This window comes from Nostoc sp. (genome assembly GCF_036916985.1).
Classification (GTDB): domain Bacteria; phylum Cyanobacteriota; class Cyanobacteriia; order Cyanobacteriales; family Nostocaceae; genus Nostoc.
Window position 1 is genome coordinate 115344 of the sequence record NZ_JBALFD010000062.1, and the last position, 55639, is coordinate 170982.

The 55639-nt window shown below is 42.2% G+C and carries 69 protein-coding genes (2 of these 69 only partly in view); 15 read left to right on the forward strand and 54 right to left on the reverse strand.

Annotated elements, in window-relative coordinates:
* The 6 genes from V7L07_RS20540 to V7L07_RS20565 form a co-directional block, all read left to right on the forward strand.
* Positions 1-1085 carry the 3' portion of a DNA cytosine methyltransferase gene (locus V7L07_RS20540; RefSeq protein ID WP_335060781.1) on the forward strand. The gene continues 91 nt to the left of window position 1, outside the view, so the window shows 1085 of its 1176 coding nt (coding positions 92-1176); its start codon lies beyond the left edge, outside the window; its stop codon occupies positions 1083-1085.
* Between the two features lie 170 nt (positions 1086-1255).
* Positions 1256-1936, forward strand: coding sequence for a deoxyribose-phosphate aldolase (gene deoC / locus V7L07_RS20545; RefSeq protein WP_335060782.1), 681 nt, complete (start codon positions 1256-1258; stop codon positions 1934-1936).
* 117 nt (positions 1937-2053) lie between these two features.
* Positions 2054-2986 carry a DNA repair protein RecO gene (gene recO / locus V7L07_RS20550; RefSeq protein ID WP_335060783.1) on the forward strand — a complete coding sequence of 311 codons (933 nt, stop codon included), beginning with the start codon at positions 2054-2056 and terminating at the stop codon, positions 2984-2986.
* Entirely contained in the window at positions 2973-4625 is a 1653-nt protein-coding gene (locus V7L07_RS20555) for an MFS transporter (protein ID WP_335060864.1), read from the forward strand. The genes recO and V7L07_RS20555 overlap by 14 nt, the downstream gene beginning before the upstream one ends.
* 356 nt (positions 4626-4981) lie before the next feature.
* On the forward strand, positions 4982-6130 hold the full coding sequence (locus tag V7L07_RS20560; RefSeq protein WP_335060784.1) for a glycosyltransferase family 4 protein: 1149 nt from the start codon (positions 4982-4984) through the stop codon (positions 6128-6130).
* 145 nt (positions 6131-6275) lie between these two features.
* Positions 6276-6719: a DUF29 domain-containing protein gene (locus V7L07_RS20565; protein ID WP_335060785.1), complete on the forward strand. Its 444-nt coding sequence runs from the start codon at positions 6276-6278 to the stop codon at positions 6717-6719.
* Between the two features lie 61 nt (positions 6720-6780).
* Here V7L07_RS20565 and V7L07_RS20570 read toward each other — a convergent pair whose 3' ends face one another.
* The 6 genes from V7L07_RS20570 to V7L07_RS20595 form a co-directional block, all read right to left on the reverse strand.
* Positions 6781-7596: a peptidase gene (locus tag V7L07_RS20570; protein ID WP_335060786.1), complete on the reverse strand. Its 816-nt coding sequence runs from the start codon at positions 7594-7596 to the stop codon at positions 6781-6783.
* Positions 7597-7606: 10 nt separating this feature from the next.
* Positions 7607-7840, reverse strand: coding sequence for a preprotein translocase subunit SecG (gene secG, locus V7L07_RS20575; RefSeq protein ID WP_109011945.1), 234 nt, complete (start codon positions 7838-7840; stop codon positions 7607-7609).
* A gap of 106 nt (positions 7841-7946) precedes the next feature.
* Positions 7947-9545, reverse strand: a complete 1599-nt coding sequence (gpmI, locus tag V7L07_RS20580) for a 2,3-bisphosphoglycerate-independent phosphoglycerate mutase (protein ID WP_335060787.1) — start codon at positions 9543-9545, stop codon at positions 7947-7949.
* A 221-nt stretch (positions 9546-9766) separates the two neighbouring features.
* The gene (locus tag V7L07_RS20585) at positions 9767-11452 is read right to left on the reverse strand and encodes an ABC-F family ATP-binding cassette domain-containing protein (RefSeq protein WP_335060788.1); all 1686 of its coding nucleotides are present in this window, start codon (positions 11450-11452) and stop codon (positions 9767-9769) included.
* Positions 11453-11607: 155 nt separating this feature from the next.
* A complete protein-coding gene (locus V7L07_RS20590; protein ID WP_335060789.1) occupies positions 11608-12450 on the reverse strand; it encodes an Rpn family recombination-promoting nuclease/putative transposase in 843 nt (280 codons plus the stop codon).
* A 49-nt stretch (positions 12451-12499) separates the two neighbouring features.
* On the reverse strand, positions 12500-12982 hold the full coding sequence (locus tag V7L07_RS20595; protein ID WP_335060790.1) for a hypothetical protein: 483 nt from the start codon (positions 12980-12982) through the stop codon (positions 12500-12502).
* Positions 12983-13133: 151 nt separating this feature from the next.
* On the opposite strand from V7L07_RS20595, the gene V7L07_RS20600 reads away from it, so the two are divergent.
* The 3 genes from V7L07_RS20600 to V7L07_RS20610 all read left to right on the forward strand — a co-directional run bounded on the left by V7L07_RS20600 (position 13134) and on the right by V7L07_RS20610 (position 16235).
* Positions 13134-13259 (forward strand): hypothetical protein, encoded by a 126-nt coding sequence (locus tag V7L07_RS20600; RefSeq protein WP_335060791.1) that lies wholly within the window; start codon positions 13134-13136, stop codon positions 13257-13259.
* Between the two features lie 77 nt (positions 13260-13336).
* Positions 13337-15406: a hypothetical protein gene (locus V7L07_RS20605; RefSeq protein ID WP_335060792.1), complete on the forward strand. Its 2070-nt coding sequence runs from the start codon at positions 13337-13339 to the stop codon at positions 15404-15406.
* 91 nt (positions 15407-15497) lie between these two features.
* Positions 15498-16235 (forward strand): type I restriction enzyme HsdR N-terminal domain-containing protein, encoded by a 738-nt coding sequence (locus V7L07_RS20610; protein ID WP_335060793.1) that lies wholly within the window; start codon positions 15498-15500, stop codon positions 16233-16235.
* A 52-nt stretch (positions 16236-16287) separates the two neighbouring features.
* Here the strand turns inward: V7L07_RS20610 and V7L07_RS20615 are convergent, their stop codons facing one another.
* The gene (locus tag V7L07_RS20615; protein WP_335060794.1) at positions 16288-16767 is read right to left on the reverse strand and encodes a DUF29 domain-containing protein; all 480 of its coding nucleotides are present in this window, start codon (positions 16765-16767) and stop codon (positions 16288-16290) included.
* 221 nt (positions 16768-16988) lie between these two features.
* On the reverse strand, positions 16989-17351 hold the full coding sequence (locus V7L07_RS20620; RefSeq protein ID WP_012410694.1) for a helix-turn-helix domain-containing protein: 363 nt from the start codon (positions 17349-17351) through the stop codon (positions 16989-16991).
* 240 nt (positions 17352-17591) lie between these two features.
* Here V7L07_RS20620 and V7L07_RS20625 point away from each other — a divergent pair, with 240 nt between their 5' ends.
* Positions 17592-18038, forward strand: a complete 447-nt coding sequence (locus tag V7L07_RS20625; RefSeq protein WP_335060795.1) for a hypothetical protein — start codon at positions 17592-17594, stop codon at positions 18036-18038.
* An 88-nt stretch (positions 18039-18126) separates the two neighbouring features.
* On the opposite strand, the gene prfA is transcribed toward V7L07_RS20625, so the two are convergent.
* The 32 genes from prfA to rplC all read right to left on the reverse strand — a co-directional run bounded on the left by prfA (position 18127) and on the right by rplC (position 36428).
* Positions 18127-19224 carry a peptide chain release factor 1 gene (prfA, locus tag V7L07_RS20630; RefSeq protein WP_185583541.1) on the reverse strand — a complete coding sequence of 366 codons (1098 nt, stop codon included), beginning with the start codon at positions 19222-19224 and terminating at the stop codon, positions 18127-18129.
* 104 nt (positions 19225-19328) lie between these two features.
* Positions 19329-19571, reverse strand: a complete 243-nt coding sequence (rpmE, locus tag V7L07_RS20635; RefSeq protein WP_012410697.1) for a 50S ribosomal protein L31 — start codon at positions 19569-19571, stop codon at positions 19329-19331.
* Positions 19572-19765: 194 nt separating this feature from the next.
* Complete coding sequence (rpsI, locus tag V7L07_RS20640) at positions 19766-20182, reverse strand: 30S ribosomal protein S9 (RefSeq protein ID WP_104906415.1); 417 nt, start codon at positions 20180-20182, stop codon at positions 19766-19768.
* Positions 20182-20643 (reverse strand): 50S ribosomal protein L13, encoded by a 462-nt coding sequence (gene rplM, locus V7L07_RS20645; protein WP_179068341.1) that lies wholly within the window; start codon positions 20641-20643, stop codon positions 20182-20184. Before rplM ends, rpsI begins: the two co-directional genes overlap by 1 nt.
* Positions 20644-20787: 144 nt before the next feature.
* Positions 20788-21636: a tRNA pseudouridine(38-40) synthase TruA gene (gene truA / locus V7L07_RS20650; protein ID WP_335060865.1), complete on the reverse strand. Its 849-nt coding sequence runs from the start codon at positions 21634-21636 to the stop codon at positions 20788-20790.
* Positions 21637-21717: 81 nt separating this feature from the next.
* On the reverse strand, positions 21718-22068 hold the full coding sequence (gene rplQ / locus V7L07_RS20655) for a 50S ribosomal protein L17 (protein ID WP_094349105.1): 351 nt from the start codon (positions 22066-22068) through the stop codon (positions 21718-21720).
* 31 nt (positions 22069-22099) lie between these two features.
* The gene (locus V7L07_RS20660; protein WP_094349104.1) at positions 22100-23047 is read right to left on the reverse strand and encodes a DNA-directed RNA polymerase subunit alpha; all 948 of its coding nucleotides are present in this window, start codon (positions 23045-23047) and stop codon (positions 22100-22102) included.
* Positions 23028-23162 carry a hypothetical protein gene (locus V7L07_RS20665; protein WP_256874956.1) on the reverse strand — a complete coding sequence of 45 codons (135 nt, stop codon included), beginning with the start codon at positions 23160-23162 and terminating at the stop codon, positions 23028-23030. The genes V7L07_RS20660 and V7L07_RS20665 overlap by 20 nt, the downstream gene beginning before the upstream one ends.
* Positions 23163-23439: 277 nt before the next feature.
* Positions 23440-23835, reverse strand: a complete 396-nt coding sequence (gene rpsK, locus V7L07_RS20670; RefSeq protein ID WP_069070761.1) for a 30S ribosomal protein S11 — start codon at positions 23833-23835, stop codon at positions 23440-23442.
* A 54-nt stretch (positions 23836-23889) separates the two neighbouring features.
* Positions 23890-24270, reverse strand: a complete 381-nt coding sequence (gene rpsM / locus V7L07_RS20675) for a 30S ribosomal protein S13 (protein WP_094328449.1) — start codon at positions 24268-24270, stop codon at positions 23890-23892.
* 115 nt (positions 24271-24385) lie between these two features.
* Positions 24386-24499, reverse strand: coding sequence for a 50S ribosomal protein L36 (gene rpmJ / locus V7L07_RS20680; protein WP_015129703.1), 114 nt, complete (start codon positions 24497-24499; stop codon positions 24386-24388).
* Between the two features lie 117 nt (positions 24500-24616).
* A complete protein-coding gene (infA, locus tag V7L07_RS20685) occupies positions 24617-24841 on the reverse strand; it encodes a translation initiation factor IF-1 (protein ID WP_006276978.1) in 225 nt (74 codons plus the stop codon).
* Positions 24842-25025: 184 nt separating this feature from the next.
* Complete coding sequence (locus V7L07_RS20690; protein WP_335060796.1) at positions 25026-25580, reverse strand: adenylate kinase; 555 nt, start codon at positions 25578-25580, stop codon at positions 25026-25028.
* Between the two features lie 2 nt (positions 25581-25582).
* Complete coding sequence (secY, locus tag V7L07_RS20695) at positions 25583-26893, reverse strand: preprotein translocase subunit SecY (protein ID WP_179068338.1); 1311 nt, start codon at positions 26891-26893, stop codon at positions 25583-25585.
* Positions 26894-26967: 74 nt separating this feature from the next.
* Positions 26968-27411 carry a 50S ribosomal protein L15 gene (gene rplO / locus V7L07_RS20700; protein ID WP_069070765.1) on the reverse strand — a complete coding sequence of 148 codons (444 nt, stop codon included), beginning with the start codon at positions 27409-27411 and terminating at the stop codon, positions 26968-26970.
* An 89-nt stretch (positions 27412-27500) separates the two neighbouring features.
* Positions 27501-28028, reverse strand: a complete 528-nt coding sequence (gene rpsE, locus V7L07_RS20705) for a 30S ribosomal protein S5 (RefSeq protein ID WP_094328453.1) — start codon at positions 28026-28028, stop codon at positions 27501-27503.
* A 107-nt stretch (positions 28029-28135) separates the two neighbouring features.
* Entirely contained in the window at positions 28136-28498 is a 363-nt protein-coding gene (gene rplR / locus V7L07_RS20710; RefSeq protein ID WP_335060797.1) for a 50S ribosomal protein L18, read from the reverse strand.
* Positions 28499-28500: 2 nt separating this feature from the next.
* Complete coding sequence (gene rplF / locus V7L07_RS20715) at positions 28501-29049, reverse strand: 50S ribosomal protein L6 (RefSeq protein ID WP_335060798.1); 549 nt, start codon at positions 29047-29049, stop codon at positions 28501-28503.
* 128 nt (positions 29050-29177) lie between these two features.
* The gene (gene rpsH / locus V7L07_RS20720; protein ID WP_094349096.1) at positions 29178-29579 is read right to left on the reverse strand and encodes a 30S ribosomal protein S8; all 402 of its coding nucleotides are present in this window, start codon (positions 29577-29579) and stop codon (positions 29178-29180) included.
* Between the two features lie 20 nt (positions 29580-29599).
* On the reverse strand, positions 29600-30148 hold the full coding sequence (rplE, locus tag V7L07_RS20725; RefSeq protein WP_100901246.1) for a 50S ribosomal protein L5: 549 nt from the start codon (positions 30146-30148) through the stop codon (positions 29600-29602).
* Positions 30149-30260: 112 nt separating this feature from the next.
* The gene (gene rplX, locus V7L07_RS20730; RefSeq protein ID WP_334708510.1) at positions 30261-30614 is read right to left on the reverse strand and encodes a 50S ribosomal protein L24; all 354 of its coding nucleotides are present in this window, start codon (positions 30612-30614) and stop codon (positions 30261-30263) included.
* Entirely contained in the window at positions 30614-30982 is a 369-nt protein-coding gene (rplN, locus tag V7L07_RS20735; RefSeq protein WP_069070772.1) for a 50S ribosomal protein L14, read from the reverse strand. The genes rplX and rplN overlap by 1 nt, the downstream gene beginning before the upstream one ends.
* A 46-nt stretch (positions 30983-31028) precedes the next feature.
* Positions 31029-31277, reverse strand: a complete 249-nt coding sequence (rpsQ, locus tag V7L07_RS20740) for a 30S ribosomal protein S17 (protein ID WP_094349093.1) — start codon at positions 31275-31277, stop codon at positions 31029-31031.
* A 6-nt stretch (positions 31278-31283) separates the two neighbouring features.
* On the reverse strand, positions 31284-31511 hold the full coding sequence (gene rpmC / locus V7L07_RS20745) for a 50S ribosomal protein L29 (protein ID WP_179068334.1): 228 nt from the start codon (positions 31509-31511) through the stop codon (positions 31284-31286).
* Between the two features lie 3 nt (positions 31512-31514).
* On the reverse strand, positions 31515-31940 hold the full coding sequence (gene rplP / locus V7L07_RS20750; RefSeq protein WP_179068333.1) for a 50S ribosomal protein L16: 426 nt from the start codon (positions 31938-31940) through the stop codon (positions 31515-31517).
* An 87-nt stretch (positions 31941-32027) separates the two neighbouring features.
* Positions 32028-32810, reverse strand: a complete 783-nt coding sequence (gene rpsC, locus V7L07_RS20755) for a 30S ribosomal protein S3 (protein ID WP_335060799.1) — start codon at positions 32808-32810, stop codon at positions 32028-32030.
* A 53-nt stretch (positions 32811-32863) separates the two neighbouring features.
* Positions 32864-33220, reverse strand: a complete 357-nt coding sequence (rplV, locus tag V7L07_RS20760; protein ID WP_069070777.1) for a 50S ribosomal protein L22 — start codon at positions 33218-33220, stop codon at positions 32864-32866.
* Between the two features lie 95 nt (positions 33221-33315).
* Complete coding sequence (gene rpsS / locus V7L07_RS20765; protein WP_012410721.1) at positions 33316-33594, reverse strand: 30S ribosomal protein S19; 279 nt, start codon at positions 33592-33594, stop codon at positions 33316-33318.
* Between the two features lie 143 nt (positions 33595-33737).
* Positions 33738-34601, reverse strand: coding sequence for a 50S ribosomal protein L2 (rplB, locus tag V7L07_RS20770; RefSeq protein ID WP_334708512.1), 864 nt, complete (start codon positions 34599-34601; stop codon positions 33738-33740).
* Between the two features lie 99 nt (positions 34602-34700).
* Positions 34701-35015: a 50S ribosomal protein L23 gene (locus tag V7L07_RS20775; RefSeq protein WP_179068331.1), complete on the reverse strand. Its 315-nt coding sequence runs from the start codon at positions 35013-35015 to the stop codon at positions 34701-34703.
* The gene (gene rplD, locus V7L07_RS20780) at positions 35008-35646 is read right to left on the reverse strand and encodes a 50S ribosomal protein L4 (RefSeq protein ID WP_069070797.1); all 639 of its coding nucleotides are present in this window, start codon (positions 35644-35646) and stop codon (positions 35008-35010) included. Before rplD ends, V7L07_RS20775 begins: the two co-directional genes overlap by 8 nt.
* 149 nt (positions 35647-35795) lie before the next feature.
* Positions 35796-36428 carry a 50S ribosomal protein L3 gene (rplC, locus tag V7L07_RS20785; protein WP_335060800.1) on the reverse strand — a complete coding sequence of 211 codons (633 nt, stop codon included), beginning with the start codon at positions 36426-36428 and terminating at the stop codon, positions 35796-35798.
* Between the two features lie 939 nt (positions 36429-37367).
* Here rplC and V7L07_RS20790 point away from each other — a divergent pair.
* Complete coding sequence (locus tag V7L07_RS20790; RefSeq protein ID WP_335060801.1) at positions 37368-37844, forward strand: NAD(P)H-quinone oxidoreductase subunit N; 477 nt, start codon at positions 37368-37370, stop codon at positions 37842-37844.
* Positions 37845-37916: 72 nt separating this feature from the next.
* On the opposite strand, the gene V7L07_RS20795 is transcribed toward V7L07_RS20790, so the two are convergent.
* The gene (locus tag V7L07_RS20795; RefSeq protein ID WP_335060802.1) at positions 37917-41246 is read right to left on the reverse strand and encodes an efflux RND transporter permease subunit; all 3330 of its coding nucleotides are present in this window, start codon (positions 41244-41246) and stop codon (positions 37917-37919) included.
* Positions 41247-41314: 68 nt separating this feature from the next.
* Positions 41315-42763, reverse strand: coding sequence for an efflux RND transporter periplasmic adaptor subunit (locus tag V7L07_RS20800; RefSeq protein WP_335060803.1), 1449 nt, complete (start codon positions 42761-42763; stop codon positions 41315-41317).
* Positions 42764-43314: 551 nt separating this feature from the next.
* On the opposite strand from V7L07_RS20800, the gene V7L07_RS20805 reads away from it, so the two are divergent.
* Complete coding sequence (locus V7L07_RS20805) at positions 43315-43854, forward strand: phycobiliprotein lyase (RefSeq protein ID WP_335060804.1); 540 nt, start codon at positions 43315-43317, stop codon at positions 43852-43854.
* Between the two features lie 412 nt (positions 43855-44266).
* A complete protein-coding gene (locus tag V7L07_RS20810; protein ID WP_179068324.1) occupies positions 44267-44584 on the forward strand; it encodes an RNA recognition motif domain-containing protein in 318 nt (105 codons plus the stop codon).
* 123 nt (positions 44585-44707) lie between these two features.
* On the opposite strand, the gene V7L07_RS20815 is transcribed toward V7L07_RS20810, so the two are convergent.
* From V7L07_RS20815 to V7L07_RS20825, 3 genes are all read right to left on the reverse strand, one after another.
* Positions 44708-45088, reverse strand: a complete 381-nt coding sequence (locus V7L07_RS20815) for a nuclear transport factor 2 family protein (protein ID WP_335060805.1) — start codon at positions 45086-45088, stop codon at positions 44708-44710.
* Positions 45089-45259: 171 nt separating this feature from the next.
* Positions 45260-45451 (reverse strand): hypothetical protein, encoded by a 192-nt coding sequence (locus V7L07_RS20820; RefSeq protein WP_335060806.1) that lies wholly within the window; start codon positions 45449-45451, stop codon positions 45260-45262.
* A gap of 224 nt (positions 45452-45675) precedes the next feature.
* The gene (locus tag V7L07_RS20825; RefSeq protein ID WP_335060807.1) at positions 45676-46434 is read right to left on the reverse strand and encodes a YebC/PmpR family DNA-binding transcriptional regulator; all 759 of its coding nucleotides are present in this window, start codon (positions 46432-46434) and stop codon (positions 45676-45678) included.
* Positions 46435-46614: 180 nt separating this feature from the next.
* Here V7L07_RS20825 and V7L07_RS20830 point away from each other — a divergent pair, with 180 nt between their 5' ends.
* A complete protein-coding gene (locus V7L07_RS20830) occupies positions 46615-47961 on the forward strand; it encodes an ABC transporter substrate-binding protein (protein ID WP_335060808.1) in 1347 nt (448 codons plus the stop codon).
* Positions 47962-48193: 232 nt separating this feature from the next.
* On the opposite strand, the gene V7L07_RS20835 is transcribed toward V7L07_RS20830, so the two are convergent.
* The 6 genes from V7L07_RS20835 to V7L07_RS20860 form a co-directional block, all read right to left on the reverse strand.
* A complete protein-coding gene (locus tag V7L07_RS20835) occupies positions 48194-49762 on the reverse strand; it encodes a metallophosphoesterase family protein (protein ID WP_335060809.1) in 1569 nt (522 codons plus the stop codon).
* A gap of 138 nt (positions 49763-49900) precedes the next feature.
* Positions 49901-50326: a type II toxin-antitoxin system VapC family toxin gene (locus V7L07_RS20840; RefSeq protein WP_334778489.1), complete on the reverse strand. Its 426-nt coding sequence runs from the start codon at positions 50324-50326 to the stop codon at positions 49901-49903.
* 7 nt (positions 50327-50333) lie between these two features.
* Positions 50334-50549, reverse strand: coding sequence for a hypothetical protein (locus V7L07_RS20845; protein WP_292843976.1), 216 nt, complete (start codon positions 50547-50549; stop codon positions 50334-50336).
* 126 nt (positions 50550-50675) lie between these two features.
* Positions 50676-51905, reverse strand: coding sequence for a damage-control phosphatase ARMT1 family protein (locus V7L07_RS20850; RefSeq protein ID WP_442936072.1), 1230 nt, complete (start codon positions 51903-51905; stop codon positions 50676-50678).
* 346 nt (positions 51906-52251) lie between these two features.
* Positions 52252-52620 (reverse strand): hypothetical protein, encoded by a 369-nt coding sequence (locus tag V7L07_RS20855; RefSeq protein WP_335060812.1) that lies wholly within the window; start codon positions 52618-52620, stop codon positions 52252-52254.
* Between the two features lie 73 nt (positions 52621-52693).
* The gene (locus V7L07_RS20860) at positions 52694-52918 is read right to left on the reverse strand and encodes a hypothetical protein (RefSeq protein ID WP_335060813.1); all 225 of its coding nucleotides are present in this window, start codon (positions 52916-52918) and stop codon (positions 52694-52696) included.
* A gap of 907 nt (positions 52919-53825) precedes the next feature.
* On the opposite strand from V7L07_RS20860, the gene V7L07_RS20865 reads away from it, so the two are divergent.
* A complete protein-coding gene (locus V7L07_RS20865) occupies positions 53826-54110 on the forward strand; it encodes a DUF427 domain-containing protein (RefSeq protein WP_335060814.1) in 285 nt (94 codons plus the stop codon).
* Positions 54111-54468: 358 nt separating this feature from the next.
* Here V7L07_RS20865 and V7L07_RS20870 read toward each other — a convergent pair whose 3' ends face one another.
* The 3 genes from V7L07_RS20870 to V7L07_RS33530 form a co-directional block, all read right to left on the reverse strand.
* On the reverse strand, positions 54469-55041 hold the full coding sequence (locus tag V7L07_RS20870; RefSeq protein WP_335060815.1) for a Uma2 family endonuclease: 573 nt from the start codon (positions 55039-55041) through the stop codon (positions 54469-54471).
* A 421-nt stretch (positions 55042-55462) separates the two neighbouring features.
* Complete coding sequence (locus tag V7L07_RS20875; RefSeq protein WP_335060816.1) at positions 55463-55585, reverse strand: hypothetical protein; 123 nt, start codon at positions 55583-55585, stop codon at positions 55463-55465.
* On the reverse strand, positions 55567-55639 hold the end of the coding sequence (locus V7L07_RS33530; RefSeq protein WP_442936073.1) for a GNAT family N-acetyltransferase. 272 nt of this gene lie beyond the right edge of the window; only the last 73 of its 345 coding nucleotides appear in the window; its start codon lies off the right edge, out of view; its stop codon occupies positions 55567-55569. Before V7L07_RS33530 ends, V7L07_RS20875 begins: the two co-directional genes overlap by 19 nt.

A 55639-nucleotide genomic window follows, 5' to 3' on the forward strand; every position in this document is an offset into this window, starting at 1 on the left:
TCAATGAAATCTTCGCCCCATTCATCGCCGCCTATCGCCATTCACGAGAAGTGCTGAAAATGCGATCGCCTGAATATGGATATCATCACGGTGAAGCAGCAGATGTAACAAATCTTATTACCGGAAAAGCAGCACAACACCTTCAAGAATTAGTCAAAGACTGCCGCAAATCTCATAATATAATTGGTTTCATCGGCGGTCCTCCCTGTCCTGATTTTTCTATTGGTGGAAAAAATAGAGGACGTTTAGGAGATAATGGCAAGCTTTCCGCTTCTTACATTGAATTAATTTGCCGCAATCTTCCTGATTTCTTTTTATTTGAGAATGTTAAGGGTTTATGGAAAACGGCAAAACACCGTTTATTTTTTGAATCGCTCAAGCAACAATTACAAGCAGCAGGTTATATATTAACAGAGCGGTTAATTAATGCTATTGAATACGGCGTACCCCAGAATAGAGACAGAATTATCCTAATTGGCTTCAAAAATAGTTTTCTTCAGGAAATGAAAATCGCATTTGATAAAAAATTACTTTCTGAAGAAACTTTCCCTTGGAATAATTCTATTTTATATCCTCAAGAAAATGTTTTCGCTTACCCTTGGCGTAAGTGTGAACCATTCAAAGAAAATTCTCTAACACCTTGTCCTGATGGCATACCTGAAGAACTGACAGTTGAATACTGGTTTAGAAAAAATAACGTTCTTAATCACCCCAATGCTGAACACTATTTTCAACCAAGGGCAGGTATTACAAAATTTGCTGCTGTTCAAGAAGGAGATAATTCTAGGAAGTCTTTCAAACGTCTGCATAGATGGCGTTATTCTCCAACAGCTTGCTATGGAAATAATGAAGTACATTTACATCCTTACAAAGTCCGGCGGATTTCTGTAGCGGAAGCTTTAGCTATCCAATCTTTGCCTGCAAACTTTATACTTCCAGAGAATATGTCGCTCACAAATATGTTTAAAACTATTGGTAATGGTGTTCCATATTTGGCATCAAAGGCATTAGCTCAAACTATGATTAACTTCTTAGAAAATAGTGTAAAAAATACTATTGACATTCATAACATTACTACCACTTAACGTCAACTTAAATACTTACAGTAATTCTGGGATATCTGTAAAGCTGATATTCAAGACAATTCAGCAGCTTGTTTTCAGGATAAACTCGTAATAAATGTGGTTTAATATATATATAAGAAATGTTTTAATTTTTTATAAAGATTAATAATCAATCACTGGCAGAAGACACGATGGCAGCAGACTATCCAGACATTGATATTGCGCCATTTATCGATCACTCCCTGTTAACGCCAACGGCTACTCCAGAGCAGGTTGAGCAATGGTGTGAAGAAGCATATAGATTCAACTTTGCGGCGGTTTGTCTGTTCCCCGCGAATGTCAAGCAAGCAGTTGAACTCCTCCACGGTAAAAACCCGAAAGTTTGTACGGTGATCGGTTTTCCTTCTGGTGCAACGACTTCAGCAGTGAAACTGTATGAAGCTCAAGAAGCGGCTGATAGTGGGGCCACTGAGTTGGATGTAGTAATGAATTTGGGCTGGTTGAAAGCTGGCAAAACTGAAGAAGTCCACCGAGAGATTGCCGAAATTTGCGAAGAGACTGGGCAAACGGTTAAGGTAATTTTGGAAACCAACCTGTTGACGGATGCGGAGAAAAAAATAGCTGCTGAAATAGCTATGGAGGCGGGAGCGGCATTCTTAAAAACTAGTACTGGTTGGAATGGTGGTGCAACAGTGGCAGATGTACGACTTTTGAAGGAATTGGCCAAAGAAAGGGTGGGAATTAAAGCTTCAGGTGGTATTCACACAATCAATCAAGCCCTAGACTTAATCGTAGCTGGTGCTACTAGATTAGGCACATCTCGCGGTATGGATTTGCTCCGTCAGCGCGATAACCTGGGAAAGGGTGAATAGTCATTTGTCCTTTGTCATTTGTCCTACCCTGCGGGAAGCCGCAGAAGCGTCTATGTTATTTGTCCTAATCTAATGATCCTTGACCAATGACTACTAATGACTAGTGACTAATGACTAATGAGTAGAACCTACAAAGCAACTGGTATTAATCTTAAAACCCAGGCGCTAGGAGAATCGGATAAAATAGTGACGATTTTGACACGGGAATTTGGTCTAATTCGAGCTGTGGCTCCAGGGGCACGTAAGCACAACTCCAGCCTGGGCGGTAGGAGTGGAATGTTTGTTGTGAATGAACTATTGATTGCCAAAGGGCGATCGCTTGATAAAATTACTCAAGCACAGACTTTAAAAACTTATCCTGGTTTAGCTAAAGATTTGGGAAAACTGGCCGCCAGTCAATATTTAGCAGAAATAGTTCTGTGTGAAGCTTTGAGCGAACAACCCCAAGAAGAACTTTATGATTTGTTCAATGAACATCTTCATCGCTTGGAGATGGTGTCTAGTGCAAATCCATCTGGTGTTTTAGCTCATCTGGCTCATGGTGTATTTCATCTTTTAGCCTTAGCAGGACTAACGCCACAAGTGCAAATCTGTTGCCTATCTCAGCACCCCCTCAAGCCAGACTTTACAAACCCCAACTGGCAGGTAGGATTTAGTATCCCTGCGGGTGGAACGGTTTCCTTAGAAGCTAGGGAACGTTTACGAAAAGAAGGGCAGAGGGAGATTAATAACCAATACTCCATGCCCAATGCCCCTTACCCCTTATCCCCAGAGGGGGCCCCACCATCCCCAATGCCCAATACCCAAACAGTTGTTGTGCATCGGCAAGAAATACCTGTGATTTCTAGTCGTTTGGGTGCTATGGAACTAGCTTTGCTTCAACATTTATCACAACCAGAGATAAGGCAAATTGATGGTGCTAGAGATTATCACTGGTTATCTGTTGAGCAGACTTTGCGCCAGTATGCTCAGTATCAATTAGGTCGCCCTATTCGCTCTGCTACGTTAATCGACTCTTATTTTGCTGCCAACCATGATGCAACCGTCTGATTTGGATAAAAAAATCCTGCCTTTGTCACCAAGCCTCGTAAAAAAACAGAATAGGGTATCAGATCCGACAGTCAGAAATCACTTGAGTGCTGTTTCTAAGTGTACACCTAGTCAAATAAATGGCCAAGAAATGTCCCCAAAAGACGTTTCTAAAAACGATCAAAGTTGGACAGAGGAGATCCCAAAAACTGATGTTCCAAGTCAATCAGAAACACAATCTGAGGACAAATTAACCACTGCTGAAGTAGATAATAACGGCGCTCGCAATGGGCATAATTTGCCAGTAGCCGCGATCGCAGAAAAAGAACCACCGCAATTAGATGGATCTGGTTCAGGTGGAGAAGCTATTGCAGGGAATGTAAAACAGCAGGGATTTTTACCTGTATTAAAAAACCCTAATTTTCTCGCTCTTTGGGGCGGTCAAGTTTTTTCCCAATTGGCAGATAAAGTTTATTTGGTGCTGATGATTGCCTTAATTAATACTCAGTTTCAAGCAAGCAATCAGAGTATTAGTGGTTGGGTGTCAGTCTTGATGATGGCTTTTACGATTCCAGCTGTATTGTTTGGTTCCGTTGCTGGCGTGTTTGTCGATCGCTGGTCGAAAAAAGCTGTACTCGTGGCAACGAATATTTGGCGCGGCATCCTAGTTTTGTCAATTCCCTTCCTGCTGTGGTTGACTCATGATTGGAAACCCATAGGAGTAATGCCAGTGGGTTTTGTAATCATTCTGGGCGTGACTTTTTTAGTTTCGACTTTGACGCAGTTTTTTGCCCCGGCAGAACAGGCGGCAATTCCTTTAGTAGTAGAAGAACAGCATTTACTCTCGGCAAATTCGCTTTACACAACAACGATGATGGCATCGGTGATTATTGGGTTTGCCGTTGGAGAACCCTTATTAGCGATCGCAGATGGACTTTGGCTGCAAATTGGTGGTAGTGGTAGTTTGGGCAAAGAACTTTTAGTAGGTGGCAGTTATGCGATCGCGGGACTAATTTTGTTCCTCTTGGCAACTAAGGAAAAACACCACCACCCTGATACAGAATTCCCTCACGTATTCTCTGACTTGCGGGACGGTTTTGCGTACCTCAAAGCCAATCATCGTGTCCGCAATGCTTTGCTTCAGCTGATTATCTTGTTTTCTGTCTTTGCAGCATTAACAGTTCTAGCCGTTCGGATGGCAGAAATAATTCCCAATATGAAAGCCTCCCAGTTCGGCTTTTTACTAGCAGCTGGCGGGGTTGGCATTGCAGCGGGAGCAACAATTCTCGGTCAATTTGGTCAACGCTTCTCCTACACCCAGCTAAGTCTGTACGGTTGTATGGGTATGGCAGCATCCTTAATTGGTCTATCAATATTTACAACTCAACTGTGGCTAGTCTTGTTACTGGTGACGCTATTAGGTATCTTTGGGGCGCTAGTGGGAATTCCCATGCAAACTGCAATCCAAACAGAAACACCTCCAGAAATGCGCGGTAAAGTTTTTGGCTTGCAGAACAATGTAATTAATATTGCCCTCTCCTTACCTTTAGCATTAGCTGGTGTCGCAGAAACCTTTCTGGGATTACAGGTAGTTTTTTTGGGATTAGCTGCGATCGTCTTTTCAGGAGGTATATTAACCTGGTATAACTCACACAAGTAGTTATCAGCTAACAGGAGTTATTATTCATTACCTTTAAGTAATTAATATTTACTTAAAGATTTTGTGTTCATGGTAAACTGTGGTCAGTGAAAATTTATCACATACTTGCCGGATATGAATCTGACATTAGTCAGAATAAGTTGTTTAAATATCAGAAATTAACAACTTATAACTACAATAAATAAAGCCATCAATCCACTGGTTTAATCAGCTGACAATAAGCTTTTTAAACTAGTAGAAAGTTTTGGGAATTTTTAATAAATAAAAAAACCAGCAAGTATAGCTAGATAAAAGAAAAATCACAAAGGACACACAAGTAATACATTAAACCCGCTTTTATTACAGCTAAATAAAGAATGCGTATAGCCTGGATTGGAAAAAAAACACCCTTTTGCGGCAATGTCACCTACAGTCGAGAAATTACAAATGCCTTGCTAGATAGGGGACATCAAGTTAGCTTTCTTCACTTCGCCCAGGAAGAGTCTGAACCTGATAATTGGCCAAATCTTCGAGAGGTTTCCCTGCCTTTTATTTACAAGTCCCAGGTTTACACAATTCCTACTTTTAAAGCCACCAAAGTTTTAACCGATTCACTGCGAGAAATCAAACCAGATGTAGTCCATGCTTCCTTGACGTTATCTCCTCTAGACTTTTTTCTACCGGAAATCTGTGAGGAACTGAGGTTGCCCCTAGTTGCCACTTTTCATACACCCTTTGCTGGCAAGGGTGCTAAGCTGATATCGGGAACACAACTTTTGGCTTATCAGCTCTACGCGCCTTTTTTGGTTAACTACGATCGCGTGATTGTATTTTCCCAAATTCAACGAGAATTATTAGCAGGGATGGGCGTGCGGGAAGAAAATATTGCCGTAATTCCCAATGGGGTTGATACCGCTAAGTATTCTCCAGGACTTTCTAAAATCAAAGCAGAATTTAAAGCCGAACGCCTGTTTGTCTATCAGGGTAGAATCGCGCCAGAGAAAAATGTCGAAGCCCTCCTCCGGGCTTGGAAGCAGTCGGCAATGGAGCCTGGTAGTAAGTTGCTAATTGTTGGCGATGGCCCTTTGAAGTCTTCCTTAGAGCCGTTTTATGGTTCAGAATACGGCATTATCTGGTTGGGATTTGTCGCTGATGAAGACCGACGCATCGAAATTTTGCGGGGCGCAGATATATTTGTTTTGCCTTCATTGGTAGAGGGTTTGTCCCTATCTCTATTAGAAGGAATGTCATGTGGGTTAGCTTGTTTAGCAACAGATGTGGGTGCAGATGGAGAAGTCTTAGAAAAGGGCGCAGGTGTTGTTATTAATACTAAAACAGCGCGATCGCAATTAAAAACCCTCTTGCCAGTGTTGCAAGACCATCCAGAGTTAACAACGCTACTGGGGCAAAAAGCTAGACAACGTGTATTAGACCGCTATACCCTGAGTAAAAATATTACTCTGCTCGAAGAACTTTATAAAGAAGTTTTAGCACAGCGACCTCTACCGCTAAGTCGCAGAGCGTAAGGGTAGAATATCACTTACCTAAGTGTTATATTATATGCCCAACTTCTTCAAGAAGTCGGGCATTTGGGCAATTATCGGCAAAAATTAATATATTAGTTAATATAAAAGAATAAATAACTCTAAATTCAAGCGACAAGATCAACAAATGACTGCAATCATCGACATAAAAACATTATATGAATCCAATTACCTGCAATGGTTAGAGGAGACTATTAAATGTCTCAAAAATCGACAATTAGCAGACGTTGACTATGAAAACTTAATAGAAGAATTGGAAGATTTGGCTAAAAATGAAAAAAGGCGAGTAAGAAGTTTATTAGAACAGATTATTAGACATTTATTACTTTATCAATATTGGGATTTAGAAAAGCCAAGAAATGCTAATCATTGGGCTGCGGAAATTATTAGTTTTCGCAACCAACTAAATGAAGATTTAAGTGCCAATTTACGCAATCATTTAGAGGAGAATTTCAGCATAATTTATAGTAATGGCTTAGATTATGTTAAAGCTAAAACAAATTTAACCAATTTACCTGAATTATGTCCTTATACCTTAGAGAAAATTTTAGATAAAAATTGGTTGCCTTAATCTTAAATTTTGATTTTTTACACAAAACATATCCATATTTTAACTCAGCAACACCATAAAATTAAGTCGCTGAATTATCTACTAAAGACCATCCCAAAGTAGTTGGCTGTTCATAAACCCACTTTAAAGTATTTACATCTCTGGGAGAAATAGGCAACGGATTACGAACTTGAGAAAAATATAGCGCATCAGTTTGTAGCGGACTATGACCCCAAATTCCCAAAGCATGACCGAATTCGTGACGGGTAGCTGCAATGAGATACTCACCTGTTTGACTGGGACTTAACAAGATGGTGAAGCGGTGGGATAAAATTTTGTTGCTGGTGTATAACTCGTAAGTAGTTTGTGCCGATCGCGCACGGGGTATATTACTACCAGGGGAAATTTGTAGAGGTGGCGCTTTTCGTACAATCGTAATATCAGCAACTTCTGGCTGTTCGACTATTGTTAAAGGTAAATAAGTACTCCATTCTTGTACACCCTGCAAGACACCATTAACCCATGCTTGAGCTTGTTTTTCGCTGATGGCTTTTGGTGGTTCTACGTAAACTCGAATGGGAAATTGCGACCAGACTAAATAACCAACTTGGGTCGTTTTGACTTGGGAAAAGTAGTCACCACTGTTAGTCTTATCTTGCCACTGTGCGAGTGTGGGCGGTAAGGGATGGGATTTTGGGGGAGATGGTGAGGTTGAGAGAGAGATGATTAAGTTTGAATAATCATATTTTGGTATTATTGTAAACCCATCACTCGACTCGATATTAGTAAAAACGATTAAAAGCCCTGTGCCAAAAAACAAGGCAAGAGCTACAATTAACCGTCGTGAAATTAAATTTATTAGGGTGTTAAGTATTGGATTTTGGGTTATTTTCCCCATTTACCTATCCTTATTTAGGCAGCCAACCAGCACTTAAAACTACTGTTAAACCGAGAAAAATTACTGTCAATGCCCAAGTAATGCGGTTTAAGGTATTTTCTGCACTCTTGGTACTGCTAAATAGCTGGGCTTGTCCGCCAATAGCCCCAACACCATCACCTTTGGGGCTATGCAGCAAAACTAAGATAATCAAACCAGTGGCGGAAAATGCCCAAATGCCTTGCACGATATTACTAACTGTCATGGTAGGAATCTCATTTATAAAAAGTTTCAAAAAACAGAATTCAGAAGTTAGGAGCCTATTAAAAACTCCTAACTCTTGTAGAGACGCGATTAATCGCGTCTCTCTTTTACAGTCCTACTTGCACGGGGGTGCGAGTACGTTGTAGGTCATATTCTGCTGTTTTCAGCAGCGATCGCCCGGTCATTTCTGGTGGCTGAGGCAGCTGTAAAATCTCTAGAATTGTGGGGGCGATGTCGGATAGCTTGCCATCGCTTCGCAGTTCGACATTTGTACCATATCCAGGGATTTTGACTTTCTCGCCTTCCACCAAGATAAAGGGGACTGGATTAGTGGTATGAGCCGTCCAGGGATTACCCCCATCATCTAGCATATACTCAGCATTGCCGTGATCGGCAGTAATAATTGTTGTACCGCCGGCTTTAATCACGCTTTCTAATAAGCGTCCCAAGCAGCGATCGACTGTTTCAATTGCTGTAATGGTAGCGTCGATTTGACCAGTATGCCCTACCATGTCTGGGTTAGCATAGTTAATCACAACTAGAGAATACGTACCCTTTTGAATCGCAGCGATCGCAACATCTGTAACTGCTACTGCTGACATCGCTGGGGCACTATCATAAGTTGCTACCATCGGGCTACTTACCAGTTCCCGATCTTCTCCGGCAAAAGGTTCCTCCAGACCCCCATTAAAGAAATAGGTGACGTGGGCGTATTTTTCGGTTTCGGCAGTGCGGAACTGATTCAAACTATGATTGGCTATGACTTCTCCCAGAATGTTACTGAGATTCTGCGGCTCAAAGGCTACAGCCACGGGTAAGTCTGAATCATACTGCGTAAAGGTAACAAAAGATAGCGGTGTGATTTGCTGTCTTTCAAAACCGTCAAATTTGGGACTGACCAAAGCTTGAGTTAATTGTCTGGCGCGATCGGGGCGGAAGTTGAAAAATATTACCCCATCGCCTGGTTCTATTGCGCCGGGAGCAATTCTGATGGGGTTGACAAATTCATCTTTTACCCCTTCGGCGTAAGATGCTTGCAAGACTTCTACAGCCGTGCGATCGCCACCTGCACCATCTTGGGTCATCACGTCGTAGGCGCGCTTGACCCGATCCCAGCGGTGATCGCGATCCATCGCGTAGTAGCGACCACTGAGGGTGACTATGCGCCCAATTCCGGCGCGGTCTATATAATCTTGCAGCAGTGCGATCGCTTTTACCCCTTCTGTTGGGGCGGTGTCACGACCATCGGTGATCGCGTGAATACAAACTTCTGGAATTCGCTGGTCTTTGGCTAAGTCAAGTAGTCCGAATAGATGGGTGATATGCGAATGTACCCCTCCCTCAGAACAAAGCCCGACTAGATGCAGCTTACTATTCCGAGAACGAACTTCCTGGCAAATTTTGACAAGTGCTGGGTTAGAGGCAATAGAACCGTCTTCAACCGCATCGGAGATGCGTACCAGTTCTTGCGGTACAACTCGCCCAGCACCAATATTCAAATGACCAACTTCCGAGTTGCCCATTTGTCCCTCTGGCAACCCTACGGCTTTTCCTGATGTGCGGATGAGGGTATGCGGGTAAGCCGCCCATAAACTGTCCACAATGGGAGTTTTAGCAGCAACAATAGCGTTTCCTCGCTTTTCCTCGCAGTAGCCCCATCCGTCTAAAATGACTAGCACCACAGGAGCAACAGGTGCTTTGGTCATAGTAAAATTGCCCTTTACTTTTTGTAATACCCGAATGATACCACTGCTAATCCACGCCGCAAGTGAATTTTTGCTTATTAACTTATTTTCTGAAGGACTTGCAGCTTTTTGAAAGATTTTTTAAATTTTAGTAATTTTTCTGTGATGTTTGAGAACGCTAATAAGGAGTGATTACTTAGTAGTAGTACTAAAACGCTACTACTAAGCCCTTTTCTAGTTTCTCATTTCCTTTTCGCGGAAGCTTTAGCAGCTTTTTTCGCTGCTTTTTCGGCTTCTATTGCAGCTAACTTTGCTTGTTCTTTTTCTTCGGCAATTTTCTGGAGATAGTAATGATAGTCTCCTAAGTAAACGCGGAATTCTCCATCACGAATTTCGACGATTTTATTAGCTACTTGAGAAATAAAGTAGCGATCGTGGGAGACTACAATTGCCGTACCATCATAATTTTTGAGTGCTTCTTCCAGCATTTCTTTCGCTGGAATATCTAGGTGGTTTGTCGGCTCATCTAAAATTAGTAAATTCGCGGGACGTAAGAGCATTTTTGCTAACGCCAAACGAGCTTTTTCTCCTCCACTTAATGCCCCAACTGCCTTAAATACTGTATCACCAGTAAATAAGAAGCGTCCTAAAAGCGTGCGGACTTCTTGATTATCCCAATCTGGAACTTCATCATGGATAGTTTCCATGACAGTTTTCTTCAAGTCCAAGGCTTCAGCTTGATTTTGCTCAAAGTAACCGGGAATAACATTATGATCGCCTAATTGAACACTACCTTCTGTGGGTGGTTCCATACCCATAATCACGCGCAGAAGGGTAGATTTTCCAGCACCATTGGGGCCAAGAAAAGCAATGCGATCGCCTCTTTCAATTAGGAGATTTGCTGCTAAAAACAGGATTTTCTCACCATAAAGATGAGTTAAATCTTTAATGTCCACTACTTCACGTCCACTGCGGGGTGCAGGGGGAAAACGGAAGTGTAAAGTTCTTACCCCAGCAATGGGTGCTTCAATGCGCTCAATTTTATCGAGTTGCTTTTCCCGGCTTTTTGCCTGGGTGCTGCGGGTAGCACTGGCGCGAAATCGATCAACAAAGGTTTGCTGTTTCTCTAATTCTTTTTGCTGGCGTTCGTAAGCACTCAGTTGTGCTGATTGACTTTCGGCTTTTTGTTCCAAATATGCTGTGTAGTTACCAAGGTAGGTACTGGAAACACCACGTTCAGTTTCGACAATTTGGTTGCAGAGGCGGTCAAGGAACTCCCGGTCATGAGAGACTATTACCATCGGCGTAACCAGTCCTCTGAGGTAATTTTCCAACCACTCAATGGTTTCTAAATCTAGGTGGTTAGTCGGTTCATCCAGTAGCAACAAATCGGGTTTTTGCAGGAGGATTTTACCTAAACTCATCCGCATTTGCCAACCACCACTGAAGGCACTGACGAGGCGATCGCCATCTTCTAGCCCAAACCCCATTTCTGGTAATATTTTCCCAATGCGTGCGTCTAAGTTGTAGCCATCTAAGGCTTCAAATTTGCGCTGCAAGCGATCCAACTTATCTATAAGTCGATCCAGTTCCTCTGGGCTAGCCGTTTCCATCTCTTGTGGTATGTGCGCCAGAGATAACTGTACTTCGTTGGCTTCTTTGAAGACAGTCCAAAATTCTTCTCTAACGGTGCGGGTGGGGTCTACTTCAAACTCTTGGTTAAGATAGGCTATATGTAAGCTATTAGGGCGAATGATTTCGCCGGCGGTGGGTTCAATTTCCCCAGAAATGATCTTTAACTGGGTGGATTTTCCAGCACCGTTGACACCGACTAAGCCAATGCGATCGCCTGGTTTAACTTCCCAGTTGATATCTTTGAGAACTTCGCCTGTGGGATAAATTTTACTTATATGTTCTAATCGCAGCATTAAGTTTCTCTCAGGTAGGGAGTGGGTGGTTGAGGACGAAGTACTAACACCGCCTCTAATATTAACAAAAATTAACTATAAATTCGTCGTGATCAAGTTTGGAAGCCGCAAACCAAATTTGGCTTGAGCCACGGATAAAATTTACCACATCTATCTTAAGACTGACTTTGTGCTACTTGTCTGACTTCTTCGACACTCAAATCTAGCGCCTGTGCTACTTGTTTTACAGTCAACCCGGCTGCTAACATTGCTGGTACTGCTTTGAGTTTACCTTGTTCAATGCCTTGAACCCTACCTTGTTGAATGCCTTGTTGAATGCCTCGTTCAATACCTTGTTCAACACCTTCCTGAAAGGCTTCCTGATAAAATCTGGTTTGCTTTAACTCGCTTAAGCCAAACATTTGCTCCATCTCCTCCCTAGTCATTGTGGGAAACTTGTAAACCAAAATAGTCTCTATAAATTGTAATAACTGCTGCTGTTTTGGTGGTGAGCTTATCTCTGACTTGGTTCTGTCTATCAACTCCCTTGCTTGTGCGATCGCTATATCATCAGTTGCAATTACTAATTTAGCAGTTGCAATGCCAATTGGAAGCGATGCAGCCTCACCTAATTCATCCAAATAAATGCGCCTGACGCGCCCACTTGTGAAAAACTCACGGTAATGTTTGATATTACCTGTATCTACATTTCTATTTGGGTATAAAACCACAGCACCCCAGTCATTTAACGGTTGATTCTGACGGAGGTATAAACATATTTCTGCAATTAGCCGTGAATAAATTTCCCCATCAGCTTGAAATTGCACTTCAAGAAAGTAAATCGGGTTCTCACTTCCTTGTGTAGGCAGAAATACACCATCGATTCTGAAGGCTGTTTGTTTGATTTCAACCGATGAAAATTGATAAAGGCTAGCTTCTTCTGGCGGATTACCAATAAGTTCAAAGAAGATATCAGGAAATTCTTGAAACAGCCGATAAAAGATGATGTCTGTTTTCACAACTTTATATCACTTGAAGATTTTGATTTGCTGTTCATCTGTTAGTTTGTTATTCACAACCATCTCGCACTTTCAGTAATTGCTCTTTTGGTATCCCTAATATACGTGAAAGGGGCGCTAATAAACTATCATCAAATGCTTCTCCAGCATAAATATTATTCAGTTCCGTAGGAGATAATTTAAAGGTATCGCAGAATTTTGCAAACTCCTGGTTACTCAAATCAAGCTCTTTTTGCCTATCTTGAAGTAAAACTGCGATCGCTCTAGTTCCATGCTTCGGACGCTCACTAGTTTTTACATATTTTTCCATTAAATAATTGACTTTTCTGGTATCGCCACCGATTTTTTTAATTAAATCAGTGCAAGCCATTTTTAGCGCTTTCTTTAAAACTTCTTCTTCGTTTAAAATTTTAATAATTTCACTGGCATATTCTGGTTTAAAAAATCCCACCAAATTCCCTTGATGATAAACTGGTATATAAGGATTATTCGTTTCAAGTTGCCAATCTAAAGGCTCATTGCGTAGCGACATAGCTGCACCCCTAAATATTTTAAGATTGCACTATTTTAAAACCATTTATTCCTTAACTGCCAGTAAAGTATGCTAGCCCTGGCGATTAGAAATCGCAGCTATACAGACAAAACCCACCTCCGTGGGTTTCAACTTGCTGGAGTCCACGCAGATGGACTTCGTTTGTGTAGGCATTACGTATTTCTACCAGAACTTTAACTCAGCCAAAATTAGCGATCGCCTTGCTCATCGGCAAGTGGCTAAAGGCTTACCAGAGAAAGGTTTGGTAGTGTTATGAGGCTGTTGGTAGATATTCAACCATAGTGGGCATACTGTAAATATCAAGTAATTAAGCATCGAAACAGGGTAAACAGTATGTTGACAATAACGTGGCAAGAAGAGATTGCATCCTTAAAACAAGATTTGAAGAAGGAAATTAAAAAAATCTCAGGTAATTCTGAAATTAATATACCTAATCATATTTGCCTTAATAACCTGAAATCAAAGTTAGAGCGATTAGATGAAATAGAAAGAATTCTTAGTATAGAAAAATATAAAATTGCTTTTATAGGTACTATTGGTCAAGGAAAAACGACAGCTATTTGCCATCTTTTTAACTTAATAAGTGATTTAAAGGTTTCCAAGACTAGTGGTAGTAAAACTGAAGATGTAAGCGAAACCAAAGAGCTACTATCAACGGGGGCAGGCAGAACTACTATATGTGAAGTAATTATCAAAGCATCTGAAAAAACTTACATAGAGATAGAGCCGTATACAGTTGATGAAATGGAAAATATTATTATTGAATTCTGCGAATATATTGCGAATAAAGATAATCCTCAGCCAGATCAGAGAGTAATTATTTCTAAAGAAATTGAAAGAGCTATTAGGAATATTATAGGAATGAAGTTACGTTATAAAACAATTTATGTTGACAAGAAAAAGAAAAGTGAAACCATTGATCCAGCGAAGGAAGAATTTGATAAACTTGTATTAGATGAATCAGAAAAACTAGAGCCTGTAGAAGACCTTGATAAGTTGAGGTTAGATGAATTAAAAAAAGTTGCTTTGAATAAATTTCAAAAGCTTACCTTGAATAATGCAAGCCTGGAATCTAGAACTACGAATAGGATTGAATTTGATAATCAAAAAAATGAGCAACAATGGATAAAAAACACCTTTGCTGCTATTAATACTGCTGAGTTCCAGGAATTTGCTATTCCGAGAAAAATATATCTTTATGTGAGCCATGATGTTTTATCTGGCTCAAACTTGTCTCAGTTCGATTCAGTCATTGATACCAAAGGACTTGATGAAAATCCTATTCGTAAAGACTTACAGAAATATATTGAAAATCAGGATACTATCTGTCTCTTTGTAACTCCCTTCGCTGCTGCTCCTGAAGCTAATATCAGTAAATTAATAGGTTATCACCTTACATCTAAATCCAAAGATTTTCATCATAGATTCGTAACTTTGGTATTACCTCACAAAGATGAACCTGAAAAAGTGAATGAATGTGATGGAGATTATGATAGAGGGATTCAAATCAAAACAGATGAGATTCAAGATACCTTCCAGAAGTTGAACTTAGATTTCTTCCTAGAAAATATCTTATTCTATGATGCTTTGAGGTACTACCGTGATGATATATACAGCGAAGAAGATATACAGGCAGATAAAAATGAATTTATTGAAGCTATAGCAGGTGTAGTAGAACGTAGAAAAAATATTTTATTAGAAGAGATCAAGGATATTAAAGAAAGTTTTACGAGAATCAAAAATGGTGATGCTCTAACAATATCAGAAATTAAGGCAATTGAAAATGCCATTCAGAAGATAAAAGATTTAAGATATTTGAATAAAAGAGTACCTGGTTTTGTTTATAAAGATTTTATTGATAAATATGTTGAATACTATCGTACCGTTTATCGGGCATGGAATACTAAACATGCTATCCACAGAAACTTCGGTTACTATGAGCCAAGAAATATAGATATATATTACGACATGAGAGTTATTGCTGAAGGAAGAAATGAAGATGAAATGTTGAAGAAGTTTACCAAAGAAGCAAAACAGGAATTAGAAAATATCCTTAATGAGCTTACATCTGCAAATGAATCTTTAAAAACATTTATCCCTGAATTAGTCGTACAATTTAACTCATTTTATGACAATTTTATAAGTGAAGTAGGTGTAGAAATTCAATATGAAGCTATAAGAAAATTATCACCTCAAAGCGAAGATTCTGATTTCTGGATAGCTTTAATTAATGAAAAAGGTCGGGAAAGACCTCAAGGTGAAAAATATGTAGATAATGTATGTCAGACATTGAAGCACGAACTTGAAACTGAGCAAAGCCTAAATACATTTTTAGAGATTAAAGCAGGACAGTATTGGGCAGAATTAGTTACTAAAATATTAAGCTTTTTCGGAGAAAAATAGACAAAAAGCAATTTTAAATTGCATGGAAAATAATAAGGGATGCAATATTATTGCATCCCTATAAACAGTTTATAAATCAACCTAAGTATCTATGACTAGCTTAAGTGAAGAAATATCTAGAAAACTAAATATATATAACAGAAACTATGCAGAATATACCAAGTGTTTGATTAAAGGCAGGGAAATTGTTCTAGATGGACGACCAGAAGAAAAAGTTAGACAATTGTTTATCTATTTTTTAGTAAATGAAAGTGGATTATTTCCAAGCAAAATTGATATTAAAATTGAGTCTGATTATCATGATATAGAATTATATAAAACTGTACAAAATGAATATTTTAAACCATATTCACCTCCTATAATGATTGTAGAAATAAAGCGAGAAGAAGAAAATTTGCGTAATCATGAGAAGCAGATTGAAAGATACCTAAAAAAATCTTGTTCAGAAATTGGTATTTTATACAACTATCATCAAATTATTGCTTATATAAAAAAAGACGCAGTGTTTACGAGAAATAAGCTCAATAGTCTTGAAGATATACCACCTTTAATCTTGCAAAGTTCTAATAAATTAGATAAAAATCTACTAGAATTTGAAAAAGCTGTAAATGGAAGTTTTGATAGCTTTATTTATCTTGTTAATCAATATGGAAAATATAAACTTAACAGAATAGTTTTCAGACTTAAAGGTGAACAGTTACCCATAGTAGGATATTTCTTCAAATTTAAAGAAAATAAGCTGTATTACAATATATATGTTCAAGATGTTAAAAAAGAGCAAAGCTGCGATTTCCAAGATTTTGAAAAACTAGTTTCTATTATTTATTGACAAATATAACGTGTCTCCAAATAACAAATGTTCGTAAGAAAAATTGCAGGAATTATCCTTCCCAGTCTTGACGAGTATCGCACAGAAAATTGTCTGCGTAGGCGTAGCCCGTCGTAGACATCGCATCATCAAATAAATAGGGACAATGTTCTGGAAAAGTTCGTAATGGTAAATTAGTTTCTCGTAGCGCCAAATCGACTCCCGCTTCAAAGCCATCTAACAAAGCTTCTTCGATTCGAGACTTTAAGCTGGGGTTCTGTCGCAAATGTCTGTGGATGGCGCGACGCTGTTCTCGAATTGTTAAAAACCAACTGCGATCGCGTTGTTCGGGTTGAAACTCCCACTTCAATAGATGACCGATTAATACACTCAGGCGACTCACAAGTTCCCGATACTCCTGTCTGCCCAAAGCTTGAATTTCCTCTTGCAGGTGTTGCCAGTCTAGTTCCATAACTAGCCTCTGCTCTAACGCTTTAGCCTGCTGCTGTGTCCAGCCATAGAAATCTTGGTCATACAAAAAAGGTTTGTCCATAGAGTTGAATCTTGACAGCAAGAAACCACGAGCTAGTTTGAGCCAATTTTATGCTAGGGACTTCCAAGAAATAAATTATCCAAATAAACGAACCACAGAGACACAGAGAACACAGAGGGAGAAGAGATAGAGAGAATTTTTGCGTTAGTTTTGGGATATTGTTTTATTTGGAAGTCCCCTAAATCGCTTTTAAAAAACTTAATTACGAATTATTTTAATATTCAACTAGCCTTCGCCTCATCCCCCGATGCTTCAGCCACAGCCGCCAATCTATCTGCCGCAGCTTGGACAATTTGAGCCACTTGGGCCAAAGGCATGTGCTGGATTTGTCTAAGAATCAGACTCAAATCTGAGGTTTCTGGAATTGGCTTACCATCTATGCAGCTGATTAACTCTTCCATTGTGTAGCCTGCTTTCGATGCGATTCGAGCCAAATTTTCTGTATCTGGAACCTTCACACCTTTTTCCCACATCTGAACAGCAGTAGCAGATACCCCCAAAAGCTTACCAAACGCTCGCTGACTCATTGAACCGCGAGCTAGTTTAATGATCTCAATCAGTTTTTGTTTGCTTTCGATCTTCACTGCTTATATAGCTAGCCAACTTTATTTACAAGTCTACTTTCAATATTACAATTTTACTTTTATATTGACAGCCTTGTGTTTTAGTATTAAACTATATCTCTGGTTGTAAATCAGCAACTACAGGCATCAAGCTAGTAGACGAACCCATCTATCTTTAACCAACCCAAAAAACTTAGTTTGCTACGGCAGTTGTGCTAGTAGCTAGACTTTGCTGCGAAGAAATAATATCGAAGGTGCATCATGTTTCGCAAGCCACGCAAAATTAATCAATATCGCCGCAAAGGTAAAAACCTTATAGCCACTAATAAAATTAAACCAGAACAGTGGAACATTTCTGACGCAGAAACCAAAGAAGCTTTAAAAGTTAAAGGCTACGATGTTAAGCAAATCAAAAAAATCCACCTTCTGAAACATCAAGTGTGTATTTCCTACTGGGATGCAAAAGGCAATATATGCAGCAGCTTTTTTAGCTACCGGATTTTTGCGCGTTGGCAAAAAGAAATAGAAAATTTAATTTATACCTGTAAAACCCTGAAGGAATGGGCAAAGTTAAATTACCTTATGAAGTACGAATTTGCCTATTACCATTATCCCAGTGAAATAGAAAATGTACTCCACGCGATATTAGAAAACCACCTGTCTGTGTTAAAAGTAACAGACGAACAAGTGGTTTTACAGAAGATTTAACAGCAAAAATTATGACCATTTGTAGAGACGCGATTCATCGCGTCTTTATCCAACCAAAGATGTGTTGCAATCATTAATTGAATTGGTATTAATTAGCGGCAGAAGTCGCTAACTCCGCGAGACGTTCTTGCTGGTCTAGAGATATACAAGATTGGATAAGTGTCTCTAAATCACCATCCAAAACAGGGGTAAGGGAATAATTCTGACCTAACCGATGATCGGTAGCGCGGTTATCTTTATAATTATAGGTGCGAATTTTTTCCGATCGCGATCCTGTCCCAACCTGCGATCGCCGCATGGAAGTTACAGCTGCTTGTTGTTCGCCTAACTTGATGTCATACAACTTCGCCCGCAGAATTTGCATCGCCCGTTCTTTGTTTTGCAACTGGCTGCGTTCTTCTGTACAGAAAATGCGTATTCCCGTTGGTTTGTGCATCAAGTCAACGGCTGTTTCCACCTTGTTGACGTTTTGTCCACCAGCACCACCAGAACGGGCTGTAGTCATTTCAATATCTTTCGGGTCAATGTGAATTTCCACATCATCTACCTCTGGCATAATCGCTACGGTAGCTGTGGAAGTATGAACCCGTCCTCCAGATTCAGTTGCCGGCACGCGCTGCACACGATGCACTCCAGCTTCAAACTTTAGCTGGCTGTAAACGTCATTACCTTTAATTTCGAGAATGACCTCTTTCCAGCCACCCATTTCTCCACGAGATTCGCTCACCAGAGAAACTTTCCAACCTTGAGTCTGGGCATAGCGGGTGTACATCTGCATCAAATCGCCAGCCCAAATACTTGCTTCATCGCCACCAGTACCAGCGCGAATTTCCAACATGATATTCTTTTCATCATTGGGGTCGCGTGGTAGCAGTAAGACTTTCAACCGAGACTCTAAATGTTCTATTTTTTCTTCAAGTTCTTTTACTTCCAGTGATGCCATTTCTTGCAACTCTGGATCACTGGCAGATTCTTTGTAAACCTGACGCGCTCCGATTAAGTCTTCTTGGGCTGTTTTCCAAATTTCATAAGTATCAACAACCTCTTCCAAAGAAGAACGAGACTTAGCAATTTCTTGATACTCATCAGGATTGCTAGCGGTATCAGGGTCGCCAAGACGACGGGTTAATTCATTAAAAGTTTGTTCAACGGATTTTAGTTTGTCTAGTAAGTATGATTCAGCCATGACGAGTGCGATCGCTCCTTAAAAAAATAACAAATTGGCTCGAGCATATAAATGAAAATCGACCCAGCTGATGCAGGGCCGTCGTTAACAGCAGAGCCAACTCGCTACTTTTTGGTTTGTTCGTCGCCAGATGTTTGAGTGCTGCTCATACCGTACTTACGGAGGAAGCGCTCTACTCGACCCTCAGTGTCAATAATCTTCTGAGTACCGGTGTAAAAGGGGTGATTTCCAGACCAAACGTCCACGTGCAATTCTGGCTTAGTAGAGCCAATGGTCATAACAACTTGACCGTTGCAGTAAACTTTAGCGTCTGGATACCACTTGGGGTGAATATCAGCTTTAGCCATTGTTTTTTTTTGTGATGAATCTATATAAATTATAACTTTCAGCGTTCAATTGGCGCTAGGGATTAGGGACTGGAGACTAGGGATTGGGGACTGGGAAAGATGTAAATAAATAACGGACTTTTCCCAATACTCAATTCTCAATACCTAATCTCCAATACCCAGTACCCAGTACCCAATACCCAGTCCCCAATCGCTTAACGCTTAGAGTACTGAGGCGCTTTCCGAGCTTTATGTAAACCATATTTCTTCCGCTCTTTTGCTCTCGGATCGCGAGTCAAATAACCTTCGGTTTTCAAAGGTGGACGGTTATCTGGATCTAGTTGGCATAAAGCACGCGCAACTCCCAAACGAACAGAATCAGCCTGTCCGGTCAAGCCGCCGCCTTCTGCTTTTACCAAAATGTCATATTCGTTTTCTAGTCCCAGAGTTTCCAGGGGTGCTTTAATCACTCCCAGGTAGTTGGGGTTGAATTGGAAATACAAGGTTCCATCTTTACCGTTCACAATCAGTTGACCGGTGCCTGGAACCAAGCGTACCCGTGCTACTGCATTCTTACGGCGACCAGTACCCCAGTATACGGCGCGACCGCTATTAGCATCTGCTACTACCATTAATTTTCTTCTCCAGGAATTGTACTAACTTTTAGTTCTTTAGGTTTTTGAGCATCATGCGGATGGGTAGGCCCAGCGTAAACCTTCAGCTTGGTGAACAACTGCTTACCCAGGCTATTTTTAGGTAGCATACCTTTAACAGCTTGTTCTAAAATCCGCTCTGGTATACGGTCTTGTAGTTTAGCGAAAGTTTCGGTTTTCATCCCACCAGGGCGACCAGAATGGCGGCGGTAAAGCTTTTGAGTACGCTTTTTACCTGTGACTGCCACTTTCTCGACATTGATGACGATTACGAAGTCACCTGTATCTAAGTGGGGTGTATATTCAGGTTTCTTTTTGCCTCTCAATACCTGGGCGATTTCGCTGGCGAGACGACCAAGGCGTTTATCGGTGGCATCTACTATGTACCACTCACGCTCAAGGGTTGCTTGAGAAGGAAGGTATGTTTTAACTGTTGTCATTTGTCATTTGTCCTTTGTCATTTTTAATTTGTCATTAGTCATTTGTCTTTTGTCATTTGTTATTTGTCCTTTGTCCTTTGTCCTTAGTTATTCACTAATGACCATTGTACAGACGCGATTAATCGCGTCTCTACTGACCAATGACTAATGACCAATGACTAATGACTCTTGACTAGTGACGAACTTTGGCAAGGTGTCGTACCAAATCTCTTTCGGAAAGGGAAAATCGGGATAGCCGACTCGCAACAAGCACAAGCCTTGAGGCGGTGCGGCGTGTTTTACTTCTTCCCGACGTTGTTCTTTCCAGAGTTCGGTGAAGCTAGAAAGTGTTCGTTGTCCAGAACCTACTTGTACTAGCATCCCTACCAACAGCCGTACCATGCCATACAAAAATCCATCTGCCTGTATTTCAATATGGATAAATGGCCCACTGCGACGACACTCTGCTGCTTGCACCTCTACCCAGGAATGCGATCGCTTTGAGCCTGCACGGTGAAAAGCAGCTAAGTGATGCTTTCCCAACAGAGGTTTCAAGGCAGCTTGGATTAAAGATTCATCCAGGGGTGCATAATAATAATGCCAACTGAAGGGTCTTACAAACAAGTTAAGCCGATCTTCAGTATATATTGTGTAGCGATACCGTCGATAAGCTGCACTAAAGCGAGCGTGCCAACGGTTATCGACACTAGCTGAAGCCCTGATTAATATATCTGGCGGCAGGTAGCTGTTGAGGATTGTTGCCCACTTGTGAGGCGGAATTAAACCTGTAGCTTCAAAATGGGCTACTTGGGCAGCAGCGTGAACTCCTGAATCGGTTCGCCCAGCCCCATGTAGTGTTACATGGTATCCAAGGATAGTCGCGATCGCAATTTCTATCTCTTCCTGAACTGTCCGCTGTTTTTTTTGCCGTTGCCAGCCATGAAAATGAGTGCCCAGGTATTGGATTACCAAGGCTACTCGATGAGTTTGTGTAGGCTGGTGGCTTTCTAACATACAGATTTTGTCCTTTGTCATTTGTCAGTTGTCCTTTGTCATTTGTGAATAACCAATGACTAATGACTAATGACCAATGACTTAAACCAATTCAATTATTGCCATTTTTGCATTATCACCCCGACGCGGTACGGTACGTAGGATGCGGGTATAACCGCCCTGGCGATCGCCATATCGAGTAGGAGCTTGCTCAAATAGAGCGTGAACCAGTTGTTTGTCGAAGATATAGCCAAGAGCTTCCCGACGTGCTGACAAGGAGCCATTTTTGGCTAGGGTAATCATTTTTTCCACTTCACTTCGGAGAACTTTCGCTCTAATTAAAGTGGTGGTGATCTTACCATGACGGATCAGCTCGGTGGCGAGCGATCGCAGCAAAGCACGGCGTTGATCGGCTGGTTTACTGAGTTTTTTGACGCGACAACGGTGACGCATAATTATGCACTATGAATTATGAAGGTTTTTCTTAAGGGTGTTTAGAGCCTCTTTCCATTGGCAGGGTGATGCCCAACCGTCGCTGCAAAGCTTCCACAACTTCTTCTGCTGACTTCTGCCCAAAGTTCTTAATTTCTAAGAGGTCTTCTTGGGTATAATCCAACAAATCTGCCACAGAGTTAACTTGTGCCCGTTTGAGACAGTTATATGCCCGCACAGAAAGTTGCAACTCTTCGATGGGTATCTGGGCAGTTGGATCGTCTGGAATATCGGAACCTGTGTCTGTTGGTTCTAGGGAGATATCTTTCAACGGGTTGAATAAATCTACCAAGATCGCAGCAGCAGAAGATAGTGCTTCTTGAGGGGAAATACTGCCATTTGTCCAAACTTCCAACAGTAGTCGGTCTTTTGGAATCAAGCCTTCCCCACGAGATTCTTCAACACTGTAGTTGACTTTTCGCACCGGCATAAATATCGAGTCGATTTGGAGAAAATCCAACGATGTGGCTTCCTCACGTCCTCGCTCTACAGTGCGATAGCCTTTGCCCTTTTCGATCCGAAATTCCATTTCCAGCTTTCCACCCTCAGCGATGGTAGCTACATACTGAGTCTGATCGATGACTTCTACTTCACTGGGTAAATCAAAATGTGCCGCAGTGATTGTTGCTGGGCCGCTAACGAGTAATCTACCAATCTGAGGCTGCGAAGAATAGTTTTTCAGGATAACTTCCTTCATTCTCATGAGGATTTCCAGCACATCTTCCCGCACGCCCGGAACTGTGGCGAACTCATGTGAAACGCCCGCAATCCGCACTGCTGTAACTGCTGTACCTTCTAAATTAGACAGTAAAACCCGCCGCAGTGCGTTGCCAACAGTTGTTCCTTGACCGCGTTCGAGAGGTTCCAATACAAATTTACTGTAATGGTTCCGACTTTCTTCGGTATTCGACTCTACACATTCAATTTGAAACTGCGCCACGGATGAGCCTCCCTTCTTCTAAGGTGCTGCTAGCAGACAAATCAATTGCCTCCAGAATTGATTGCCAATTTTCGATTTTGGACTTTGGATTTTGGATTGTGCTTCTTTCGTTCATGCTCCGCCTCGGATTGACGGAACAAATCTTAAATCATCAACTTAAAATCCACGAGGCCCAGCACCCTTATAGTCGGGTTCAATCTAAAATCGCAAATCTAAAATCCAAAATTGATTAATAATATTTTGAGTAGCCCAAAGCTTAACAGCTTTCCCGGTGGGAAAATCTGACACGCTTCTGGTTGCCCAAGCTTTGAATCAATGACAATTTGCACGTTAGACGTTCAAGTGGTCATTGCTGGCTGTCACTTTTCGCCCTCGCTGCCAAGTCTTAGTATTTAAACTCGACGGCGCTTGGGTGGACGACAACCATTGTGAGGAATCGGGGTAATATCCCGAATCAATGTAATTTCTAGTCCTGCTCCTTGAAGTGCCCGGATAGCGGTTTCTCTACCTGCTCCTGGGCCACTGACCATTACCTCAATTTGGCGCATTCCTTGATCGATAGCTCGGCGGGCTGCACTTTCAGCTGCGGTTTGCGCTGCAAAGGGAGTTCCCTTTTTTGCTCCCTTAAAACCGCTAGAACCAGCACTAGCCCAGGAGATGACATCTCCGTTTTGATCGGTAATGGTGACAATGCTATTGTTGAAAGTAGACTGGATGTAGGCCATTCCACTGGGTACATTCCGTTTCTGCTTCTTGCTCCCGGTTTTTTTAGTTGGTTGTCTCGCCATACTTGTTTAGTTGATTTAAGGTAAAACTTGCTCGGATTAGCAAGCGTTGCAAAATTATTTCCCTGGAGCCTTCTTCTTCCCTGCCACTGTCTGCCTTCTGCCTCTACGGGTTCTGGCATTGGTGCGAGTTCTTTGGCCTCTGACTGGTAAGCCCATACGATGACGACGACCTCTGTAGGTACCAATGTCAACTAAGCGCTTGATGTTCAAAGACTCCAAGCGCCGCAAGTCGCCTTCAACTTGATAGTTGGTTTCTATTTCCCCTCTTAGGGCTGTCACATCGGCATCACTTAAGTCCTTAACACGGGTGTCTGGGTTCACACCAGTTGCCGCTATAATTTCTTGAGCGCGTGATAACCCAATTCCGTAGATGTAAGTCAGACCGATCTCGACGCGCTTATCGCGTGGAAGGTCTACTCCGGCAATACGTGCCACAATGAACTCTCCCTATTGTTCTCGCAATTACTGTTAGTTGGAAAAACGTGATTAATCGCGTCTTTTCGTTTTAATGATGATATGCGTCCTGCAACTCACTCTGTTGGTAAGAGTGTTATCCTTGACGTTGTTTGTGCTTTGGGTTCACGCAGATCACCATGACGCGACCACGACGTTTGATCACGTTACACTTTTCACAAATTTTCTTGACTGAGGCTCTAACTTTCATGCCTTTTATTTTTTGACTCCAAATATAAAATTATAGCATTTCTAGGGAAATTAATCCAGTTAAATGACTAATAAACAGTCAAAAAAATGGTTTTATGGTAAAATTTTCTACATATACTTACTTCTTTCGTAGTCGATAGGTAATTCTGCCTTTGGTCAAGTCGTAGGGGGTTAACTCCACCTTGACGCGATCACCGGGCAAAATCTTGATATAATTTCGGCGAATCTTGCCGGAAATGTGTGCTAGCACGTTAAAACCATTGTCCAAGTCAACGCGAAACATCGCATTGGGCAAGGACTCTGTAACCGTGCCTTCCATTTCAATCAAATCTTGCTTAGACAATTTGTTTTTTCCTCAACTCAACAATTTCGTGTTCAGTTGCAGCCTTCATCTGCAAAGAAACACATTTTAAGAAATATATCAACAGTTTATTAATATATCTTAGCTAAAATTGATCTTTTTTTTGCTATGGGGAATAGTGAGTGATAAGTGGTGAATTCCCTACTCCCTACTCCCTACTCCCCTTTCAAGAAGCGATTACCTTTTGTAGTTCACCAGTGACATCTTCTTGGGACTGATTGCCATTGACTGTTAGGAGTTTTTGGCGATCGCCGTAATAATCAATTAAAGGTGCAGTTTCAGCGCGGTATACTTCTAAACGACGACGAATCACCTCTTCGGTATCATCTTTTCGTCCTCTAGCTAGCAAACGTGCGATGACAATTTCATCTGGTGCATCTAAATTGACTACCTTTTCGCCACCTTGATGTATTGCTTCCAGTAACTTCTCCAGAAAAGCTGCTTGGGTCACTTTCCGAGGAAAACCATCAAGAATCCAACCATTTTTGGCATCTGGTTGACTGAGGCGCTCCTTTACCAAGTCCTCCACTAGCTGGTCGGGTACTAACTCGCCGCTATCAACATAACTTTGAGCTTTGATTCCTAAAGGAGTCTGCTCTTTCATAGCTTGTCTTAATATTTCACCCGTAGAAATATGGGGAATATTCAAGTGTTCAGCCAAGGTTTGAGCTTGTGTTCCTTTACCCGCTCCAGGTGGCCCCAAGAAGATTAATCGCGTCACTATTATTTCACCATTCCTTCATAGCGCTGAGATATGACATAAGTTTGGACTTGTTTGGCTGTCTCAATTGCCACACCAACTAAAATTAACAACGAGGTTGCACCTATTCCCCGGAAAGTTTTCACATTCAAAGCGCTTTCTACGGCTGTGGGGATAATAGCAACGAAGCCCAAAAAGATCGCACCCAAAAAAGTGAGTCGGTTGGAAACGCGTTCGATATACTCGCTAGTTGCCTTGCCGGGACGAATCCCAGGAATACTAGAACCCATTTTCTTCAAGTTCTGCGCCACATCTACCGGGTTGAGAATCAACGAAGAATAGAAGTAGCTGAAGAAAACAATAGAAATCATGTAGACCAAGGCATAGACCCAGGAGCTAGAACCGCTTGGACTCAAATAAGTGTTAACTATATTTGCCAAATCGGCATTTTTAGTAAAATTGGCGATTAGCAGTGGCAAACTGAGGATGGCAGCAGCAAAAATAATTGGCATTACGCCGCCTTGATTTAGCCGCAGTGGCAGATAACTACGCTGCTCTGCCAAAACTCTTCGACCTACTTGCCGACGAGCCGAAATAATTGGGATGCGGCGCATTCCTTCCTGCACAATCACAATCCCAACAATTGTTGCGAGGAAAACTAAGACCAGCACAATTACCCGACCCACTGCTTCCCGACCGCCGACTTGTACCAAGTCGATGGTATCACCCAAAGCTTTTGGTAATGATGCAACAATATTGACAAAAATCAACAATGATGCGCCGTTGCCAATACCCCGTTCTGTAATCAGTTCTGATGCCCACATGACGAACATCGAACCAGCAGTCAGAGCGATCGCAGTTTCAGCCACAAAGATTGGCCCTGGCTTTAAGGCGAATTGTTGGAGGAATAATGCCGAAAAAGCTGTACTTTGAAGGATTGCCCAACCTACAGTTACATAGCGGGTAATTTGCGATATTTTTCGCCGACCTGCTTCCCCTTCATTTTTCTGTAAATTTTCTAAAGTTGGAATCGCAGCTGTGAGTAACTGGATGATAATAGACGCATTAATGAAGGGTAAAATTCCTAAAGCAAAGACACCCAAAGTCGAAAGTCCTCGCCCGGAAAATATATCCAATAAGCCGAATATGGAATTACTGCCCGATATGGCTTCGGCAAATCTCGGTCTATCAATGCCTGGGACAGGTAAGAAAATACCCAGGCGAACCAAAATTAAAATACCGACGGTGACAAGCAGCCTACCTCTAAGCCCAGCTGCCTGCGCCATCTGCATAAAAGTTTCTTGAGCCGTTGGGGCTTTATCTCGACTGATCATAGAGTGCTACCTTTATAGTGAACCAAGCACTGGCAGCGAGTTGGCTTGCATTTAAGTGCGCTGTTCCGGCTCACTCATAAGACTTCACAACTACCACCAGCTGCCTCAATTTTGCTACGAGCTGAAACTGTAAAAGCTGCCGCTTGTACCTTGAGCGGAATGCTCAATTCCCCGTTACCTAAAACTTTCAATGGCCCTTTGACAGCAGTCAGGATACCTGCGGCTTTCAATGAGGTCAAAGTTACTTCTGTATTCGCGGGAAGGGAGGCTAGCTTCTCTACATTAATCGTAGTGTAAATCTTCTGATTAACAATCGGAAAGCCCTTTAGCTTAGGTAAGCGGCGGTACAATGGCTGTTGACCACCTTCAAAACCTGGTCGAGTGCCGCTACCAGAACGAGATTTTTGACCCCGCATACCTAAACCAGCACTAGCGCCTTGACCGGCAGAAATACCTCTAGCTACACGCTTCTTGCGTTTCTTGGAGCCTTTTTGCGGCTTAACATCATGGAGTCTCATAATTTATCAAGTTCTCATTTGTCGTTTGTCATTTGTCATTTGTCATTTGTCCTTTGTTATTCACTAATGACCAATGACTAATGACTAAATTAGATGTAGAGATTTTGAATAGGAATACCGCGATCTTCAGCGACTTCAGAAAGGGTACGCAGTGTAGATAAGGCATTAACTGCGGCTCTAGCATTATTGAGCGGATTATTAGAGCCTAGTTGCTTGGCTAAGACGTTACGAACTCCTGCTAATTCCAACACAGTTCGTACTGCACCACCCGCAATTACCCCAGTACCAGGTGAGGCTGGACGCATAATCACTTTTGCACCACCACCGACACCATCAATAGGATGGGGGATGGAGTTAGATTTGGTGATTGGGATATCAATGAGGTGTTTTTTGCCGTCGGCTACGCCTTTTTTGACAGCGCCAATTACATCGGAAGCTTTGCCTACTCCAACTCCAACCTGACCGCGTTCGTTACCCACGACAACGATCGCTCGGAAGCTGAGTTTTTTACCACCTTTGACCACTTTACTTACGCGGCGAATTTGAATAACCCGCTCTTGCCAAGTGGTTTCTTCTTTTTTGGCACGCTTTGTTCTACTTTTACGCTCTGTTGCCATAATTTATGCTCTGGTGAACGTCATTTGTCAGTTGTCATTTGTCTTTTGTCATTTGTCCTTTGTCATTTGTCCAATAACTAATGACCAATGACTAATGACCAATGACTTTAGAAATCTAAACCAGCTTCGCGGGCTGCATCAGCTAGTGCTTTGACACGACCGTGATATAAGTTACCACCGCGATCGAAGACTACTTTGGTAATGCCTTTTTCTAGCGATCGCACTGCGATCAACTTACCAACTTGTACCGATGCGTCGCGGTTTGCACCTGACGCTAAACTAGATTTCAACTCTGGTTCTACAGTCGATGCGGCCACGATAGTTTGATGCTGAGTATCATCAATTAACTGGGCATAAATATGCTCATTAGAACGAAATACCGCTAAACGGGGACGTTCTGGGGAGCCAGTTACTTTGCCACGCACGCGTCGATGACGACGGTTTTTTGATTCTCTACGAGTAAGTTTCATTTCTACTTCTTACCACCCTTACCAGTCTTACCAGCTTTCCGTCTGACCACTTCACCGGCATAGCGAATGCCTTTACCTTTGTAAGGTTCTGGTGGACGAACGGCACGAATTTTGGCGGCTGTGTTACCGACGATTTCTTTGTCATAGCCGCTGACAATGATGTTAGTGGGGTTTTCTACGGCAAACTGAATTCCTTCTGGTGGTTCAATTTGCACCTGATGGCTATAACCCATATTTAAAACTAGGTTACGCCCTTGAAGTTGTGCCCTGTAACCAACACCTTGAATTTCCAAACGGCGCTGAAAACCAAGGGATACTCCCTCGACCATGTTGGCAACTAAAGTGCGGCTCAAGCCGTGCAATTGCTTCGATGTCCGAGTTTCATCCCGACGATTTACGTGTAATATTTCCCCCTCTTGAGAGAGTGAGATATTATCTCTGAGAGTGCGAGAAAGTTCTCCTTTCGGGCCTTTCACCACAATATTCGTACCATCGATCGCCACTTGAACTTTGGCGGGAATAGTAATTGGACGTTTACCAATACGAGACATGACTTTTTGTCCTTTGTTATTTGTCCTTTGTCTTTTGTCCTTTGTTATTTGTCCTTTGTCTTTTGTATTTCACTAATAACAAATGACTAATGACCAATAACTAATGACTAATGACTAATGACCAATGACTACCAAACGTAACAAAGTACTTCACCACCCAAGTTCTGACGCCGCGCTTCGCGGTCAGTCATAATGCCACTGGATGTAGAAATAATGGCAATGCCAATGCCGCCTAGTACCCTTGGTAATTCTTTTCGATTTGAATAAACACGCAAGCCAGGCTTACTTACCCGCTTTAAAGCGGTGATCAAAGGCTGACGGTTTTTTCCCTTGTATTTCAGGGAAATTACCAGATTGCGTTTTACCCCTTCTTCTGCTTCTTCGATTTCAGCAATAAAGCCTTCCTCCCGTAGCACTTTGGCAATGCTCCGGGTCAATTTTGTCGCTGGCACTTGTGTAGTTTGATGCCGCGCCAGGTTGGCATTGCGGATGCGCGTCAGCATATCTGCAATTGTGTCGTTAGCCGCCATCGTTCCCTCTATAGATGAACTTATTGATCGCGAAAGGGCATTCCTAATTCTTTAAGTAAGGCGCGTCCCTCTTCGTCGTTTTTTGCTGTGGTAATGATGGAAATATCCATCCCACGTACTTGATCGATGCTGTCGTATTCGACTTCTGGAAAAATTAGCTGTTCTCTCACACCCAGAGTGTAGTTACCGCGTCCGTCAAAGCTTTTAGGGCTAACGCCGCGAAAATCTCGAATTCTGGGTAATGACAGGCTAACCAGTCTGTCGAAAAAGGCATACATCCGTTCGGCTCTGAGAGTAACCATGATTCCCACAGGCATCCCTTGACGAATCTTAAAGCCAGCGATCGCCTTTTTCGCCCGTGTCACCACTGGTTTTTGACCTGTTACCAAGGCAATTTCGTTGATGGATGCCTCTAGAGACTTCGCATTTTGAGCTGCTTCACCCAAACCTCGGTTTATCGTAACCTTTACCAACTTCGGTACTTGATGAACGTTGGTATATTGAAACTGATTAATCAGTTTGGGGACGATTGTCTCTTGATATAAGGTTTTGAGTCTTGTTGTCGCCATAGTTTTTTTGTCCTGATATCCCTGGGCTTGGTCAGGGAAACTTTAATTTTGGATTTTAGATTTTGGATTTTGGATTAAATTTAAAATCTAAAATTTCAAGTTGGCTAAATTCTTATTTATCGAGAATTTCGCCAGTTTTCTTGAGTTTTCTGACCTTTTTGCCTTCTGAGGTAAAGGTGTAACCAACACGACTAGCAACGTTTTGCTTGGTGGAATAAAGCATGACGTTGGAGCTATGAATCGGGAATTCTTGGGTAATAATTCGCCCCGATTCCCCTTCTTGCTGAGGTTTGACGTGCTTGGTTTTAATGTTGACACCTTTGACGATGACTTTACTCAGTTGGGGAAGTGCCTGAGTAATTTCGCCAATTTTTCCTTTGTCTTTGCCAGCAATCACTTGTACAGTGTCGCCAGTTTTGACGTGCATTTTATGGAATACTTTGGGCGTACCTTGTTTGGCTGCCATTAAAGCACCTCCGGAGCCAGAGAAACAATTTTAGTAAAGTTTTTATCGCGCAGTTCCCGTGCAACTGGGCCGAAAACCCGTGTGCCTCTGGGATTACCGTCTTTGTTGATAATTACAGCGGCGTTATCATCAAAGCGAATACTCATACCGCTGTCACGACTTACAGCTTTCCGAGTCCGAACAATTACTGCTTCCACAACATCAGACTTTTTAACAGCCATGTTGGGTGTAGCATCTTTGACAACTGCGATAATTTTATCGCCGATAAAGCCATAACGGCGATTGCCTCCGCCTAAGATGCGGATGCACATTAGTTTGCGGGCGCCGCTATTATCTGCGACATTCAGGTAAGTCTGGGGTTGAATCACAATTATTCTCCCTTGTAATGTTGTTAGTTTCTAACAACGATGAGGTTTAAGTAGGCTTGACGTTCAGGACTTCTGTGATTTTCCAGCGCTTGGTTTTACTCAGGGGTCTAGTTTCCTGAATGCGAACGCGATCGCCTACTTTACACTGATTTTCTTCGTCGTGAACTTTATATCGTTGGGTGTTAACCACAATCTTGCCGTACTTGGGGTGAGGAGCGCGGTTTTCTATGGCGACTACCACAGTTTTTTGCATTTTATCGCTCACTACCAAGCCAACTCGTTCTTTAACTGCCATAATCTCCTACTTTTTTTCTTTAGCCGATTGACTTGCTGCCCGTTTGCGTTCTGTTTCTAGCGTCAGCAATTGGGCTAGGCGGTGGCGCAATTGTCGGAACTGATGGGGCTTTTCTAGTTGTCTGGTGGCTTTTTGCAAGCGCAACTGAAATAGTTGTCTTTTGATTGCGACAATTTCATCAGAGAGCTTCTCGTCACTTAATTCTCTAGCTTCTGAAATCTTGGGAAGAGGCATAAGTTACTCCTGCTCCTGTGGTTGAGAGCGCACAATAAACTTAGTTTTGATGGGCAGTTTAAATGAAGCCAAGCGCATTGCTTCACGCGCAATTTCTTCAGTAACTCCACCGATTTCAAACAAAATCCGCCCCGGCTTGACTACAGCTACCCAAAACTCTGGATTACCTTTACCGGAACCCATCCGGGTTTCCGCAGGACGCATGGTTACAGGTTTATCAGGGAAAATCCGAATCCAGATTTGTCCACCCCGACGAATATAACGAGTCATTGCCCGACGGGAAGCCTCGATTTGACGCGAGGTAATCCAAGCAGGTTCTTGAGCTTGGAGTGCAAAATCACCGAAGTTAAGGGTGCTACCACGGGTGGCTAGTCCCTCCATCCGTCCGCGCTGTTGCTTGCGGAATTTAGTTCTTCTAGGGCTTAACATGGTTTGTTACTTGTCATTTGTCATTTGTCATCTGCCATTTGTCATCTGCCATTTCCTAATGACTAATGACTAATGACTAATGACGATTTATCCTTCATTTGATCTGTCTTCAAATTGCTGGCGACGACGCTGTTGTTGACGGCGACGGGGTTCACGTTCGCGATCGCGGGGGTCACGTTCGCGATCGCGGCTTGCGGGTGGTAGTGGATCTGGTTCTTGTCCAGGAATAATTTCTCCCTTAAACACCCATACTTTGATACCCAAAATGCCGTAAACAGTTTTTGCCGTGCAATAAGAGTAGTCAATGTCAGCCCGTAAGGTATGTAAAGGTACTCTACCTTCACGAGTCCACTCTGTCCGGGCAATTTCCGCACCGTTGAGGCGACCGCTAACTTGGATTTTAATACCTTGGACACCAGCCCGTTGGGCACGTTGAATCGATTGCCGCACTACCCGTCGAAAGGAAACCCGACGTTCCAATTGTTGAGCAATATATTCAGCAATTAGGTAGGCATCAGCATCAACTCGTTGCACTTCAACTACGTTAATGCGAATTTGGCGATTGCCACCCAACACTCCTTGGAGTCCGGTACGTAAGGATTCAATACCTTGTCCACCACGACCTACTACAACGCCAGGTCTAGCTGTGCGTACTTCTAAGTCGATTTGGTCGGCTTTGCGCTCAATCCGCACTTCGGAAATTCCGGCGTTGTTTTGAGCCTGTCTACCCAGCTTTTGTTCTATGTATTGACGGAGTTTGTAGTCTTCTTGGAGAAGTTCTGGATAACGATCAGGAACAGCAAACCAACGGGATTGATGTTCATGTGTAATACCCAGGCGAAAACCAACTGGATGAATCTTCTGTCCCACGAATGCTTCCTCTAAAATTTCTTACTTTACGCAATTTATTCGTGTAAACGTGCTTATTTTTCTGGAGCAGCTGCAACAGCCACAGTAATATGACACGTCGGCTTGCGAATTTGGTAAGCTCGACCTTGCGCTCTTGGCTGGAAGCGCTTCAACGGCGGTCCTTGATCGGCATAAGCCTGAGTAATCACTAGTTGAGTCCGATCTAACCCAGCGTTGTGTTCGGCATTAGCAGCAGCGCTTCTGAGAACCTTCAATATGGGTTCAGTGGCGCGATAGGGCATGAATTCCAGAATGATTAACGCTTCTCGGTACGATCGCCCCCGGATTTGATCGAGTACCCGACGCACTTTATAAGCCGAGATGCGGATAAAACGAGCGATCGCTTTTACTTCAGTAGTATTAGTAGCCATAATTTTCTCCAATTTTATCTTTCGTCCTTCGTCCTTTGTCCTTTGTCAAATAGCTAATAACTAATGACTAATGACAAATGACCAATGACTAATAACTACCTACCCGCTTTTTTGTCGCTTTTTCCATGACCCCTGTAGGTGCGTGTCGGGGCAAATTCACCCAACTTGTGTCCTACCATCTGTTCATTTACAAAAACTGGGACGTGTTGGCGTCCGTTGTGAACAGCGATGGTATGACCTACCATTAAGGGCAAAATTGTCGAAGCTCGTGACCAAGTTTTAATAACTTCTTTTCTGTTGTTGTCGTTGAGCTTTTCAATTTTCTTTAGGAGATGATCCGCAACGAAGGGACCTTTTTTTAGAGAACGACCCATAGTTCAATTTTGGCTTTAGGATTTAGGAATTAGGATTTAGAATTTCGGATTTTGGATAATTAACGTGCCTGAATCAAGTTTCACAAATTTTCAATGTTCACAAGTAGACCCAATCTAAAATCCAAAATCTAAAATCTAAAATTCTATGATTCACGACCACCGCGACCGCGTTTAGAAGACTTACGACGACGACGTACAATCAACTTGCTGCTAAGTTTCTTGCGATTGCGTGTCTTTGCGCCCAATGTGGGTTTACCCCAAGGTGTAACAGGCCCCGATCTACCGATAGGCGCTCTACCTTCACCACCTCCATGTGGGTGATCCACTGGGTTCATGACGCTACCCCTAACCTTAGGACGGCGGCCTTTCCAGCGATTTCGTCCGGCTTTACCTGCACTTAGGTTTCTCGCATCGGTGTTGCCTACTTGCCCAATGGTGGCGTAAGACTCGCGTCGAATCAAACGGACTTCTCCTGAAGGCAACTTGAGAGTTACATAATTACCTTCTTTTGCCACAACTTGAGCGCTAGCACCAGCAGCACGGACAATTTGACCACCTTTACCAGGAGTCAGTTCTACGTTGTGAACACTAGTACCCAAAGGAATCTTCCAGAGTGGTAAGGCATTACCATCTTCAAAAGGTGCTTCCGGCCCAGAAATAATTATTGTTCCAACTTTCAACCCGTTGGGGTGAAGGATGTACCGTTTTTCGCCATCTTGGTAATACAAAAGGGCAATTCTGGCGTTGCGGTTAGGATCGTATTCAATTGCTGCGACTTTGGCAGGAATATTATGTTTATCCCTTTTAAAATCGATGATCCGATAAAGCTGTTTGTGTCCGCCACCCCGGCGACGACTAGTAATCCGTCCGTGATTATTCCGACCTTTGGCGCGATGCTTCGAGGTTGTTAGGGATTTTTCTGGCTCGGTTCTAGTAATTTCCGCAAAGTCAGAGATTGTAACTTGGCGAGTACTGGGGGTATAAGGGCGATAAGAGCGAGTACCCATATTTTTAAGTGCTGAGTGCTGAGTGCTGAGTGCTGAGTTTTGAGTTTTGAGTTTTGAGTTCAGTAACTCCTAACTCCTAACTCCTAACTCCTAACTTTTTTAGACTTCTGGGAATAGAACTTGTCTAATCTTGTCTTCATCCCCAGGTGCGACAGTGATGATCGCTCGTTTATATTGGGGTTTATAACCAATAAACTTACCAACGCGCCGCTTTTTACGTGGTGGTAGGATGGTGTTGACTTTTACAACCTTGACCTGAAACAAGTCTTCGATCGCAGCCTTGATTTCTGGCTTTGATGCTTTGGGAATTACTTCAAAGGTGTACTTGTTTTGTTCCATCAAGATGGTCGCTTTCTCGGTAACGATTGGGCGACGTACTAAGTCGGCAAGATCACGGGGGTCAAAGCTAGGCACTGTAGACCTCCTGAATTTTTTCTAGGGCTGATGCCGTAACTACAATTTTGTCAGCGTGCAGTAAATCAAAAACATTTAGCTGGTCGGCTGCAATTAGTTTTAAATTTTCAATGTTGCGGGCTGACAAATAAACGTTATCTGTATCCGCAATCTCAGACAAAATTAACAGTGCCTTGCTTTCTGGTACTACTCCCCAACGGGCAAGGGCTGCCACTAATTCTTTAGTTTTGGGGCGAGATAGCTCGGTGCTAAATTCTTCTACTACAATCAAGTCGTCAATACGGCTGACAAATGCTGTCCGCAATGCCAAACGTCGCTCTTTGCGGTTCAATTTGAGGTTGAAGTCTCTGGGTTTTGGCCCAAAGATCACACCACCACCACGCCACAATGGAGAACGAATAGACCCGGCACGAGCGCGACCAGTACCTTTTTGTCTCCAAGGTTTCCGGCCACCGCCTCTGACTTCAGCACGAGTTTTTGTACTGGCATTTCCTTGACGAGCATTGGTCAATTGCCGTACTAAGGCGCGATGCACAATATGAGACGCTGTTTCTTCTTTGGCAACGCGCAACTCGAAGGTCGTCTCGCCGACCTGTTCTCCTTGCCAATTTTTAACTACGCTTTCAACCATTTTTCTTATCTGTCCTTTGTCATTTGTGAGCCACTGCGGTCTTGGGGTCTCCCCAGATGAAGCACGTGGCGTCATTTGTCATTTGTCTTTATGCCATTTGTCTTTAGCCAATGACTACTGACTAATGACTTCTGACTAATGACTTTTGACTATCCCACTACTTTTGCAGGCACAACGCTGACTAGAGCGCCTGGTTTACCAGGAATGGCTCCCTTAATTAGCAATAAGTTGCGTTCTGAATCAACTCGCACTATCGTCAATTTACGGATTGTGATGCGTTTTCCACCTAAACGCCCTGCCATCCGCTTACCTGGATAGACACGACCTGGTGTTGTACCAGCACCAATTGATCCGGGCGCTCTGTGGTTTTTGGAACCGTGTGACATTGGCCCACGAGCAAAGTTATTGCGCTTCTGGTTTCCTGCAAAGCCGCGACCGATGCTTGTGCCGACGACATCGACAATTTGACCTGCGCTAAAAATATCTGCTTTAATCTCTTGACCTAAAGCATAATCACTAGAGCTATCGGTGTGATATTCATTTAAGTGACGCAATGCTGGGGCAGATGATTTTGCCAAATGTCCCAATAGTGGTCTGTTTAGTGCCTTGGGTTTAACTTCGCCATAACCAACTTGAATGGCAAAGTAACCGTCGGTTTCTTTCGTTTTAACTTGTGTAACGGTGCATGGCCCTGCTTGAATGACAGTCACAGGAATAGCTACTCCTGCTTCGTCAAATATTTGGGTCATGCCCAGCTTGGTGCCGAGAATACCTACAGACACAATAACTGGTTCTCCTTTCTACTTGCTGACCTTGGAATTGGACTCTAGAGGACACGCTTTGTACGCATCAGTTTAGGCTGGGTTAGCCTGCGAAATTTGGAAGGGCTTATTTAAATAAACCGCTCCAAATGCTTTCGGACACAACAAACCGTGTCCGTACTGCTTGGTGAATCTGTTTAGCTTCACTCACTAGATCACCAGAGCAGCCACAAGTCCCTTCCCACTGGGAAGGAGTAACTTCTGGAATCAATGCAAGGCGCTACAGCTTTAAGCTGTGTGCAGCAATGCTTTTGTCCAAGCAATTGCTCTGGCACTTTCTGGAGGCAGCGCTGTCGGCGGGGTTTCCGATTTTCACACGCCTATGAGACGGGTTCCCGGAGATTGGCTACTGCCGTGTTGCAGTTGGACTTAAGCGGTTTTTACCGCCCAGTATCCGTTAACTGAGACTGACGTAATGCCATGAAACCAACATTGCTGCTCAGTTTTACTTCCTTAAATACCTTAAACTATTGTTTAAGACTTTGCCTACTTTTTCAGAGGCGCAGGAGTAAACTTACCCTGGAGATTAAGACTCGCTTTGTTTGTTCGTCTCTAAGCTCCAATGTTGACCTGAAAGCTTTCTTAGTTTACCAGTCTATGATCAATCTGAGTTAGATTATCCAATCTGGATTAAGTCATCAGCTTTTGATGCTAACACTACCTCAGAATGACAGTAAAAAGTCAACCTAATTTGCGTTTTTGGTCACAATCTAATAATATAAATTATTTATTTATGTTTGTCCAGTAGTTTATAGAGTTATTTTTAGGGAATGGGGACTGGGGACTGGGAACTGGGGGAGAAGAATTAATAGCCAATGCCTCATGCCCAAAAAAATGCTTTTAATCTTATCGGTTCAGGGTAAATAATAGAGATATCTAAGTGGGATAAGACGAAAATCTATGGCACTAATTACCACTGGCAACGGTTTAATCCGCGATCTGGAAAAATTTGGCGCTCTTGGTGTGTATGTACCTCTGGAAGGGGGTTATGAAGGTCGATATCAGCGCCGAATACGGGCAGCTGGCTATACTACTCTCCACATTACCGCTAAGGGACTGGGTGACGTAGCTGCGTATCTCACAAGAATTCATGGAGTCAGACCTCCTCATCTTGGGAAAAAAAGCACTGGTAGTGGTGCAGCAGTGGGTCAGGTTTACTATTTGCCACCCATTCTCGATTCTCATTTAGAACAGCTGCCACCAAAATCGAAGGGGCTGGTCTTGTGGATTATTGAAGGGCATATTCTTTCTAATGAGGAAGTTGAGTATTTAACGAATTTGCCTCAGCTAGAACCACGAGTGAAAGTCATTATTGAGAGAGGCGGCGATCGCTATTTCCGTTGGACTTCTCTAGAAAAAACTCTGTTAGCTAGTTAGTCCTTTGCCATTAGTCATTAGTCATTTGCTCATAACTAATGACTAATGACTCAATTCAATCAGCAGCGATCGTTAGCTGGTAAGTTTTTTCGTAAATCCACGCAATCGGATTAACACTGGCTTCGCCCAATTTCCACCAAGCAAATCGTGCAGCAGAATATAAAAACAAGGGATGATAAATAGTGTCAGCATTGTTGCGATCGCCATCCCAAAAAAAACTACAATCCCTAAAGGCTGCAAAAATTCCGAACCTTCGCCAATGCCCAATGCCAAAGGAAACAGTCCTAAGATAGTGGTGACTGTGGTCATGATAATTGGGCGCAAGCGTTGAGGAGCAGCTTTCATGATGGCAATTTGGCGACTACAACCTTCTTCATCCCGAATTTGATTCGCTAGTTCCACCATGAGAATCCCTGCGTTTACCACAATTCCCACTAGCAAGACGACACCAACAATTACAGTTGCGCCAATTGCAGTTTGGGTAATGTAAAGTCCAAAAATTCCCCCAGCTAAGGCTAGTGGTACGGTGAACATAATTACCAATGGGTCAATTAGGGAATTGTATTGCACCGCCATAACTACAAAGATTAAGAACGTCGCCAACAACCCCAAAGTTTTTAAAGCATCCTGAAGTTGCTGATTAGTTTCTTGGGCAGAACTAGGCACAATGGAAACGCCATCAGGTAAGTCTACATCCTTTAGTACTTCGTTGACTTCTGCGATCGCTTCACTAAGACTAGCTCCCTCGCTCAGGTTGCCTGCCACAATAAAAGCTTGGCGTTGATTAATTCGTTGCACCTCACCAGGCGCTTGACCTTCTTGAATTTTCGCAACATCTGAAAGCCGGATTAGTTGATTGTTTTCTGTAAATAGCGGTAATTGCTCTAGCTGAGAAGGACGCTGAATCGCTTCTTTATTTAGCTGCACCCGCACATCAACTAAACGATTACCGCGTTGAATTTGCGTCGGAACTGAACCTTCAATTGCTGTTTGAACTGTTGCACCAATTTGGCTGGCGCTCAATCCTAAAGCTGAAACTCTTTCCCAGTCGGGGCGAATTTGGATTTCGGGTTGCCTAGCATCGGCATCTGGTCGGAATGTTGCTAATTTTGCCCTTTCTTGCAATGCTTGCAGCACTTGTGCGCCTGCTTGGGTTAAGTTTTCTTCATTCTCACCTTGCAGAATCACGTCAACTTCTGACCCTTGCACTGGAGAATTACTCAAGATTAAACCCCGCACCTGACCAGGATTGAGGCGCAGCAGGATTCCTGCTAAGTTGAGTTTGTTAAATTCCTGAGTTACTTTTTTGACGAAAGCTTCGACATCTGTGCCTGGTTTTAGATTGATAGTGCTGCTAGCACGTAAAGGATTCTCTGTAGTATTGCTACCAAACAAAGAACCACCCACAGTTGTGAAAGCAGACTCGGTTTCTGGTTGTTTGAGCAAAATGTCATCGACAATTTGCATAACTTTTTCCGAAGTTGCTAAAGGTGTACCCGGCGGAAACTGCGCTCTCAAGTTAGCTTGACCAGTACTGATGCGGGGTAAAATTTCTTGGGGAATTTGACCAAACATAAAGAAGCTACTGCCGCCTAAAATTAGCAAAGCGGCGGTAACGACGATGAGCCGATAGCGTAAAACCTTGGTTAAGAAGTTACCGTATCCCCGAGTCGCATCTTCAAATCGGTGATTAAATTGTTTAAGCAGCCAAAATTCACTGATCCGACTAGACCAACGAATTCCCAAGAGTCGAGAAGACAGCATCGGTACTACTGTGATGGCGACAACAAGGGATGCTGCGACTGCGAAGCTAATTGTCAGAATCAGTTCATTAAATAGCAGTGCAATAAAGCCGCCAATTAAGAGGAATGGTACTACAGAAACTAAGTTTGCACCTGTAGCAGCAACTAAAGCAGATTCTACTTCTTGGGAAGCTGCGATCGCACTATCAATAAAGAATCTTGAGTTTCTCCCCTTCCCCTCTGCTCCTCTGCTCCCCTGCTCCCCTGCCTCCATCTCCCTCTGATTGGGAGTCATCCCTGTTTTTTCGGAAATGTTTTCTAGGATTACAACCGATGTGTCAATTGCTTGACCAACTCCTAATGTCAGACCTGCCAAACTAAAAACATTCAAGGTTAAACCAAATATTCTCATTAAAGCGATCGCTGCTAGCGTACACAGCGGAATCGTCAAACTGATAATAAATGTTTGCCTGAACGATCCCAAAAATAACAATACTGCTGCTGCTGCTAACAATGCCCCAGAAATCCCCGAAAAGATGACATCATTTAAAGAGTTGCGGATGAAGACAGATTCATCTGTGGTGGGACTCAAAGTCATGTCTGCTGGAATTAAACCCGATTGTCGTAATTGTTCAATTCGCCGCTTGACAGCATCTACAACTGTGATTGTATTGGCTTCAGGCTGCTTTTGAATTGAAAATTTCACCGCAGGCTGACGGTTGAGGTAAACAAATACTCGTTGTTCTTCTGTATCGTCAATTACCTCTGCAAAGTCTCGCAAGTAGACGCGGCGGGAAGGTGTACGGGAGGCAGGGGAGGTAGGGGAGATAGGGGAAGCAGGGGAAGCAGGGGAGGCAGAGGAAGCAGGGGAGGCAGAGGAGGAAACTTTCAAAGAAAGGTTTTCAATTTCCCTAGCATTTTGGAAGCGTCCAACAGTCCGAGTCAATGGCTCGGAATTTTGCCCTAGAATCCGACCACCAGAAGTATCTTGGTTACGCGCTGTTAATTCATCTAAGACATCATTTAAGCCTACACCCAAAGCTTGCAATCGGTTTAAGTCAACAAGCACTCGTACTTCTTCTTCTGCACCACCAGATACGTCAACTGAAGCTACTCCCGGTACGACACTGAGTTCACGGGTTAACTCTTCATCAGCAAATACGCGTAAATCTTTCCCTGGCAATGAAGGAGACGTCAGCGCCAATTCATAAACTGGCAATTGGGAGGGATCGACTTTAAATAAGCGCGGCTCCTCTATCGTATCTGGTAGTTGTCCTCGACCTCGGTTAAAAGCAGCAGTAGCATCATTTAGGGCTTGGTCAATATCGCCCCCTGGTTGAAAGTATAAATCGAGGCTTACCTGTCCCTCACGGGTGCGGGAAAAAACTTGCACTACATTCTCGGTTGCTGATAAAGCTTCTTCTAAAGGTCTGGTGATTTCATCTACTGCTACTTCTGGTGAAATACCAGGGGCTTCTAGCCGCACCCCAATTCGGGGATAGGTAATTGATGGTAGAAGATCGACTTGGATAGTTGTGAGAAAAAATACCCCAATGACAATTACTGCCACAGTGAGCATGAGTGTGCCAATGTGTTGGCGGATAGCGATCGCACTAAGGCTAAATCCGCCATTGCCATTATTATTGTTTGCCTGTTGCATGATACTAAGTGATAAGTGCTGACTACTGAGTACTTTTTTCTTTGGTATGGTGGTTATTGCTCACCCGACTATTGCTTTTCTGAAAGAATTGAAAGACTTACAGTGTCACCTTCTTTTAACGGCTTACCACTCCGAACAACATAGCGCTCTCCTGCTTGCAAACCGGATAAAATTTCCACTCTGCCATCAGCCCTTTTTCCTAAAGTAACTGCACGTGTCGCTACTTTCGTCTTGCCTTCTGTGTCTTTCACCACAAATAGCGTCCCTGATGGGTTTTCTTGCTCTTTTTCTGCTCCCTTTGCTGCCCCTGCTTGTTTTTGAATCGCTGTTTGCGGCACTACTACCCGCTGTTGAGTCTGAGTTTGAAAATTAACCCGCGCCAGCAATCCGCTGCCAATCTTGGCTTGAGTGTTAGGAATCACTACTTCTACAGGTATCAAGCGAGCTGTGGCATCGGCAGCTGGAGAAATGCGTGTAACTCTGCCAATTAATGTTTCTTTGGGAAAGGCATCTAAGCGGACTTGTACAGACTGCCCAACCTGAATTTGTGCCAGTTCTAATTCAGAAACTTGAACGATGACTTTGACACGGTTAAAGTCGCCAATTTTCAAGACTTCGCTACCTGCTTGCAGAAGATTGCCTGGTTCTGTCATCTTTTCTGTGACTACGCCAGTGATAGGGGATGTCAATCGAGCATAAGACCTACGCTCTTTGGTTTGGGCAACCAATGCCTGTTGAGCAAGTACTCTACCTTGGGCGGCGGCAACGGCTTGCTGTTCTGTACGGACTTGCTCTTGGGCTGCTCGGAGTGCCTGGGCGGCTGTTTGTGCCTGGGTACGTGCTTGCTGGGCAGTTTGTTCAGCGATCGCTCCAGCTTTGAATAGATTCTGTTGGCGTTCTGAGTCTGCCTGAGCTTGTACTACTTCTAGGCGCGCCCGTTCAACGTCTGCACGGGCATTGCTTACTTGATTAGTTGCCCTCGCTACTTCTGATTTCAGGGCTGCTAGTTCTGCTTCTGCTTGCTTTAATTGGGTCGAAAGGATGGCATCATCTAACCGCCCAACGTTTTGCCCAAGCTTTACTGTATCGCCAACATCAAGGTTCAAAGCCAACAATCGGGCTTCTACTTGCGATCGCACTGATACAATCCGAAAGGGTGTTGTATTACCTGTGTATTCTGGTTGTGTTTGCAGCGTATCAGTTCGAGCGATCGCCGCATCTACAGCCGTTGCACCACCACGTTGTCCACTACCCGGACTCTGAGATTGGGCATCAGCCACTTCTTCCTTGGGCAGCACTCCACAATTTACTGTCAGCAATCCTATGCCCAGCAAACAGGGAATCAATAATATGGATGCGAAAGGGGAAGACCCCTTTGTGTCAACGCTACTCTTTGTATCTACAACAGCCATATCAGTTTTTACAACTGAATCTAACTGGGCATTAATTACCTGGTTAGCGGCTGCGAAAGGTGAGATTTTCACCTGCTTGTGCGGCTTCTTTCTGTCCAAAATCATTTATTTTTCTCGTATTTGGGTAGCTTTTTGGGTTTAAACAGCCGTGCATTACCAAGTAATTTTGAGACATTATGAATAGTGAAAAGCGGCGAGAGTCAATTAGCTATCTTCTTGCAGAATTTTGTATCAAAAATTACTTTCTTTCAAAAAAATTCTCACCACTTTAACTCATTACATTGAGTCGGCAGCTTTTTAGCTGCCGATGCAATTCTTAACTCAGTATAAATATTTTTAAATTTCTTGCAATCTGCCCTTAGTAGAAGACTTATGTTTACTGAAGATGCGGGATTTTCACACCCCTACTTCTAAAATGGGCGGTATTAAGTAGCTATACTTAGGTCGACATAACCAAATTTAATATAGCAAAATGCTTAGTAATTTTTACGCTTAATCCAATATATTAAGAATAGTAAACATAGGTTGCTTTTTTTTGCACTGTGAAATTTTGCTCAAGCGTAGGCGTAGTCCGTCGTAGACATCGCATAAAAAGCAAAGAAAAAGACGAGATATATTACAGCACAGCCACCAATATTAGATCAGGAAAGTTACAAGTGACATCATTGCTAAAAATTGCACAAACCGCTGACGAAGCCCAGATTTCCGAATTTTTCCAGGAATCAGTTGGTAAGTGGCGATCGCAACGACGCTATTACAGCCTACCTGAGGGAGAAACCAAGGAGATGGAGAGTATAGTTACGATCAATTTTCTCAAGCAGGGCTGTGATGAATTGCAAAAGCTAGCTCAGATGCACGATTTGTATGATACAGGTAGCTTAATTTGTGGTGCAGCAGTTACATGGGAAAGTACAGATGTACTGAAGTCTAGGAAAGAGTCGCAAGGTTCTACATTATTTGGGGCTGTAGGAAACCTTTTGTATCGCGATCGCGGTTTTGCCATATCCAAACCAGTTACCGCCCACTATTATTTCTCCAACCCTAAAACAATGTGTTTGCGAACTGAATACAACGGTTCAGTCTTTGAAGAAGAGTTAAAGCTAATTGGCAGCAAATACCGCACCAGACAAACCATTATCTCTCGTGCTGGTGAGCAGTTGATGATTGGTCAATATTTAGAAAAAAGAGTGGGTTAGTTTAACTCGTGGGTGTGGTTCGCTATAGCCTCACCGAAGAAGCAAAGGGGTAGGGCGCAGGGAGAGCAAGCCCTGACCTGGCTGGGGTAGCCCCGCCCTTCTAGGGCGCTCTTACGCAAGCTGCGAGTACAAGCTCCGTCTCAGTTTTCCCCCTTGCCCCCTGCTCCCCTGCCTCTTTTGACCCATTCTGCCACTAGCCAGCACTTAGCTGTCAACTGCTCATATAACTTTTTATAACAGTTTTTCAAACTTTTACCCAGAAAGTTAGTTGCTATGTCATCATGGAAAGTGAAATGAGAATTAATTCGGCGACAGTGTTTGTTTTTAGTATTGACAGGCTTTTCCCTTTTGGTATTACAGACTTCTCTCCGAAATCTAAATCTCTACAAACTTATGATTTTGGAGACATTTGATGTCAATTTACGTTGGTAACCTCTCCTATGATGTTACACAAGATGCGTTGAGTGCTGTATTTGCAGAATATGGTACTGTTAAGCGTGTTCAACTACCCACAGACCGTGAAACAGGTCGTTTACGCGGCTTTGCTTTCGTGGAAATGAATTCAGAAGATGAAGAAACAAAAGCTATTGAAGCCCTTGATGGTGCTGAGTGGCTTGGTCGTGACCTCAAAGTGAATAAAGCCAAGCCTAGAGAAGACAGAGGTGGTGGTTCCTTTGGTGGTGGCAATCGTGGCGGTGGCGGCGGCTACAACCGCAACAACCGCTACTAAGTTAAGTAGACGAAAGTAACTTAATTGAATCTAGAAAAGGCTCAGGCAGCAATGCTTGAGCCTTTTGTGTGCAAATACTTGACTCTATATAATTTCGGGTAGTTACTTATCATACTGCACATGTCATATCTTGACTAAAGTGCCCTGATGAAAGATCATTTTCCATTGACCGTTGTTCAATTTCCAGATAGAACTTCGCAGTGAATGAACAGGCTGTTCACCAGATATGTGTCTAACTATACGATAAGTTACTAAAATAACCCCTGTTGCTAAAACTAACGTTTTAAATTCTGTGATCGATCTTTCAATCAGGGGTTCTATGGGTTCATTCTGCAAGCTTTCGATAATTTGCTGTTTATCGAAAACACGCCCTGAGCTTCCGATCTCAATGAACTCATCAGCAAGTAAGTCTATGATATCTTTAGCTGATTTTCGGACATCAGGTTGGAGCAAACGCTCCTCCAATTGACGCAGAAGTGATTCTTCTAAATAATCTGCTTTCATAAGCTTAACTTTGATTTCTACGCGATCGCGTCCTCATGAGCAAGTTAATAAAAAACCCCGCTGATTGGTAGGGATTCCAGCGGGGTTAAATAATACAATTATTTTTCAGATAAACCAACACTAAACTTTATTACGGAGCTACTAGAAACTTTTACGACTAATAGTAACTATTTATGCGTGAGTTTTATGAGTTAGGTTTTTAACATGACGCTTGTAATGTGTCTTGTGATGTTTCTTGTGATGAACTTTAGCACTTCTTACACTAGCAACACGGACTTCTTTCGCTTGAGCTTGAGATGCAAAAACGGTTACAGGAGCAGCAAATACTAGAGCCAAAAGTAAAGCTTTAGCGAACTTATTCACTTGAAAATCCTCATCAGGTAATCAACAATCTAACTATCCAATAGGCGTATGTCATAAGTTTGTAATTGATATGAAGCTTTCATGTCTATTTTTACATCCGTAGATATAGGACTTAGGTGCAATACTGTGGTAGGAATACTTGCTAGTATTTTTATCCAAATGTACTATTTTTGACATCAGAACCAAGTGACTATCATTTGCTCTGATGTTTGTGTTAATTTTGATTAATAAATGCTGATATTCATCAATTCTTCTGCTATATCAAAGTTCGCTGTGACATTTTGCACGTCATCCAATCCTTCTAGAGTATCAATTAGCTTGAAAAGCGATCGCGCCTGATTGAGATCAGTAATTTCTACACTATTACTAGGAATCCAGCGCAATTCGGCATCAACTACCTTAATACCTTGATTTTTGAGTGCCTGGCTAAGGGCTTCTAAATTTCCGATGTCAGTAAATACCTCAGCTATCTCATCTTCAGTCATCTCATAAGACTGGGCACCGCCTTCGAGGGATGCTTCTAAAAGTTGTTCTTCGTCAACCACACCCTGCACAACACAAACGCCTTTTTGGTCAAACATCCAGCTAACGCAACCTGTTTCACCAAGATTGCCACCATTTTTACTAAAAGCTACACGCAAGTCAGCAGCGGTGCGATTACGATTATCTGTAAGGGCTTCAATTAAAATCGCTACACCACCGGGGCCATAACCTTCGTAGCGAATCGCTTCAAAAGTAGCATTATCGCCGCCAAAAGTGCCTGCACCTTTAGCGATCGCTCGTTCAATATTATCATTAGGGATACTCGCAGCCTTGGCCTTGTCAATTGCCGTGCGAAGTTGAAAATTCAAAGCTGGATCTGGTACGCCGCTTCTAGCTGCAACAATAATCGCCCTGGATAACTGAGTAAAGGTTTTTCCCTTTTTTGCATCTACTACCGCCTTCTGGCGCTTAATATTTGCCCATTTACTGTGTCCTGCCATAATTTTAAATTATCAAAACTCTATTCAAGATTAGGATATACCTAACTTTTGCCCCGATGCAAAGGTGCATTTGGTAAAAGTGAGTGGAGAGCAGGGAAGAAGCAAGGGAGCAGGGAGAAGAATTTTCCCCCCCGCACCCCGCTCCTCTGCCTCTTTTCAATGCCCAATTTAATGAATATTATGCACAATTTCTTTAACCCTCCTGGCTATGCCAAGCGAAAAATCAAGAAAGTGTCGCGCTACTTTCGGAGCTTAGTGCTTGTATTATTAGTGGGCATACTAGCTTTAGTTGGATGTCAAAGTATCTTACCTGGTATTAAAGAAGATAAAGTAATTCATTTAACTCTTTGGCAAGGTGTCAATCCGCCACCAAATCGGGATGTGCTGCAAAAGTTGGTAGACAAGTTTAATCAATCCCACCCAGATATTCAAGTAGAGTCGCTTTATATCGGGCAACAGGATCAGCAAACGCCCAAAATTTTAGCGGCGGTGGTAGGAAATGCACCCCCAGATTTGTTGTGGTACAATCCGACGATCGCAGGTCAATTAGTAGAACTCGATGCGCTTTTAGCTTTGGATGAAATGCTCGAAAAATCTCCAGTACAAGCCGAAATTGACCCGGCTTTGTATGGATCAATGAAATACAACGGTAAGATTTGGTCTGTGCCCTTTGCTACGAATAATGTTGGTATTTTTTACCGTCCGAGTTTGTTTAAGGCTGCGGGAATTACTGAATTACCCAGTACTTGGAAGGAGTTTGGGCAAGTTGCCAAAAAATTAACTCGTGATACCAATGGTGATGGGCGAACCGATCAATATGGGATGTTTCTGCCTTTAGGGAAGGGAGAATTTACAGTATTCACTTGGCTACCGTTTATGTGGAGTGGTGGCGGTGATTTGGTGAGTGGTGATTCACAAAATGCCGCAGCAGTAGATTTGGAAAATAATCAAGGGGCGATCGCAGCTTTGCAATTCTGGCGAAATTTAATTACGGATGGTTCCGCTATTTTATCTGGGCCGGAACGAGGTTATGAAACAGATGACTTGCTGACTGGCAAAGTTGCAATGCAATTAAATGGCCCTTGGACTCTGGGAGAATTTCAAGAGACTGGTGTCGATTTTGATGTCTTTCCCATTCCGGTTGGGCAGAAACCTGCTACTATTATTGGCGGTGAGAATCTCTTCTTTTTCAAAACCACACTAGAACGCCAAAGAGCAGCGTTTAAGTTTGTCGAATATGCTTTAAGTGAAGAATTTCAGACAGAATTAGCATTGGGAACTGGCTATTTACCAGTGAATTTGAAGTCTCGTGAAAGCCAAAAGTATCAGGATTTTATCAAAAAAATCCCACAGGTGAAGATATTTTTAGATCAAGCCAAATACGGGCGATCGCGTCCAATATTTCCCGGTTACAATCGGATTTCTGACAGTGTAGGTCGGGCAATTGAATCTGTATTGTTGGGCAAAAGTTCACCAGCAGAATCACTCAAAGTAACTCAGCAGCGTTTAGATTTGATTTTTAAGTGACATGGTTAACTTGTAGAGACGCGATGAATCGCGTCTGTTAATCACATTTATAATTCAATACGCTTGGGTTAAGACTAAAATCCTTTGTCAAAGCCAATTTTTTTAACGTAGACGCGGAGCGGCTTGCCGCAGGCTACCACAGAGACGCAGAGGGCACTGAGAAAAGAGACAAATGTTAACTGAACCGTATTGGTTTATAATTCATCGCGTCTATTAATCGCGCGCATCCCCTTTAAATCACAAAAGGTTCAAGTTCAGTGTTATGCCATTTATCTTCAACCCGTTCAGTAATTAGCGGTCTGATGATAAACTTAGGCGGGCTACCATCCAAAACATCAATCCGCACACATGAGTAAGGTAGTCGGTTCTGGAAATTGTAGTCATAACGACCCACAAAAAGCATTGAATCTGCAACTTTCCGGCTGGGTTTACCTGCAATCTCAGTAAAAGTCTCCATTAATTCAGTTCCCCCTCGCCGCTGATAACGGGGACGATGACCACTACCACCAGAGATAATGCAGTTAATGTGAGAGTCAGCAAATCCGGTATCAGTTGTGCAAAGATGCTCCAAACAGTGAGCGTGACCATTTAAAATCAAATCGACTATGGGACGTTCTTTAATTAAAGAACCAAGAGTTTCTGCAACTTGTTCAAACACCCAGCGCAAACGATGGCGAACCGCCAAGGTTTGCGCCTGATTCCACTTGGTAGCTTCTGTGACGTAGGGGGGATGGTGGAAAAAGATTACACGTCCGCGGACTTCAGAGTTATTCCAAGATTCGATTAGTCTGCTTCGCAACCATTCAAGTTGTTCAAAATCGATCGCAGGCATTTTCTGAGATGTCAATTGTTTTTCAATGTCGATTTTGATCTCGTTGATTTGGTCTAATTTGGCGCTAAGGTCATCAAGTTGTTCCGCTTCGGTGGGTTTATCTGGATTGAGTCCATCGCATATTTTCAAAATCTGCAATTCTTCTCGATCGATTTCATGGCGACGTTTTTGCAATTCCCGACGGTAAATTTCTCCCTCTTGAGTTGCAGGTAGAGGTGACGGTGTATTAAAAGTATTAGAATCCAGTGCGAAAAAGTCAATCCCACCGTAACGAAAGGTGTAATAGCGATTGGGTAAGCGGGTAAACTGTCCAGGTTCGTAACGCAAACATCGCCCTGTGTCGGTCTTTGCGGTGTAGTGCCGATCTAAATGACGTTCTAACTCTTGTGGAGATATTGCCTGAGTGTAATCCATAAATGCTTGTGCATAGGCATTACCTTGATACGATCCATGCCAGCCAATCTCTGTATCTTTGTAGCGGAACAGGTGACGTAGTGAGGATGTTGTGCCAGTAAATAAACGGTACATCAACGGTACATCGTAGTAATCATGATTACCGAGTACTGGCAAGAACGGCAGATTAAACACCATGCGGTCATAAGGAATGCTTTTCGGGTTGTCACCACCGACAAGAAATTCCCGATAAGGCTCAATAAAGTTTGTTGAATAATATTCTTGGGAACCCACCACATAGATAACATCGCCTGTGTGCAACACAAAACTGCAATCATCGCGGTGAGTCAGCATCAGTTCGGCAACTTTTCGTTGGGGGTGGTATCGAGAATGGGATTTAGTGCCAGAATCACCGATAACCATAAAGGAAAATTCTGGATTATCTTCTCTGCGATCGTCAATAACTAGACTGGTTTGGTCAATTCCCCGTTGCACAAAACTTGGATGCATCCACCGCACCCGTTCCTTCATCTTTTGAATTTTCACAGGAATCGGTGGATCGGAAATCAATTTCATGGCTGATAACTCTTGAATGCCTAACGCACACACCGATTGTAACGAAATATTTAATTGTCATTTGTCATTTGTCATTAGTAAATAACCAATCCCTCATGCTCAATGACCAATGCCCCATACCCAATGCCCCATGCCCAATTACGGCAAATTCTCCCGCAATAATGCTCGAAAGCCTGCTTGTTGAAAATGCTCATCGGCGGTCAGTGCTTCAGTGATTCCGCTATATTGCATGACAATAAAAGATATGCAATCGACAAATCCCCATTCTTTCTCTGTTTGTTCCCGATATAGCTGAAAAGCACGTTCGTAGAGTTCCTGGGAAAGGGGGACAATTTCTACTTTAGAGTCTGCTACTAGAGAATTTAATAATATGATTGCCGCCTGACGGTAAGGTTGTTGGGATAAGGCATTGCCAATTTCCAACATTACTGCCTGTGTTGTTACCAAACGAGTTTCTGCTGCTTGTAACATTTTAGCCAGATGCAAGGCTCGGTCATGCAGGCGATCGCTCGGCGCAGATAAGGCAATGGCAAATGATGTATCCAGAAAGACTTCAGAATGCATGAAAAGTTTACTTACTATACAAATATTTATCTATATTGCTAGACCAGTCAGGCGGTCCTTCAAGATTGAGCGATCGCGCCGTCTGCAAAAATGATACCGTTTCATGTTCGCTTGGCGGTAAAATTTCAATGCTCATTCGCACGCGGGTATTGATTGGCAGTGCGATCGGTTCAGCTGGATAGAACACTTTGCCATTAAAGACAGCTGTGATTTTTTCTACCATTTTCCTCAAAAATTGCTTCTAGTCTATCCTAAGCTGGTTGTGGTGCTACGGGTAGGGTAGACGACGCTATAAGTAGTAAAGATACGTATACTTCTTTTACAAATTATCTCAATTTTTCAAAATTGCCTAAACCACCAACTGAATTACACCCCACTGTCCATTTGTCAACCAAGAAGAGTCAGATTTGGCTACTTCTTCAATAACTTCTGGTTTCAAACCTACTACTACTTCGGATTTCAAGGTGCGTAAAGCTACCATTGGCACGGGTAAATAACAGACTATATCTGCAATGCTGGTGGTAAAATTCCAGTGGCGATCGCCTAATAATCGGCGATAATTTGCATCTCCTTTGACTATAACTAAACTCGCATTGGCTAATTCATTTTTGAGTGAGTTAGGTATTTCCCAAAATGCTAAAGGCGATGTCCAAAAGTAATCTTCAGATAGTACTAAATGCCCTGATGCAATATTTTCTTGCAATCTTTGGGTAAAGGATGTGAGTTGTTGATTTCCACTAGCGGTTAAAAAATTTATTGTGTAAGATACATCCTTAATCATGGCATCAGATACAAAAGTCGGATGTGGCTTTAAGTGTAGGTAAACCTGATTAGCCAGTCCGCTACTTAATAAAAAATCCACTAAAGATAGATCACAAACAAGTTCAAAACCAGCATTATCTACAACAAAATCAATTCGTCCACCATGAGAACTAATTAACAATTCCGTGACTTGCAAGGCATCATTTACTAAGATGTGAGCTAGTTGGGTTTGAATATCAAAACGACTCCGGTCACTCTCGAATGCTGACCATAAACTCAAGTCAACTCGATTTCCCCACAAAGCAAAATATAACAGTGCAATTAAAGCTGTTTGGTTTGATTTTTCCCCTGATTGGGAATTATCTAACCAATTGTTGACTTGTTCGCATAACAAAATAATCGAGTCTAGAGATGCTTCCAAACCTTGAGATTTTTGTAACTCAAATGGATCGACACCTTGCCATACACCAGGGCGAAAATAATTGGTAATTTCCAGAATTAATCGATAAAAATAAGTTTCGGCAAAAAACCAGGGAACATCTACCCAACGCTGACCTTTATAGAATTCTAAATATGTATTCCAGGCAGCAAAATCTCCAGCAGTGTCATTTAAAAGAGGTTGCAAAAATCCTGTCGGCAGTTCTGTAGCCAGGTTTTCTAAGCTGGTATTAATCTCAGATGGGAAATTATTTTCAGCAATAACTCGGCGAGCGATCGCAGGCATTCGCTGAGTAACTGTAAACTCAGTAAAAGAACCGATTTCTGACCCCAAAAGAGATGGTGGTATAGGTAATTTGGGGATGTGGGATATATTCACCACAAACTTTTCTTATCCTCATATTTCTAGTTATTCTAGCTTGAGCGTGAAAATGAGGTGGGAGAATTGTCAAATCAACTCAAAAGCGGGATAACTTGACCGATGGCTGCAAACAAAGCATTTAAAAAAGTCAAAAAATCTCTTCAGTAAGCTGTAGTTAGGTTTGTCCGTATCCTTTGGTGCGTCAAGCTGAATGATCAGCCATGAAAGATTGGGAATTGGAGGCAGAAGTAAAGCTTTTATTAGAGAAATACTAAAGTTATTGGGAGATGCGGAGATTGATTTCAGCACTCCTGACAACTTAGTTGTTGCTGTAAATTCGTTACGAACTTGGCAAACCTATATTCTAGTTACATGAATCATTAGTACTGCCCAATGATGTCAGCTGTAACTCAACCGCGTTGACGTAACTTGAATCATTCAAAACTTGCGCTGGTAACTTATTAGCTTTAACAGCAGCCTGAACCACATCTTTGGCAGTCAGGTTTCCGCTTTGGTATTTAAATAACAAAGTGCCCCCACTGGGAATACCCTGCTCTTTTAAATAACCTTGATAAGCTAGAAAGGCAATATTGAAAGGTTGCAGATATTTGGCATCTGTATTTATTTGTCCACCACCATTGTTAGTATTAGCTGTTTGAGCGCCAGCAATTCCAGGTATAAAAGCAATAGAAGTAATGATAAGTGCAGAATTTAACCAAGTTGTGAGTTTCATAATTTTCTCCTTATTAGAGATTAATTGGTGTTGTTATGTAAATTACAGATCGAAAGCATAGAAATAACTTAGATCATTCAAAATCACCAAGACCCATCATGTAATAGGCAATAAAAGCAGTGTCGAAGGGTTTGAGGTAATTGACATTTGTAGATTTTCTAGGGAAATTGTTAGAGTTGACGACAGTGTTTATTGATGGGCTATTGTGATTCTTAAGTGGATGAAGGCTAGTGATTTTAGGCATAGAATTAATCCAAGCAACAATATATGGAGAATTTATCAAGTTTGTGAGTTTCATAGAGTTATCCTCAATTAGAACAAAGTGCAATCAGTATTCTCTAGTCATAGAGTTTACTGTTTTATTAATCTCAACCTTTTTACGATCAGTTCACATGACAGTTTGATTTGTTAATTACCCAAATGGGAATTTTCAGAAGGTTTAGTAATAACTTAAAAAATGCAAAGATATTGTAAATAAAATCCTTAGTTTGGAAGTATTTCTAGAAGGTGCATTAGCGTAGCTCGCCACAGGCATCGCTGATACTCTCTTTTAGACATTTTTTATTCAAGCTATAAACCAAAATCCAACTTTGTTTGGACTAATTAACTTTTCATATCAATATGCTATAAAATCTTCTCGGTATAAGCAAATGCTTTTAATTTTCAAATCCATAAATAAAAGTGATTGTAATTAATAGCTAAAAGTAAATCCTACAACCCATTACCTTGGATGTATCCGAGTTTTTATTTTAAAATCAGAGAATAACTATTATTGCGATCGCCTAGCGTCTCGTAGAGAGGAAGAACAACTAAGCTATCGCATGGACTCACTCTTGTAGAAAATTTTCTGATTGCTTCACTTCGTTTGGTTCGCAATGACATGCAAAAAATTGACTAAGATAACAGATTATCATTGCGAATGAAGCAAAGCGGAATGAAGCAATCGCAAGGTCTAGGTGTTGCGATTGCAACTATTAGAGACGCTGTTCGCGTTCGCTCCATTTCATTACGTACCCTACGGGTTCTCAGAAGGAGTACGCAATGACAAAATATGTTTTTACACATTTTTGATGCTCTCGGATACTCCCTGTTGCCTCTTAGTGACTTCTGAACTCTTTTGGCAGGGTAGCAGGTTCTATAAATTCACTACAAATAAACGGATAGTGTCAAAATGTTATGTGTATAGTTTATTTACAAAGTCATTTATGCCAAAAGCAATTTGGAATGGTGCTGTTTTAGCCGAGAGCAATAATACTGTAGTTGTGGAAGGCAACCATTATTTCCCTGTTGACACCATTAACAAACAGTACTTCGCAGAGAGTAACACCCACACGACTTGTCCTTGGAAAGGTGTTGCCAGTTACTACAGTATCGAAGTTGATGGGCAAATCAATAAAGATGCTGCTTGGTATTATCCAAGCACCAAGGAGAAGGCTAAGAATATTGAAGGTTATGTGGCCTTCTGGAAGGGTGTAAAAGTTGAGGCTTAATCAAGGTTCCTGAAAGTATTTTCGTTTCAGGGAATTGATATTATGTCCTAATACAGTTCAGTTAAGAGTTATTGGTGTAGATAATTGGTCTTTCAAGACGCGATAAATCGCGTCTCTACATGAGGGTTTTGTTGCTCATTCTGAACTGTATTATGTTATGTCTGACTAATTGCCCATAAAATAATTAGCCCGCACAGGCGGGCTAATTATTTAAACTATTTACGATATTTGCAAATTTATTTTAAATAGTGCGATCGCACTAGGTTCGGGTGCTATTCTCGAAATTCTGATTAATTTGTCATACTTTAAAAAGTCTGAGATATTATTCTTACATCTTTTAACTGAATATTACTCATCTTTATTGACTAATTTTTGTTGGTTTTAGCCATGCAAAAATTTGTGTAACTGTTAAATTAAGTTGCAAAAAATCAGGTACAGGCAATACTTCATCCCCAGTCATCTCTATAGGTTGCTGCCCTGGCAAAAATAACAATACTAAGCGTTCATCAGGATCGATCAACCACCCTAATCGAGTGCCGTGTTTTAGACAGTGAAGAATATTTATAATTACCTTGGTTGTATTCTGTTCTGGTGAAAGAATTTCAATTGTCCAATCAGGGTAAATTCCAAAGGTATTTTCAATTTCCCCATTAGCATCAAAAGGAATCCGTTCCCAGGCAAATACACTCACATCTGGGACAATCGAGCGTCCGCCAAAAGTGCAGCGTAATTCTGGAAAAGCCAAGGCAATTTCTTGTTCTTCAGCAATTTGGGTAATTGCGTTACAAAGTTTTAGTTGTAGCCGAGAATGTTTGCCTTGTGGCATTGGTTTCTGGTAGATACGACCATCTATAAATTCACTAGCAGGCTTGGTTTCTGGCAGTTTGAGGAATTCTGCTAAGGAGATTGATTTATGCAGCGTGGTTGCCATAGCTGTGCAAATGCCATATTTCATTGGAATCTTAGCATTTTCTGTCCTTGGATTTTAGGAAGCGAGTCTATTCTCCTTGATGTTTGTTACGATAAATTTTATACTAATCAGGTTTGCTTAAGCATTTGCTAGAAATAAACAAACTGTTGTTACTAAAGTGCAAGCATTTATAACAAACAAGTACCTAAATACGATATTGAAGTACCCAAATACGATATTGAAGTACCCAAATACGATATTGAAGTACCCAAATACGATATTGAAGTACCCAAATACGATATTGGAGTACTCAAATACGATATTGGAGTACTCAAATACGATATTGGAGTACCTAAATACGATATTGGAGTACTCAAATACGATATTGGAGTACCCAATTATAATTAATGCTTAATTTGTTAGCTTAAATTTTAAGAATTCGTTATGGTGAGTACACGATCGCTGCGATCGCATTTTCTTTGAGATCATCTAACAAAATCGCATTGTTTCCCAGAAAACTTTGCGGCATTTTGTGTTTAGATATTACTATATCAAACCTAGACATTTGCTACTTCTGCGAAGTTCGCTTGGAAGATTTTGTTCTTGAACTAAAGTAAAA

Excerpts from the sequence above, each read along its gene's own strand:
- deoC (WP_335060782.1), top strand. The coding sequence starts at position 1,256 with ATGGCAGCAGACTATCCAGACATTGATATTGCGCCATTTATCGATCAC.
- recO (WP_335060783.1), top strand. The coding sequence starts at position 2,054 with ATGAGTAGAACCTACAAAGCAACTGGTATTAATCTTAAAACCCAGGCG.
- V7L07_RS20555 (WP_335060864.1), top strand. The coding sequence starts at position 2,973 with ATGCAACCGTCTGATTTGGATAAAAAAATCCTGCCTTTGTCACCAAGC.
- V7L07_RS20560 (WP_335060784.1), top strand. The coding sequence starts at position 4,982 with ATGCGTATAGCCTGGATTGGAAAAAAAACACCCTTTTGCGGCAATGTC.
- V7L07_RS20565 (WP_335060785.1), top strand. The coding sequence starts at position 6,276 with ATGACTGCAATCATCGACATAAAAACATTATATGAATCCAATTACCTG.
- V7L07_RS20570 (WP_335060786.1), bottom strand. The coding sequence starts at position 7,596 with ATGGGGAAAATAACCCAAAATCCAATACTTAACACCCTAATAAATTTA.
- secG (WP_109011945.1), bottom strand. The coding sequence starts at position 7,840 with ATGACAGTTAGTAATATCGTGCAAGGCATTTGGGCATTTTCCGCCACT.
- gpmI (WP_335060787.1), bottom strand. The coding sequence starts at position 9,545 with ATGACCAAAGCACCTGTTGCTCCTGTGGTGCTAGTCATTTTAGACGGA.
- V7L07_RS20585 (WP_335060788.1), bottom strand. The coding sequence starts at position 11,452 with ATGCTGCGATTAGAACATATAAGTAAAATTTATCCCACAGGCGAAGTT.
- V7L07_RS20595 (WP_335060790.1), bottom strand. The coding sequence starts at position 12,982 with ATGTCGCTACGCAATGAGCCTTTAGATTGGCAACTTGAAACGAATAAT.
- V7L07_RS20600 (WP_335060791.1), top strand. The coding sequence starts at position 13,134 with ATGGACTTCGTTTGTGTAGGCATTACGTATTTCTACCAGAACTTTAAC.
- V7L07_RS20605 (WP_335060792.1), top strand. The coding sequence starts at position 13,337 with ATGTTGACAATAACGTGGCAAGAAGAGATTGCATCCTTAAAACAAGAT.
- V7L07_RS20610 (WP_335060793.1), top strand. The coding sequence starts at position 15,498 with ATGACTAGCTTAAGTGAAGAAATATCTAGAAAACTAAATATATATAAC.
- V7L07_RS20615 (WP_335060794.1), bottom strand. The coding sequence starts at position 16,767 with ATGGACAAACCTTTTTTGTATGACCAAGATTTCTATGGCTGGACACAG.
- V7L07_RS20625 (WP_335060795.1), top strand. The coding sequence starts at position 17,592 with ATGTTTCGCAAGCCACGCAAAATTAATCAATATCGCCGCAAAGGTAAA.
- prfA (WP_185583541.1), bottom strand. The coding sequence starts at position 19,224 with ATGGCTGAATCATACTTACTAGACAAACTAAAATCCGTTGAACAAACT.
- rpmE (WP_012410697.1), bottom strand. The coding sequence starts at position 19,571 with ATGGCTAAAGCTGATATTCACCCCAAGTGGTATCCAGACGCTAAAGTT.
- rpsI (WP_104906415.1), bottom strand. The coding sequence starts at position 20,182 with ATGGTAGTAGCAGATGCTAATAGCGGTCGCGCCGTATACTGGGGTACT.
- rplM (WP_179068341.1), bottom strand. The coding sequence starts at position 20,643 with ATGACAACAGTTAAAACATACCTTCCTTCTCAAGCAACCCTTGAGCGT.
- truA (WP_335060865.1), bottom strand. The coding sequence starts at position 21,636 with ATGTTAGAAAGCCACCAGCCTACACAAACTCATCGAGTAGCCTTGGTA.
- rplQ (WP_094349105.1), bottom strand. The coding sequence starts at position 22,068 with ATGCGTCACCGTTGTCGCGTCAAAAAACTCAGTAAACCAGCCGATCAA.
- V7L07_RS20665 (WP_256874956.1), bottom strand. The coding sequence starts at position 23,162 with ATGAACGAAAGAAGCACAATCCAAAATCCAAAGTCCAAAATCGAAAAT.
- rpsK (WP_069070761.1), bottom strand. The coding sequence starts at position 23,835 with ATGGCGAGACAACCAACTAAAAAAACCGGGAGCAAGAAGCAGAAACGG.
- rpmJ (WP_015129703.1), bottom strand. The coding sequence starts at position 24,499 with ATGAAAGTTAGAGCCTCAGTCAAGAAAATTTGTGAAAAGTGTAACGTG.
- secY (WP_179068338.1), bottom strand. The coding sequence starts at position 26,893 with ATGATCAGTCGAGATAAAGCCCCAACGGCTCAAGAAACTTTTATGCAG.
- rplO (WP_069070765.1), bottom strand. The coding sequence starts at position 27,411 with ATGAGACTCCATGATGTTAAGCCGCAAAAAGGCTCCAAGAAACGCAAG.
- rpsE (WP_094328453.1), bottom strand. The coding sequence starts at position 28,028 with ATGGCAACAGAGCGTAAAAGTAGAACAAAGCGTGCCAAAAAAGAAGAA.
- rplR (WP_335060797.1), bottom strand. The coding sequence starts at position 28,498 with ATGAAACTTACTCGTAGAGAATCAAAAAACCGTCGTCATCGACGCGTG.
- rplF (WP_335060798.1), bottom strand. The coding sequence starts at position 29,049 with ATGTCTCGTATTGGTAAACGTCCAATTACTATTCCCGCCAAAGTTCAA.
- rpsH (WP_094349096.1), bottom strand. The coding sequence starts at position 29,579 with ATGGCGGCTAACGACACAATTGCAGATATGCTGACGCGCATCCGCAAT.
- rplE (WP_100901246.1), bottom strand. The coding sequence starts at position 30,148 with ATGGCGACAACAAGACTCAAAACCTTATATCAAGAGACAATCGTCCCC.
- rplX (WP_334708510.1), bottom strand. The coding sequence starts at position 30,614 with ATGGCAGCCAAACAAGGTACGCCCAAAGTATTCCATAAAATGCACGTC.
- rpsQ (WP_094349093.1), bottom strand. The coding sequence starts at position 31,277 with ATGGCAGTTAAAGAACGAGTTGGCTTGGTAGTGAGCGATAAAATGCAA.
- rpmC (WP_179068334.1), bottom strand. The coding sequence starts at position 31,511 with ATGCCTCTTCCCAAGATTTCAGAAGCTAGAGAATTAAGTGACGAGAAG.
- rplP (WP_179068333.1), bottom strand. The coding sequence starts at position 31,940 with ATGTTAAGCCCTAGAAGAACTAAATTCCGCAAGCAACAGCGCGGACGG.
- rplV (WP_069070777.1), bottom strand. The coding sequence starts at position 33,220 with ATGGCTACTAATACTACTGAAGTAAAAGCGATCGCTCGTTTTATCCGC.
- rpsS (WP_012410721.1), bottom strand. The coding sequence starts at position 33,594 with ATGGGTCGTTCTCTAAAAAAAGGTCCCTTCGTTGCGGATCATCTCCTA.
- rplB (WP_334708512.1), bottom strand. The coding sequence starts at position 34,601 with ATGGGTACTCGCTCTTATCGCCCTTATACCCCCAGTACTCGCCAAGTT.
- rplD (WP_069070797.1), bottom strand. The coding sequence starts at position 35,646 with ATGGTTGAAAGCGTAGTTAAAAATTGGCAAGGAGAACAGGTCGGCGAG.
- V7L07_RS20790 (WP_335060801.1), top strand. The coding sequence starts at position 37,368 with ATGGCACTAATTACCACTGGCAACGGTTTAATCCGCGATCTGGAAAAA.
- V7L07_RS20795 (WP_335060802.1), bottom strand. The coding sequence starts at position 41,246 with ATGCAACAGGCAAACAATAATAATGGCAATGGCGGATTTAGCCTTAGT.
- V7L07_RS20800 (WP_335060803.1), bottom strand. The coding sequence starts at position 42,763 with ATGATTTTGGACAGAAAGAAGCCGCACAAGCAGGTGAAAATCTCACCT.
- V7L07_RS20810 (WP_179068324.1), top strand. The coding sequence starts at position 44,267 with ATGTCAATTTACGTTGGTAACCTCTCCTATGATGTTACACAAGATGCG.
- V7L07_RS20815 (WP_335060805.1), bottom strand. The coding sequence starts at position 45,088 with ATGAAAGCAGATTATTTAGAAGAATCACTTCTGCGTCAATTGGAGGAG.
- V7L07_RS20825 (WP_335060807.1), bottom strand. The coding sequence starts at position 46,434 with ATGGCAGGACACAGTAAATGGGCAAATATTAAGCGCCAGAAGGCGGTA.
- V7L07_RS20830 (WP_335060808.1), top strand. The coding sequence starts at position 46,615 with ATGCACAATTTCTTTAACCCTCCTGGCTATGCCAAGCGAAAAATCAAG.
- V7L07_RS20835 (WP_335060809.1), bottom strand. The coding sequence starts at position 49,762 with ATGAAATTGATTTCCGATCCACCGATTCCTGTGAAAATTCAAAAGATG.
- V7L07_RS20840 (WP_334778489.1), bottom strand. The coding sequence starts at position 50,326 with ATGCATTCTGAAGTCTTTCTGGATACATCATTTGCCATTGCCTTATCT.
- V7L07_RS20845 (WP_292843976.1), bottom strand. The coding sequence starts at position 50,549 with ATGGTAGAAAAAATCACAGCTGTCTTTAATGGCAAAGTGTTCTATCCA.
- V7L07_RS20855 (WP_335060812.1), bottom strand. The coding sequence starts at position 52,620 with ATGAAACTCACAACTTGGTTAAATTCTGCACTTATCATTACTTCTATT.
- V7L07_RS20860 (WP_335060813.1), bottom strand. The coding sequence starts at position 52,918 with ATGAAACTCACAAACTTGATAAATTCTCCATATATTGTTGCTTGGATT.
- V7L07_RS20865 (WP_335060814.1), top strand. The coding sequence starts at position 53,826 with ATGCCAAAAGCAATTTGGAATGGTGCTGTTTTAGCCGAGAGCAATAAT.
- V7L07_RS20870 (WP_335060815.1), bottom strand. The coding sequence starts at position 55,041 with ATGGCAACCACGCTGCATAAATCAATCTCCTTAGCAGAATTCCTCAAA.
- V7L07_RS20875 (WP_335060816.1), bottom strand. The coding sequence starts at position 55,585 with ATGTCTAGGTTTGATATAGTAATATCTAAACACAAAATGCCGCAAAGT.